48 protein-coding genes and 1 pseudogene (1 of these 49 running past the window's edge) are annotated in these 57,671 nt (G+C 45.2%); 44 read left to right on the top strand and 5 right to left on the bottom strand.

Annotation, left to right across the window (positions count from 1 at the left end):
- The 16 genes from uvrC to ACMN7X_RS04435 form a co-directional block, all read left to right on the top strand.
- Positions 1 to 1,678, top strand: partial view of an excinuclease ABC subunit UvrC gene (gene uvrC / locus ACMN7X_RS04510; protein ID WP_418746300.1) — the 3' portion only. 191 nt of this gene lie to the left of the window's left edge; only the last 1,678 of its 1,869 coding nucleotides appear in the window; its start codon lies beyond the left edge, outside the window; it ends in the stop codon at positions 1,676 to 1,678.
- 58 nt (positions 1,679 to 1,736) lie between these two features.
- Positions 1,737 to 2,693, top strand: coding sequence for an HPr(Ser) kinase/phosphatase (gene hprK / locus ACMN7X_RS04505; RefSeq protein ID WP_418746299.1), 957 nt, complete (start codon positions 1,737 to 1,739; stop codon positions 2,691 to 2,693).
- A gap of 1 nt (position 2,694) precedes the next feature.
- Positions 2,695 to 3,681: an ROK family glucokinase gene (locus ACMN7X_RS04500; protein ID WP_418746298.1), complete on the top strand. Its 987-nt coding sequence runs from the start codon at positions 2,695 to 2,697 to the stop codon at positions 3,679 to 3,681.
- Between the two features lie 15 nt (positions 3,682 to 3,696).
- On the top strand, positions 3,697 to 4,614 hold the full coding sequence (gene murB, locus ACMN7X_RS04495; RefSeq protein WP_418746297.1) for a UDP-N-acetylmuramate dehydrogenase: 918 nt from the start codon (positions 3,697 to 3,699) through the stop codon (positions 4,612 to 4,614).
- A 12-nt stretch (positions 4,615 to 4,626) separates the two neighbouring features.
- Complete coding sequence (gene rapZ / locus ACMN7X_RS04490) at positions 4,627 to 5,502, top strand: RNase adapter RapZ (RefSeq protein ID WP_418746296.1); 876 nt, start codon at positions 4,627 to 4,629, stop codon at positions 5,500 to 5,502.
- Between the two features lie 33 nt (positions 5,503 to 5,535).
- Positions 5,536 to 6,486, top strand: coding sequence for a DNA-binding protein WhiA (gene whiA, locus ACMN7X_RS04485; RefSeq protein WP_418746295.1), 951 nt, complete (start codon positions 5,536 to 5,538; stop codon positions 6,484 to 6,486).
- Positions 6,487 to 6,513: 27 nt separating this feature from the next.
- Positions 6,514 to 6,768 (top strand): HPr family phosphocarrier protein, encoded by a 255-nt coding sequence (locus ACMN7X_RS04480; RefSeq protein WP_418463858.1) that lies wholly within the window; start codon positions 6,514 to 6,516, stop codon positions 6,766 to 6,768.
- 84 nt (positions 6,769 to 6,852) lie between these two features.
- Positions 6,853 to 10,308, top strand: coding sequence for a pyruvate carboxylase (locus ACMN7X_RS04475; RefSeq protein WP_418746294.1), 3,456 nt, complete (start codon positions 6,853 to 6,855; stop codon positions 10,306 to 10,308).
- A 173-nt stretch (positions 10,309 to 10,481) separates the two neighbouring features.
- The gene (locus tag ACMN7X_RS04470) at positions 10,482 to 12,308 is read left to right on the top strand and encodes a peptidylprolyl isomerase (RefSeq protein ID WP_418746293.1); all 1,827 of its coding nucleotides are present in this window, start codon (positions 10,482 to 10,484) and stop codon (positions 12,306 to 12,308) included.
- 133 nt (positions 12,309 to 12,441) lie between these two features.
- The gene (locus ACMN7X_RS04465; protein WP_418746292.1) at positions 12,442 to 13,980 is read left to right on the top strand and encodes a Na+/H+ antiporter NhaC family protein; all 1,539 of its coding nucleotides are present in this window, start codon (positions 12,442 to 12,444) and stop codon (positions 13,978 to 13,980) included.
- Positions 13,940 to 14,638: a C39 family peptidase gene (locus ACMN7X_RS04460; RefSeq protein ID WP_418746291.1), complete on the top strand. Its 699-nt coding sequence runs from the start codon at positions 13,940 to 13,942 to the stop codon at positions 14,636 to 14,638. The genes ACMN7X_RS04465 and ACMN7X_RS04460 overlap by 41 nt, the downstream gene beginning before the upstream one ends.
- A gap of 28 nt (positions 14,639 to 14,666) precedes the next feature.
- The gene (locus tag ACMN7X_RS04455; protein WP_418746290.1) at positions 14,667 to 16,166 is read left to right on the top strand and encodes a cellulase family glycosylhydrolase; all 1,500 of its coding nucleotides are present in this window, start codon (positions 14,667 to 14,669) and stop codon (positions 16,164 to 16,166) included.
- Positions 16,167 to 16,211: 45 nt separating this feature from the next.
- Positions 16,212 to 17,456: a WYL domain-containing protein gene (locus ACMN7X_RS04450; RefSeq protein WP_418746289.1), complete on the top strand. Its 1,245-nt coding sequence runs from the start codon at positions 16,212 to 16,214 to the stop codon at positions 17,454 to 17,456.
- Entirely contained in the window at positions 17,453 to 18,364 is a 912-nt protein-coding gene (locus ACMN7X_RS04445) for a WYL domain-containing protein (protein WP_418746288.1), read from the top strand. The genes ACMN7X_RS04450 and ACMN7X_RS04445 overlap by 4 nt, the downstream gene beginning before the upstream one ends.
- Before the next feature lie 81 nt (positions 18,365 to 18,445).
- Complete coding sequence (locus tag ACMN7X_RS04440) at positions 18,446 to 19,726, top strand: RtcB family protein (RefSeq protein ID WP_418746287.1); 1,281 nt, start codon at positions 18,446 to 18,448, stop codon at positions 19,724 to 19,726.
- Entirely contained in the window at positions 19,689 to 20,462 is a 774-nt protein-coding gene (locus ACMN7X_RS04435; protein ID WP_418746286.1) for a nucleotidyltransferase domain-containing protein, read from the top strand. The genes ACMN7X_RS04440 and ACMN7X_RS04435 overlap by 38 nt, the downstream gene beginning before the upstream one ends.
- On the opposite strand, the gene ACMN7X_RS04430 is transcribed toward ACMN7X_RS04435, so the two are convergent.
- The 5 genes from ACMN7X_RS04430 to ACMN7X_RS04410 all read right to left on the bottom strand — a co-directional run bounded on the left by ACMN7X_RS04430 (position 20,457) and on the right by ACMN7X_RS04410 (position 24,858).
- The gene (locus ACMN7X_RS04430; protein WP_418746285.1) at positions 20,457 to 20,951 is read right to left on the bottom strand and encodes a hypothetical protein; all 495 of its coding nucleotides are present in this window, start codon (positions 20,949 to 20,951) and stop codon (positions 20,457 to 20,459) included. The two genes, ACMN7X_RS04435 and ACMN7X_RS04430, sit on opposite strands and share 6 nt — an antisense overlap.
- A 50-nt stretch (positions 20,952 to 21,001) precedes the next feature.
- A complete protein-coding gene (locus tag ACMN7X_RS04425) occupies positions 21,002 to 22,411 on the bottom strand; it encodes a DNA methylase (protein ID WP_418746284.1) in 1,410 nt (469 codons plus the stop codon).
- A gap of 151 nt (positions 22,412 to 22,562) precedes the next feature.
- Positions 22,563 to 23,351 (bottom strand): ABC transporter permease subunit, encoded by a 789-nt coding sequence (locus ACMN7X_RS04420; protein WP_418746283.1) that lies wholly within the window; start codon positions 23,349 to 23,351, stop codon positions 22,563 to 22,565.
- Positions 23,348 to 24,229 (bottom strand): ABC transporter ATP-binding protein, encoded by an 882-nt coding sequence (locus tag ACMN7X_RS04415; RefSeq protein ID WP_418746282.1) that lies wholly within the window; start codon positions 24,227 to 24,229, stop codon positions 23,348 to 23,350. Before ACMN7X_RS04415 ends, ACMN7X_RS04420 begins: the two co-directional genes overlap by 4 nt.
- Positions 24,226 to 24,858 carry a TetR/AcrR family transcriptional regulator gene (locus ACMN7X_RS04410; protein WP_418746281.1) on the bottom strand — a complete coding sequence of 211 codons (633 nt, stop codon included), beginning with the start codon at positions 24,856 to 24,858 and terminating at the stop codon, positions 24,226 to 24,228. The genes ACMN7X_RS04415 and ACMN7X_RS04410 overlap by 4 nt, the downstream gene beginning before the upstream one ends.
- Positions 24,859 to 25,002: 144 nt before the next feature.
- Here ACMN7X_RS04410 and ACMN7X_RS04405 point away from each other — a divergent pair, with 144 nt between their 5' ends.
- The 28 genes and pseudogenes from ACMN7X_RS04405 to ACMN7X_RS04270 all read left to right on the top strand — a co-directional run.
- Complete coding sequence (locus tag ACMN7X_RS04405) at positions 25,003 to 26,103, top strand: M23 family metallopeptidase (RefSeq protein ID WP_418746280.1); 1,101 nt, start codon at positions 25,003 to 25,005, stop codon at positions 26,101 to 26,103.
- Between the two features lie 234 nt (positions 26,104 to 26,337).
- Positions 26,338 to 27,138, top strand: coding sequence for a sporulation transcription factor Spo0A (spo0A, locus tag ACMN7X_RS04400; RefSeq protein WP_418746279.1), 801 nt, complete (start codon positions 26,338 to 26,340; stop codon positions 27,136 to 27,138).
- Positions 27,139 to 27,220: 82 nt separating this feature from the next.
- Positions 27,221 to 28,657 (top strand): glycogen synthase GlgA, encoded by a 1,437-nt coding sequence (gene glgA, locus ACMN7X_RS04395; protein ID WP_418746278.1) that lies wholly within the window; start codon positions 27,221 to 27,223, stop codon positions 28,655 to 28,657.
- On the top strand, positions 28,654 to 29,583 hold the full coding sequence (locus tag ACMN7X_RS04390; RefSeq protein WP_418746277.1) for a DMT family transporter: 930 nt from the start codon (positions 28,654 to 28,656) through the stop codon (positions 29,581 to 29,583). Before glgA ends, ACMN7X_RS04390 begins: the two co-directional genes overlap by 4 nt.
- Positions 29,584 to 29,703: 120 nt before the next feature.
- Positions 29,704 to 29,847: a hypothetical protein gene (locus ACMN7X_RS04385; protein WP_418746276.1), complete on the top strand. Its 144-nt coding sequence runs from the start codon at positions 29,704 to 29,706 to the stop codon at positions 29,845 to 29,847.
- 17 nt (positions 29,848 to 29,864) lie between these two features.
- Positions 29,865 to 31,451: an ABC transporter substrate-binding protein gene (locus ACMN7X_RS04380; protein ID WP_418746275.1), complete on the top strand. Its 1,587-nt coding sequence runs from the start codon at positions 29,865 to 29,867 to the stop codon at positions 31,449 to 31,451.
- Between the two features lie 21 nt (positions 31,452 to 31,472).
- On the top strand, positions 31,473 to 32,420 hold the full coding sequence (gene nikB, locus ACMN7X_RS04375) for a nickel ABC transporter permease (protein WP_418746274.1): 948 nt from the start codon (positions 31,473 to 31,475) through the stop codon (positions 32,418 to 32,420).
- Complete coding sequence (gene nikC / locus ACMN7X_RS04370; protein ID WP_418746273.1) at positions 32,420 to 33,271, top strand: nickel transporter permease; 852 nt, start codon at positions 32,420 to 32,422, stop codon at positions 33,269 to 33,271. Before nikB ends, nikC begins: the two co-directional genes overlap by 1 nt.
- A 1-nt stretch (position 33,272) precedes the next feature.
- Positions 33,273 to 34,280, top strand: a complete 1,008-nt coding sequence (locus tag ACMN7X_RS04365) for an ABC transporter ATP-binding protein (RefSeq protein WP_418746272.1) — start codon at positions 33,273 to 33,275, stop codon at positions 34,278 to 34,280.
- Positions 34,273 to 35,037 (top strand): ABC transporter ATP-binding protein, encoded by a 765-nt coding sequence (locus ACMN7X_RS04360; RefSeq protein ID WP_418746271.1) that lies wholly within the window; start codon positions 34,273 to 34,275, stop codon positions 35,035 to 35,037. Before ACMN7X_RS04365 ends, ACMN7X_RS04360 begins: the two co-directional genes overlap by 8 nt.
- Positions 35,038 to 35,206: 169 nt before the next feature.
- Positions 35,207 to 39,583, top strand: coding sequence for an acyl-CoA dehydratase activase (locus ACMN7X_RS04355; RefSeq protein ID WP_418746270.1), 4,377 nt, complete (start codon positions 35,207 to 35,209; stop codon positions 39,581 to 39,583).
- A gap of 14 nt (positions 39,584 to 39,597) precedes the next feature.
- Positions 39,598 to 40,476: an MBL fold metallo-hydrolase gene (locus ACMN7X_RS04350; RefSeq protein WP_418746269.1), complete on the top strand. Its 879-nt coding sequence runs from the start codon at positions 39,598 to 39,600 to the stop codon at positions 40,474 to 40,476.
- 114 nt (positions 40,477 to 40,590) lie between these two features.
- Positions 40,591 to 41,745 carry a 2-oxoacid:acceptor oxidoreductase family protein gene (locus tag ACMN7X_RS04345; protein ID WP_418746268.1) on the top strand — a complete coding sequence of 385 codons (1,155 nt, stop codon included), beginning with the start codon at positions 40,591 to 40,593 and terminating at the stop codon, positions 41,743 to 41,745.
- On the top strand, positions 41,745 to 43,997 hold the full coding sequence (locus ACMN7X_RS04340) for a thiamine pyrophosphate-dependent enzyme (RefSeq protein ID WP_418746267.1): 2,253 nt from the start codon (positions 41,745 to 41,747) through the stop codon (positions 43,995 to 43,997). Before ACMN7X_RS04345 ends, ACMN7X_RS04340 begins: the two co-directional genes overlap by 1 nt.
- Positions 43,998 to 44,018: 21 nt before the next feature.
- Entirely contained in the window at positions 44,019 to 44,636 is a 618-nt protein-coding gene (gene rbr, locus ACMN7X_RS04335) for a rubrerythrin (RefSeq protein WP_418746266.1), read from the top strand.
- A 151-nt stretch (positions 44,637 to 44,787) separates the two neighbouring features.
- Entirely contained in the window at positions 44,788 to 46,269 is a 1,482-nt protein-coding gene (rlmD, locus tag ACMN7X_RS04330) for a 23S rRNA (uracil(1939)-C(5))-methyltransferase RlmD (RefSeq protein WP_418746265.1), read from the top strand.
- 3 nt (positions 46,270 to 46,272) lie between these two features.
- Positions 46,273 to 47,907 carry a DUF4435 domain-containing protein gene (locus ACMN7X_RS04325; protein ID WP_418746264.1) on the top strand — a complete coding sequence of 545 codons (1,635 nt, stop codon included), beginning with the start codon at positions 46,273 to 46,275 and terminating at the stop codon, positions 47,905 to 47,907.
- 16 nt (positions 47,908 to 47,923) lie between these two features.
- Positions 47,924 to 48,952 (top strand): annotated as a pseudogene (locus ACMN7X_RS04320) (PDDEXK nuclease domain-containing protein).
- Positions 48,953 to 49,388: 436 nt separating this feature from the next.
- Positions 49,389 to 50,426 (top strand): hypothetical protein, encoded by a 1,038-nt coding sequence (locus tag ACMN7X_RS04315; RefSeq protein WP_418746263.1) that lies wholly within the window; start codon positions 49,389 to 49,391, stop codon positions 50,424 to 50,426.
- A gap of 163 nt (positions 50,427 to 50,589) precedes the next feature.
- On the top strand, positions 50,590 to 50,805 hold the full coding sequence (locus ACMN7X_RS04310) for an XRE family transcriptional regulator (protein WP_418746262.1): 216 nt from the start codon (positions 50,590 to 50,592) through the stop codon (positions 50,803 to 50,805).
- 4 nt (positions 50,806 to 50,809) lie between these two features.
- Positions 50,810 to 51,736: a DUF4268 domain-containing protein gene (locus tag ACMN7X_RS04305; RefSeq protein WP_418746261.1), complete on the top strand. Its 927-nt coding sequence runs from the start codon at positions 50,810 to 50,812 to the stop codon at positions 51,734 to 51,736.
- A 294-nt stretch (positions 51,737 to 52,030) separates the two neighbouring features.
- Complete coding sequence (locus tag ACMN7X_RS04300; RefSeq protein WP_418746260.1) at positions 52,031 to 52,321, top strand: hypothetical protein; 291 nt, start codon at positions 52,031 to 52,033, stop codon at positions 52,319 to 52,321.
- Positions 52,322 to 52,335: 14 nt separating this feature from the next.
- Positions 52,336 to 52,479 (top strand): hypothetical protein, encoded by a 144-nt coding sequence (locus ACMN7X_RS04295; protein WP_418746259.1) that lies wholly within the window; start codon positions 52,336 to 52,338, stop codon positions 52,477 to 52,479.
- A gap of 18 nt (positions 52,480 to 52,497) precedes the next feature.
- Positions 52,498 to 52,905: a hypothetical protein gene (locus tag ACMN7X_RS04290; protein ID WP_418746258.1), complete on the top strand. Its 408-nt coding sequence runs from the start codon at positions 52,498 to 52,500 to the stop codon at positions 52,903 to 52,905.
- A gap of 296 nt (positions 52,906 to 53,201) precedes the next feature.
- Positions 53,202 to 54,539, top strand: a complete 1,338-nt coding sequence (locus ACMN7X_RS04285; protein WP_418746257.1) for an ATP-binding protein — start codon at positions 53,202 to 53,204, stop codon at positions 54,537 to 54,539.
- 818 nt (positions 54,540 to 55,357) lie between these two features.
- Complete coding sequence (locus tag ACMN7X_RS04280) at positions 55,358 to 56,032, top strand: FadR/GntR family transcriptional regulator (protein ID WP_418746256.1); 675 nt, start codon at positions 55,358 to 55,360, stop codon at positions 56,030 to 56,032.
- Positions 56,033 to 56,178: 146 nt separating this feature from the next.
- Positions 56,179 to 56,799 (top strand): CatA-like O-acetyltransferase, encoded by a 621-nt coding sequence (locus ACMN7X_RS04275; protein WP_418746255.1) that lies wholly within the window; start codon positions 56,179 to 56,181, stop codon positions 56,797 to 56,799.
- A 468-nt stretch (positions 56,800 to 57,267) separates the two neighbouring features.
- On the top strand, positions 57,268 to 57,671 hold a 404-nt coding region (locus ACMN7X_RS04270; protein WP_418746254.1), incomplete at its 3' end, for an alpha/beta fold hydrolase.

Below are 57,671 nucleotides of genomic sequence, written 5' to 3'. Positions count from 1 at the left end.
TGAATATATTATTACGGATTCGGAGCTTGAAGCGCTTGTTTTGGAATGTAATCTGATAAAAGAATACCGTCCAAAATATAATACGATGCTGACGGATGATAAGACTTACCCTTATATTAAGGTGACCACGGGGGAAGCCTATCCGAGAATATTGTTTTCCAGATTGATGAAAAAGGATAAATCCAAATATTTTGGCCCTTATACGAGTGCGGGCGCCGTGAAGGATACCATTGAACTGCTTCGGAAAATTTATAAAATACGGACATGTCATCGGAATCTGCCAAAGGACATTGGTATCGGACGGCCATGCCTGTATTATCATATCGGCCAGTGCGATGCCCCATGTCAGGGGAAAATATCCCAGGAGGATTATCAGAGGCAGATCCATCAGGTGCTCCAGTTCCTGGGAGGAGATTATGAGCCGGTTATTCAGATGCTGACAGAGAAGATGATGAAGGCGTCCGAGGATATGGCCTATGAAAAGGCGATAGAGTATCGGGATCTGATTCGAAGTATTCAGCAGATTACGGAAAAGCAAAAGGTGACAAGCTCTCAGATGGAGGACAGAGATGTTATCGGACTGGCACGTGCCGGAAATGAGGCTGTGGTGCAGGTTTTCTTTATTCGAAACGGAAGGTTGATCGGAAGAGATCATTATTATCTTACCGGTGTGGAAAATGAGAGCCGTTCCGGGGTGCTGACCTCTTTTGTCAAACAGTTTTATGGCGAATCGCCTTTTATTCCGAGAGAATTGATGATGCCGGAAGAAATCGAGGATGCAGAGATTATTTTGCAGTGGCTGTCTGAAAAGCGGGGACAGAAGGTGAGTCTCAGAGTGCCGAAAAAAGGCCAGAAAGAGCGGTTGGTGGAGCTGGCGTGTAAAAATGCGATGAACATTTTAAATAAAGACAGTGAAAAAATGAAACGGGAAGAGGCCCGGACAGTGGGAGCAGTGCGGGAACTGGCAGATTTGCTCGGACTGCCGCTGCTGACGCGGATGGAGGCCTATGATATATCAAATATCAGCGGCTTTGAAAAGGTTGGATCCATGGTTGTTTATGAAAAGGGCAAACCAAAACGCAGCGCCTATCGTAAATTCAAAATACGGGATATTCAGGGGCAGGATGATTATCACAGCCTGGAGGAAGTATTGACCCGGCGTTTTATCCATGGACAGAGAGAACAAAAAGAACTGGAAGAAAAAAACATGGACAGGTCAATGGGAAGTTTTTCTGTTTTTCCGGATCTGATTTTGATGGATGGGGGAAAAGGGCAGGTGCATATTGCCCAGAAGGTTTTAATGGAACTGGGGCTGGATATCCCGGTCTGCGGCATGGTGAAGGATGATTTTCATCGAACCCGGGGAATATACTTTGAGGATGAGGAAATTGTCATTGAGAGAAATTCAGAGGCTTTCCGGCTGGTGACCCGGATACAGGATGAGGCCCATCGGTTTGCGATTGAATACCATCGGAGTCTGAGAAGCAAGACCCAGGTCAGATCGATTTTGGAGGATATTCCGGGAATCGGTGAGACACGGCGCAAGGCTTTGATGCGCTATTACGGTGATATTCAGAAAATCAGGGAAGCTTCTGTCGAAGAGTTGAAGCAGGTACCATCCATGAATGAGGCGTCGGCGGAGTCGGTCTACACATTTTTCCGAAAACAGCCGCATTGATGTTGAATGGCGGATATGCTATACTTGTGGTGTAAACAAATGAAAGGAGAACAGCAGGATGTTTGATCATATACCAGATACGTATCACGTAAAATTAAGCACAATAATGGAACCGTTGGGGTTAAGTCTTTTAAATTCGGAGGTGGACACCGATAAGGTGGAACTCCGTCAGTGGGATGTGAACCGTCCGGCTTTACAGCTCGCAGGATTTTTTAAGCATTTCGATTTCGAACGTCTGCAGATTGTCGGCATGGTGGAGAGCGCTTATGTTGAAATGAATTATGATGACCACGGCGTGAAAATGTATGAGAAAATTTTTCAGGCCGGAATACCGTGTATGGTTTTCTGCCGTAATTTAAAACCTGCGGATGAGGTGATCGAGCTGGCGACCCGGTATCAGATCCCCCTGCTGCTTTATCCGGAGGGAACCTGCGGATTTATGAATAAAGCGATTCACTTCCTTCAGAAAGAGTTGGCGCCCAGAATTTCGATTCACGGCGTTTTAGTGGATGTTTTCGGTGAAGGCGTTCTTATCATTGGTGAGAGCGGTATCGGCAAGAGTGAAGCGGCGCTGGAATTGATCAAACGCGGACATCGTTTGGTTTCGGATGATGTGGTGGAAATAAAGAAGATCAGCGATACGGAGTTGATCGGAACGGCCCCGGATATCACCCGGTATTTTATTGAACTTCGGGGTATCGGAATTGTCAATGTGAAGTCTCTGTTTGGAATTCAGAGTGTCCGGGAAACTCAGAAGATCAGCCTGGTTGTCAAGCTGGAGGCCTGGGACAGAGAGAGAGAATATGACCGCCTGGGACTGGATGAGCAGTATACGGAGTATCTCGGCAATAAAGTAGTCTGCCACTCGATACCGATACGTCCGGGCCGGAATGTGGCTGTCATTGTTGAAGCGGCGGCTATTAATTACCGTCAGAAACAGATGGGGTACAATGCGGCACAGGAATTGTACCGCAGAGTTACAGGCAATATTCAGGGAAGGCAGGATGAATTTTAGAATGAAACATTGGACGATTGGTGTGGATGTGGGCGGAACAGAGATAAAGTTCGGCCTGTTTAATGAAGTGCTCAGGGAAAAATGGTCGATTCCAACCAACGTGTCAGATAACGGCGTTCATATCCTCTCAGAGATTGCGGATGCAATTGCTGAAAAGTGCCGGGCGATGGATATTTCAGTATCCTCCCTTGTGGGGATCGGTATGGGACTTCCGGGGCCGGTTTTGGATGGAAATATCGTGAAGGAGTGTGTCAACCTGGGGTGGTCAGAGGTGGCAGCGGCCGGAGAACTGTCCGGGCTTTTAGCGGAAAGGATGGGCTGCAGTCCGGCGGAGATTCCGGTGAAGGCGGCAAATGACGCCAACGTGGCTGCGCTGGGCGAAATGTGGCGCGGCGGCGGAAGGTCATGTACAAGCCTTGTTATGGTTACTCTCGGTACCGGTATCGGCGGAGGAATTGTCATCAATGGAAAGATTTTAAACGGAGCTTTTGGCTGCGCAGGGGAGATCGGACATATTATCTGTGTTGAGGATGAGGATATTACTGAAAAATGCAGCTGCGGGAACAGGGGCTGTCTGGAGCAGATCGGTTCGGCAACGGGCATTGTAAAATATACAAAATTGTGGCTTTCCCGGTCGGATATGCCGTCGGTGCTGAGACAGATACTTCAGGAGAAAGGAAGTATCAGCGCAAAGGATGTGTTTGATGCGGGCAAGGCCGGAGATGAGGCGGCAGAACAGATCATTGACCGGGTCACCGGGTATCTGGGCCGGGCGCTGGCAGGAATATGTGCAGTGGTAAACCCGGAATGTGTTTTGATCGGCGGCGGCGTGTCGGCGGCCGGAGAATATTTAAGAGAGAAAGTTGCACGGAATTTTAAGGAACAGGCCTTTTCCGGGATTAAAAATACGCCGGTACGGCTGGCTGTCCTGGGAAATGAGGCGGGGATTACCGGCGCGGCTTATATGATGATTTCTGAAAGAAAATAGAGAGGGAAGCATTTTATGACATTAGCAGAACAATTGAGAGCGGTGGTTGGCCGGGCACAGGTTTGCGAGAATGAGCCGATGAAAAATCATACGACGTTTCGGATCGGCGGGCCGGCGGATGTATTTGTTTCGCCGGAGACGGAGGAAAGTCTGATATGCGGCTTAAAATGGTGCAGGGAGCAGAATATTCCCTTTTATGTGATAGGCAACGGAAGCAATCTCCTTGTGGGCGATAAGGGCTTTCGGGGCGTTATATTCCGGGTGTGTAAAAACCTTGAAGATGTGGAAGTCAGGGAAGAGGCAGAAGCGGTTTATGTCCGTGCCGGAGCCGGAGTCATGCTGGCAAAGCTGGCAAAGCGTATTTCTGCCGGAGGTTATGCCGGATTTGAGTTTGCCACAGGTATACCCGGAACTCTTGGCGGCGCCGTAACGATGAATGCGGGGGCCTATGGCGGAGAAATGAAACAGGTCATCCGGTCCGTCCGGGCAGTAAACATGGCGGGAGATATTCTGGAACTTCCGGCAGAGGCGCTGGATATGGGATATCGCACCAGCCGGGTGCAGAAGGAACAGATGATTGTTTTATCGGCGGTTTTAAAATTTAGCAGAGGCGATGCAGCGAAGATTTCAGAGCGGGTTGAAGAGCTCACCCGGCAGAGAAAGGAAAAACAGCCGTTGGAATATCCAAGTGCGGGAAGCACTTTTAAACGGCCGGAAGGTTATTTTGCCGGAAAGCTGATTCAGGATGCCGGATTGAAGGGGTATCGTGTGGGAGATGCCATGGTATCGGAAAAACACAGCGGTTTTGTGATCAATGCAGGCGCCGCGACCGCTTCGGAGGTACGGCAGTTAATGACGGATGTGGATACAATGGTTTATGACAAGTTTGGCGTACATTTGGAACCGGAGGTACGGCTGATCGGAGAGTTTTAGGAGGCAAAAAAGATGCGCTTTGTTATTGTGACGGGGATGTCCGGGGCCGGAAAAAGTTCTGTTCTGAAAATGCTGGAGGATATTGGCTACTTTTGCGTGGATAATCTTCCGGTACCGCTTTTGCCGAAATTTGCGGAACTTGTATCCGCGCAGGGAGAAAATGCCATGAGTCAGGCAGCTCTCGGTATTGATATTCGGAGCGGCGAGGGGCTGGCTACGGTTAATAAGGTGCTTGAAAATATTGAGGACCTGGAGATTAATTACGAAATTTTATTTTTGGACTGTGAGGATGCGGTTCTCATTAAACGCTATAAGGAAACGCGCCGCCAGCACCCGCTGGCTGTGGGCGGCCGGATTGAAGAGGGTATTAAAAACGAGCGGAAAAAGATGCAGTTCTTAAAGAAGAGGGCCAATTATATCATTGACACCAGTCAAATGCTGATTCGGGATCTGAAGGGGGAAGTGGACAAAATTTTTGTGAAAAATGAACCTTATCAGAACTTTTATCTGACGGTGTTGTCTTTTGGGTTTAAGTACGGTATTCCAACGGATTCGGATTTAGTATTTGACGTGCGCTTTCTGCCAAATCCCTATTACGTGGAAAGTCTTCGGAAGAAAACAGGCAATGAACCGGAAGTCCGGGACTATGTGTTAAATTGCAGGGAGTCGGGAATGTTTCTGGATAAAATTGAGGATTTGCTGGAGTTTCTCGTGCCTCAATACATTAAAGAGGGAAAAAATCAGCTGGTGATCGCTGTCGGATGTACCGGGGGAAAGCACCGCTCGGTGACAATGGCTAATGGAATTTTCCATCGGATGAAAGCGAAAGGGTACAGCTCGAAAGTAGAGCATAGAGATATATCCAAAGATGCGCTCAGAAATAAATAAATCCGGTCCGGGCCGGTAGATTGAGGTGATGGTATGTCTTTTTCAGGCCGGGTGAAGGAAGAATTATCCTATCAGACAGGCAGCGCCATGCACTGCCGGATTGCTGAAACGGCGGCAATTTTAAGTATGTGCGGACATGTTTTCCGGGAAAAAGAAGGAAACGTATCAATAAAAGTACAAACAGAAAATCTTGCGGTTGCAAGAAAATACTTTACATTGTTGAAAAAAACATATAATATAGAGTGTGACATAAGTATAAGGCATCATATCCATACGGGAAAGAGCCGTACATATATACTGGATGTAACAGATGATTACGCTGCCAGGAAAATTTTGAGTTCGGTGAAGTTTATGAATGGTGACGGAGAAATTGAGGAAAACTATGCGATAGTTCATTCAATGATTCTTCGGATGTCATGTTGTAAACGTGCATTTTTACGAGGATTGTTTTTATGCGCCGGTTCCATCAGTGAACCGGAGAAAACTTATCATTTTGAAATTGTATGTACGACACCGGAAAAGGCTCGGCAGATATGCGATATGATGAAAACATTTAATATCGACGGAAAATGTATTATCCGAAAAAAGTATCACGTTGTGTACATTAAGGAAGCATCTCAAATCGTGGACATGCTCAATGTCATGGAGGCCCATGTTTCACTGATGGAGTTGGAGAATATCCGGATTTTAAAGGAAATGAGGAATTCTGTAAACCGGCGTGTTAATTGTGAAACGGCAAACATTTCCAAGACAGTATCTGCGGCCGTAAAGCAGATTGAGGACATAAGATATATACGGGATACCGTGGGATTCAGTGAGCTGACGGATGGATTGAGGGAGATCGCCGGGCTTCGGCTGCAGTATCCGGAAGCATCGTTGGCAGAATTGGGTAAGTTATTGTCGATTCCTGTGGGTAAGTCGGGTGTGAATCACCGATTACGAAAGTTGAGTGTGTTAGCGGACGAATTAAGGTCTGAAAATTAGCAAAGGGTAGAAAGGCAAGGTACGAGTATGGTTTCAAAAAGCATGACGATTAATATTCCAAAGGGGTTGGAAGCCCGGCCTGTAGCATTGCTTGTTCAGGTGGCAAGCCAATACGAGAGCAGCATTTACGTGGAGATTCAGGAGAAAAAGGTAAATGCAAAGAGTATTATGGGAATGATGAGTCTTGGACTGGCTGAAGGTGAAAAGATTACAATCATTGCAAATGGACCGGATGAAAACGCTGCGGTTGACGCAATTGACAAATATATTTCTAAGCAATAATCGAGTGGAACATGTTTCTGAGATCGAAGGTGTATTCCTGCACCTTCGATTTTTGAAAATATGAGGTAAAAAGGAGGAAGTGGGATGAAAACAAAGGGGATCAGGAAATTTAAAAAAGTACTGGTTGCAAACCGTGGGGAAATTGCAATTCGCATTTTCCGTGCCTTGAATGAATTGGGGATCGGTACGGTTGCTGTGTTCTCAAAAGAGGACAAGTATGCCATGTTCCGTACAAAGGCCGACGAGGCATATGTTCTGGATATGGAAAAGGGACCGGTAGACGCCTATCTGGATATGGATACGATCATTCGTATTGCAAAGGAGCATCAGGTGGATGCAATTCATCCGGGGTACGGTTTCTTATCAGAAAATCCATATTTTGCAGAGGCCTGTGAGAAGAGCGGGATTGCCTTTATCGGGCCGACGGCAGATATGATGCGTGCCATGGGAGATAAAATTTCATCAAAGAAGATGGCTATGGAAGCGGAAGTGCCGACCATTCCGGGAATCGATAAAGCGGTGGAAAACTATGAAGAAGTTGAAAAAGCGGCAGATTTTATCGGCTATCCGGTCATGCTGAAGGCTTCAAACGGCGGCGGCGGCCGCGGTATGCGAATTGTGAACACGCCGGATGAACTGGAAAAGGCCTATCGCGAAGCCCGTGAAGAGTCCAGGAAGGCCTTTGGCGACGAACAGATTTTTATCGAAAAATATTTAAGAAGTCCAAAACATATTGAAGTCCAGATCCTGGCGGATAGTCATGGCAATGTTGTTCATCTCTATGACCGTGATTGTTCCGTTCAGAGACGTCATCAGAAGGTTGTGGAATATGCGCCGGCTTTCACTGTGCCGGAGGAAGTTCGTGAAGAAATTTTCGCAAGTTCCATTCGACTGGTAAAACATGTGGGTTATCGGAATGCGGGAACATTAGAATTTCTTGTGGACGATCAGAATCATCCGTATTTTATCGAAATGAATCCGCGAATTCAGGTAGAACATACGGTATCCGAAATGGTTACGGGAATTGATATTGTTCAGTCCCAGATCATGATTGCGGAGGGTTATGCCCTTGATTCGGAAGAGATCGGAATTCCGTCCCAGGAAGCCGTAAAATTGAACGGTTATTCTATTCAGACACGTATCACAACCGAAGATCCGGTGAATAATTTCCTCCCGGATACAGGCAGGATTACGGTTTATCGTTCCGGCTCGGGCAATGGCCTTCGTTTGGATGGCGGCAACGCCTACACAGGCGCAGAGATCATGCCGTATTATGACAGTCTTCTCGTTAAGGTTATCTCCTATGACCGCACATTTAAGGGAGCCATCCGCAAGTCTCTCCGTGCGCTGAAGGAAATGCGTATCCGGGGCGTTAAGACGAATATCCAGTTCCTGATCAACGTTTTGAATCATGAGATTTTCCAGGAAGGAAAATGCTATACGACCTTTATCGAGGAAACGCCGGAATTGTACGATTTGCAGAAAGGGCAGGACCGTGCGACAAAGATTCTCGAATTTATCGGTGATAAAATTGTCAATCCGCAGAATGGCGAAAAACCATATCTGGATGTACATCGCCGTCCGGTTTATGATGAGAAAAAACCGATTTACGGCGCGAGAGATGAATTTCTGAAAATGGGTGCGGAAGCTTTCACCCAGAAAATTTTGCGGGAAGACCGGCTTTATGTGACCGATACAACCATGCGGGATGCGCAGCAGTCGCTTTTTGCGACCCGTATGCGTACAAGGGATATTATTGATGCGGCGCCGGCCGCCAATGCTTTCCTTGCGAACGCATTTTCTGCAGAGGCGTGGGGTGGTGCGACCTATGATACGGCCTATCGTTTTCTGAAAGAATCTCCATGGCGCAGACTTTCCGCATTGCGTCAGCTGATGCCGAATACATTGATTCAGATGTTGATTCGCGCATCCAATGCAGTCGGCTACAGCAACTACCCGGATAATGTGGTTAAGGAATTCATTCAGGTTTCCGCAGGCCGCGGGATTGATGTGTTCCGTATTTTTGACAGTTTGAACTGGATGGAAAATATGAAGATGCCGGTGGAGGAAGCACTGAAAACAGGCAAGATCGTTGAGGGCGCCATTTGTTATACCGGTGACATTTCCGATCCGAATGAAACGAAATATACATTGGATTATTATATGAAGAAGGCGAAGGAAATTGAGGCCATGGGCTGCCACATTCTGACGATCAAGGATATGGCGGGTCTGCTGAAACCGTATGCGGCAAAAACATTGATTACCGAGTTGAAAAAAGAGCTGAATATTCCGGTCAATTTACATACGCATGATACGACGGGCAGTGGTGTCAGCACGGTTTTAATGGCAGCGGAAGCCGGCGTGGATATTGCGGATATGGCGATCGAGTCAATGAGTTCTCTGACAAGCCAGCCGTCAATGAATACCATTGTCTGCACTCTGAAGGGTACAGAGAGAGATACAATGCTGGATATTAATGAACTCCATGAATTGAGCGAATATTATGCACGGGTTCGCGAGGTTTATAAGCCGTTTGAGAGCGGTATGTGCACGCCGAATTCTGAAATTTATAAATATGAGATTCCGGGCGGACAGTATTCCAACCTTCTGGCCCAGGTGAAAGCAATGGGCGAAAAGGACCGGTTTGAGGATATCAAGCGTCTTTATAAAGAAGCCAATGATCTGCTTGGAAATATTGTAAAGGTAACGCCTACATCTAAAGTTGTCGGTGACCTGGCAATCTTTATGTTTAAGAATAATCTGGATAAAGATAATATTCTGACCGATGGAAAAGATTTATCTTATCCGGAATCCGTTGTGGAATATTTCAAGGGTATGATCGGTCAGCCGGACGGCGGTTTCCCGGAGGAATTTCAGAAAATTGTTCTCAAGGGCATCGAGCCGATCAGCGTTCGCCCGGGAACTTTGCTGGAGAGTGTGGATATTAAACAGATTGAGGCCTATTTGAAGGGTAAATTCGACTTGTCTTCCTTCACTCCGCTGGAGATCCGTCAGAAAGCTGTCAGCTATGCGTTGTATCCGAAGGTATATGAAGATTATTGCAATCATCTGGAAGCTTATAACGATGTATCCCAGCTGCAGAGCCATGTTTACTTCTATGGCCTGAGGCCGAGAGAAGAAACGATCGTGGATATCGGTCAGGGCAAGACGCTGATTATTAAATATATCAGTAAGACAGCCGCCAACGATGAAGGAAAATGCACATTGACTTTTGAAGTCAATGGTTCCGTCCGCGAAATCGTGGTTGAGGATAAGAATGAGATTGTCCATGTAAACAAGAAACCGAAGGCAGATAAATCGGATCCGAAGCAGATCGGCTCCTCTATTCCTGGAACGGTATGTCAGATTTTCGTTAAGAAAGGTGATAAAGTTGATGTCAATACACCGCTTCTTGTTGTGGAAGCTATGAAGATTGAAACGACCATCGTTTCCAAAACAGCCGGTGTGGTTGATGAAATCTTTGTCACAGAGGGCGAGAAAGTAAATTCTGAGGATCTGTTGGTAACATTTAAACTGTAAAGATAAAAAATTCTCTCCGGTTGAACTTAAAAAGGTTTTCCGGAGAGATTTTTTTGTATTTTTTGTGAAATTACTATTATTTTTTCAGGAAATATTGTAATATTACATATAGGATTTTCAGGAAGGAGAGGCGCGGTTCAAATCCGGAAGGATTTTGCACTGCGGGAAAAAGTATGTCTGATAAAGAAAAGAAGCAAAATGGACAGGCAGGCGGAGTGGATTCCCAGAAGCCTGAAAAGAAAATGACGAAGTATGATTTAAAGATGCAGCGTCGAAAAGAAGAGGAGCTGAGACAGCAGAGAAGGGCAAGATATTCAACGATTGCCGGAGTGGTTATAGTACTTCTTATCGTTGGAGTGCTCGGATGGAAAATTTATGGCGGCTATCAGGATAAGCATGGCGCCTATGTCACTGTCGGAGAACATGAAGTTCAGCGTTCCGAATATGAATATTACTTTTACAGCGGCATCAACAGCATGTATTCCTATTATGGCAATTATCTGAGCTATATGGGCCTTGATCTGTCAAAACCGCTGGATGAGCAGGCTTATATGGAGTCGATGACATGGAAGGATTATTTTGACCAGCAGGCCATCGGCCAGTTAAAGCAAGTATATGCATTAACGGATGAAGCGGCAGCCGCAGGTTTTGAGTATGATGCTTCGGAAGAGGTGAATAGCTTTGTGGAATCTGTCGAAGCCGGCGCCGCCAATGCGGATAAGAGCGTCAGCGATTATGTGAAAGCGGCCTACGGTACATTGGCTACCCTGGACAATGTTAAATCCTATGTCGAGAGGAGCAGCATTGCCACAGCCTATTATGACAGCATCGAAGATGCCACAGAAATTACCGGTGAAGAAGTTAAAACTTATTATGACGAAAATAAAGATAATTATGATTCAGTAGATTATCTGGCCTGCAAGATTGAGGCAGATATCCCGGAAGAAGAGACAGAGAATGTTGAGACCGAAGCAGACGGCGAAACCGAGACAGATGCCCCGGCAGAGACAGATGTCGAAACCGAGACAGATGCTGAAACAGAAACGGCCGCTGAGACTGAATCGGAAACTCTGAGTGAAGAAGAAAAGGCAGCTCAGGAAGCTGAACAGGAAGCAATCGAAGAAGCGGCAATGGCCGAAGCGAAAACCAGGGCCGATGAAATGCTGAATGAGATTTCTGATGAAAGCTCTTTTGAGGAATTGTATTCAGAGTATGCAACAGATGCCTCGGCGGAAGTCGAGAAAACAAATGTGAAAAAATCATCTGTTTCGCCTTCAGCCGTGGCGGAGTGGCTGTTTGACAGCGCGCGTCAGGCCGGAGATACAGAGGTGATCGAGGATACATCGGGTAAGGCTTATTATGTTGTCTACTTTATAGATCGTTATCTGGATCACACGAAAACTGTGGATGTGCGGCATATTCTGATCAGCTCCGACGCAGAGACAACCGAGGATATGACGGAAGAAGAAAAAGCGACGGCCGAGGAGAATGCCAAAGCGGAAGCAAAACAGAAGGCCGAAGACATTTATGCGGAATGGAAGAATGGCGAAGCCACAGAGGACAGCTTTGCAGCATTGGCGGAGGCGAACAGTGAAGATACCGGTTCCAGCGCCAACGGCGGACTGTATGAGGCAGTAACAAAAGGCCAGATGGTAGCTGCTTTCAATGACTGGATTTTTGATGATGCCCGGAAACCGGGAGATACAGAAATTGTAGAAACCGATTATGGATATCATGTGATGTACTTTGTCGGCGACAATGCGGAAGAGTGGTACACGAAGATTGAGAGCACCCTTCTTTCAAACAAAATGCAGGAATATATGACCAATCTGACAGACAGCCTGGAAGTTGTCGATAAACGAGGCAATATTGATTATCTGCATGTCAGCGAAACCGAGTCGGAATCGGCAACCGATACCGCGGCAGAGACAACCGCGGATACAGATGGTGAAACTGGAACGGCCGGGGAAACCGAAACAACGTCAGAAACTGAAAAATAAATAAAGTTTAAAAATGTTCTCCCGCAGGGAACCGTTTCGGGGCCTTTGCGCGGAGAACATTTTTATGTTGTATATTTCTATGGAATCCGATAAAATAAACTTAATATGTACAAAAGAAGGGGGAGTTTATTTTATGGATGGCGCGATGTTTATCGGCACATGGTGGTCTTTGGTGCCGCCGTTATTAGCGATTATTCTGGCGCTGGTGACAAAGGAGGTTTACAGTTCTTTATTTATCGGTGTCGCTTTTGGAGCGCTGTTGTATACGGGTTTTCATCCATGGAATGCCTTTGTCGCTTTTTTTGATATCATGAAGAGCAGTATGAATTTAAATATTCTGATCTTCGATGTACTGCTCGGCATGATCATCGTTTTGATGGCAAAGTCGGGCGGTTCGGCGGCTTACGGCAAATGGGCCGGAACGAAAATCAAGTCAAAAAAAAGCGCCATGCTGGCGACAACGGGGTTGGGAGTTCTGATTTTTGTGGATGATTACTTTAACTGTTTGACGGTCGGTTCGGTTATGCGGCCGGTGACGGACAGATTTAAGGTGTCCAGAGCAAAGCTGGCTTATATTATTGATGCGACGGCTGCACCGGTCTGCATTATTGCGCCGGTTTCCAGTTGGGCGGCGGCGGTGAATTCCTATGTGCCTGCTGATGCGGGGATCACCGGATTTCAATTGTTTTTGAGAACGATTCCTTATAACCTGTATGCGCTGCTGACCCTGGTGATGGTACTTTATATCGCTATCACCGGATTTGATTTTGGATTAATGAAAAAGCATGAACAGAATGCAGCGAAAGGGGACTTGTTTACCAGCGGCGGTGAAGAATTTGAGCAGATCAAAGAGGAAGAGGTATGTCCGAACGGGCGGGTATTTGATTTGGTTCTGCCGGTGGCCGTGCTCATTGTTTCTGCTGTCGGAGCTATGATTTATACAGGCTTTCTGGGCGGGGCGACCGATATTATCACCGCCTTTGCCGGATGCGATGCGGAGACCAGCCTGATTTTTGCAACAATGATTACGGTATTCTTTATGCTGCTGCTCTATCTTCCGAGGAAGGTGGTTACATTTAAGGGCTTTATGGACAGCTTTGTCGAGGGCTTTAAATTGATGATTCCGGCTGTGGCAATTTTGATTTTTGCCTGGTCTTTAAAAGGCGTTGGAGACGCCCTTGGTATTGCTGCATTTGTTGAGGGACTTGTGGGAAGCAATACTTCCGCAAGTATATTCATTCCGGCAATTATGTTTATGATTGCCATATTCCTTGCTTTTTCAACAGGGACAAGCTGGGGAACATTCGCAATCCTTGTTCCAATCGTCATTGCCATGTTCCCGGGAGCAGACCGTTTGGAAATGATGATCATTGCTGTTTCGGCCGTTCTTGCCGGAGCTGTCTGCGGTGACCATGTATCGCCGATTTCCGATACAACGGTTATGTCTTCGGCGGGAGCCCAGAGCAATCATATCAATCATGTGTCGACTCAGATGCAGTATGCGACGGTGGTTGCTGTTGTCTGCATCGTTGGATATCTCATCGCCGGTTTTGTGAAAATATGGTGGGTGACTTTGGGAATGAGTATCGCCATTTTATTCATTGTGTTGACTTTTATGAGAAAATATTCCGATGGGAAAAGCGGGAGGGCTGCAGCAAGTGATCCGGATTGATGCACCTTATATCAGCCAGAAAGGCAAATATCCGACCGGGTGTGAGAGCGTGTCAACTGTGATGCTCCTGAGATTTTTAGGATTTGAATTGTCCGTGGATAAGTTTATTCAGGATTATTTGGATTGCCGGGGCTTCGAAATGCGGGATGGTCAGCTTTATGGGCCGGACCCGAGGGAATGTTTTTGCGGCAGTCCCTACAGCGAGGATGATTTTGGCTGCTATGCGCCGGTCATATGCAAAGCGCTGAAAAAGTTTTTTTCGGAGGCCGGGAGCATCTCTGTGGATGGCAGGATTCGGGAGAATACCGAAATTCAGGAGAATGTCGGAAAAACAGTCTGGGAACCGGTGGATGAAACAGGGACTCCGATGAATGTGTTGCTGAAACGCTATATTGATGATGGCATGCCGGTCATTTTTTGGGCTTGTATTGATATGCGGGAGCCGATCATTGGGCCGGAATGGAAGCTGTTGGATACGGGGGAGATATTCACCTGGATATCTAATGAGCATTGCATGCTTCTTGTCGGTTATGACGACGAGGGGTATTATTTTAATGACCCTTATGAGGGCCATGGCTGCGTGTACTATCCAAAGCAATTGGTCGAAGCGCGGCATAGAGCCCAGTATGGGATGGCGGTCGGCCTTCGAAGAATTTGAAGTGGTTGATGGAAATGAGGAGAAATTTATGAAAAAGTTCAAAAGATCAATGTTTCTTTTGTTGTGTATGTGTTTTGCGGCCTTTAGCCTGTCCGCATGTAAAAAGACAGCGGAAACAACGGCTGATGAGACAAAGGAAACAACGGTAAATGAAGCGGAAGAAAGTGAAACGCGGGGAGGAGAAACGGCGAATCCCGGAAAAGAAACGGTATCGGAAACGGAGGCGGCAGAAGCGTCGTCAATTCAGTCGCCTTCCGTATGCGGCAGCCTTTCCGTTAAAGGAACACAGCTTGTGGATGAGAAGGGTGAGGCTGTTCAGTTAAGAGGATTAAGTACCCATGGAATTGCAAGCTTTCCCCAGTATGTCAATGAGGAACTTTTTGGGGAGTTTCGCCGGGAGTGGAAGGCTAATGTTATCCGTCTTGCCATGTATACGGCAGAATCCGGGGGCTATTGCACGGATGGGGACAGAGAGTATTTGAAAGATCTGGTTCGAAGCGGTGTGGAGTACGCCACCGGCCAGGATATGTATGTCATTGTTGACTGGCATATTTTGTCGGATAACAATCCAAATATGCATAAAGATGAAGCTATAGATTTTTTTGAACAGATGTCAAAAGAATTTTCCGGGCATAACAATGTCATCTACGAAATCTGTAATGAGCCAAACGGCGGCACATCCTGGGAAGAAATAAAGACCTATGCCCAGGAGGTCATACCGGTGATTCGCGCCAATGCGCCGGATGCGGTAATTTTAGTGGGGACTCCGAACTGGTCCCAATATGTCAATGAGGCGGCGGCAAACCCGATTACCGGATATGAAAATATTATGTATACGCTGCATTTTTATGCGGCTACGCATACCGATGATCTGCGCAGCACTATGACGGCGGCCATTGATGCGGGGCTTCCGATATTTGTATCAGAGTACGGAATCTGTGATGCCAGCGGCAACGGAAATATTGATGAGGCGCAGGCAAATGCCTGGGTACAGGTGTTGGATCAATATAATGTCAGCTATGTGGCGTGGAATATTTCCAATAAAAATGAAACCTCGGCAATTATTAAAAGTACAGTGGAAAAGACTAACGGACTTTCCTGGGAGGATTTAAGTGATTCCGGCCAATGGCTTTATCAGGTTTTGACAAATGAAAAAGGCAGTGATCTGGAGGCAGAGCCAGTCTCCGCTCAGAGCGGCAGCCTGGATACGGTCACAAAAAGCGGCGACATGGAGGTCGCGGGGACTCAGGTTAAACATTGGGAGTCCAATGGTCAGCAGTTTTATCAGTATGATCTGACTGTAAAAAATATTTCGGGACAGCCGTGCCGGAGCTGGACGGTGGATGTGAAGTTCAACAGTGATATTTCTTTGTCCGACAGTTGGAACGGACAGTATTCTGCCGATGGGGATACGCTGCACATATCCTCAGTGGATTATAACGGAAATCTCTCTGCAGGCGGCAGCACGGGCGATGTGGGATTTATTGTCAGCGGCGCCGCAGGATTGGAGATTTTAGCCGAAGAATAACAATGGATCAGTATCGGGGAAAATACAGGTCCGGGGAGTGAGGTCATGGCGTACAGCGAGCTTGTAAAAAATTTCAACCGCATTCGTGAGTATATGCGTGAGTTTTATGTTTATGGTTTTAAAAGCCGGAATGAGTATACGGGGAAAAGCGCCCGCTCTTATGATGACGAGCGGCGCCGTTTGGAGAGCTGGCTTGGAGATTATATGCGGTTTCGGCAGACGTCGGACGGCAAAAATGTATTCATTTCCATAGACAGCCGTGTTTCACGGCATAATCCGCTATATAAAGCGTGGAAAGCGAAAAGTTTTACCGATGGGGATATTACGCTGCATTTTATTCTGATGGACATTTTAGCTGTGTCGGATGTGCCGATAACTCTTGGGGATATTACGGGGCGGGTTGACGCTTATCTTTCTGCTTTTGAGGCGCCGAGACTGTTCGATGAATCGACGGTGCGGAAGAAGTTGAAAGAATATGTTTCAGAGGGAATTGTTATCGCCAAAAAGCGGGGAAAAACGATGTATTACAGCCGCGCACAGATGTCGGAAATTTATGGCGCGGATGTATTAGACTTTTTTTCAGAAGTGGCACCGTGCGGAGTGATCGGTTCTTTTTTGCTGGATAAGGGGGACAGGGCCGAGACCCGTTTCGCTTATAAGCATCATTATATGACCGGGGCTTTGGACAGTGAAATTCTCGGTCTGCTTTTTATGGCCATGCGGGAGAAACGGATGGTCACCCTTGAGACAATTAATCGGAATAAAGCGAGGGTTACGGAGAAAAAGGTGATTCCCCTGCGTATGATGTTCAGTGTTCAGAGCGGCCGCCAGTATCTCATGGCCTACACGCCGCGGTTTCGGAGGATCACACCCTATCGAACGGATAATATTATTTCCGTAAAGGCTGATGCGGTCACCCCGCGTTTTGATGAGCTGCGTGAGAAACTTGATGCAATGAAGTCACATATGTGGGGCGTAAGTACGCAGAGTAAATCGGGGCAGCGCATGGAGCACGTGGAATTTACCCTTTGTTATGGGGATGATGAGCAGCATATTCATCAAAGGCTGGAACGGGAGAAACGGTGCGGAACCGTTGAGAAAATCGATGATCACACAAGCCGGTTTTCTGCGGATATTTATGATGCGAGTGAAATTGTTCCGTGGATCCGTACGTTTATCTGCCGGATTACCGATATTCATTTTTCGGATAAAAATCTTGAAATCCAGTTTAAGAATGATATCCGGCAAATGTACAGGCTTTATGGCATAGAGGGCGGTGAAACGGCATGATTTTCAGTGAACTCTACAGTGTTTATTATAATACGGTCGCAGAAATTCTGAAGGCTGCGATAGATCATCCTCTGGGAAAAAATGAATTGAGGCGGATCGTGGAGGAACGGGCCTTTGGCGAGAGTATATTGAATATTGAGCCGTCATTGACGGAAGGCAGATGGCAGTTATTGAAGCGGGACGGAACTACTCCTATTCAAAGTGTGCCTTCGATGCCGCTGACGATGATACAAAAGCGTTGGCTGAAAGCAATTTCCCTGGATTCAAGAATTCGATTATTTCAGGATGAACTTATAGAGTTCCCGGATGTGGAGCCGCTTTTTACGGAAGAAGATATTTGCATTTTTGATAAATATGCGGATGGTGATAATTACAGGGATGGGGCATACATAAAAAATTTCCGGCAGATTCTGGATGCCATCAGAAACCGATATCCTCTGAGCATTGATGTCCTGAATCGCAGGGGTCATAGGACGTGCATCGTGTTAATGCCGGAATATCTGGAGTATTCTGAAAAGGACGATAAATTCCGGCTGATTGGTTCGGGGTGCCGATTGGGCAGGACAGTAAATCTGGGAAGGATTATCCGCTGCGAGCGGTATACGGGGCAAAATGTCATCCGTTCCAATGAACGGAAGCGTCAGAGGCCGCGAAGTGTCCAATTTGAACTTGTAGATCAGCGGAATGCTCTGGAGCGGGTTCTCATGCATTTTGCCCATTTTGAGAAGCAGGCGGAGCAGATCGGAGATCAGCGCTACAAGATAACAATTTATTATGATAAAGATGATGAGACGGAAATGGTTATTCGGATTCTTTCATTTGGGCCGATGGTGAAGGTCACGGCCCCGGTTCATTTCATAAACTTAATAAGAGAGCGGTTGATCCAACAAAAAAGTTGCGGACTTTAAATGGTTCGCAACTTTTTTTCCGTGATAAGACAGCTGCCATTATATAAAATGGTCATAGAAATTAAGGAAGGAGGAAACAGGATGTTTGAAATAAAGGGGAAAGTAAACTCGGCTGTCTGCTATGCCAAAGTTATTGAGGACGGCGCCATCGAACAGATTCGAAGGATGTGTGACTATAGACTCACGGAGGGAAGCAGGGTACGGATAATGCCGGACGTACATGCCGGAAAAGGTTGTACGATTGGCACGACAATGACAGTTGCCGGTAAAGTCTGTCCGAATATTGTCGGGGTGGATATCGGCTGCGGCATGTATACGCTGAAATTGACGACTCGGGAGCTGGATTTTGAGAAGATTGATGCGGCCTGCCATTATATTCCTTCAGGGAAGAATGTGTGGGAAGGCCGGATGGAGCGGTTTGCGCTGACGGATCTGCGCTGTTACCGTTCGCTGAGAGATGCGAAAAGATTGGAGCGTTCCCTTGGAACACTCGGCGGCGGCAATCATTTTATTGAGATTGATCAGGCGGCGGACGGTACTTTTTATTTGATCATTCATTCGGGAAGCCGTAATCTCGGTAAACAGGTGGCAGAAATTTATCAGCAGCTTGCGATTGATCTTCATATGGGAAAGGAGGATTATTTCAGGCAAAAAGATGAGATTATCCGCACCTATAAAGAAACCGGAAGACGCAGTGAAATACAGAAGGCATTGAAGGAACTTAAAAATAACTATGAGACGCAGGAACTTCTTATTCCGGAGGACCTTTGTTGGCTTGAGGGGACTTTCCTTGAAGATTATCTGCATGATGTGGAAATCTGTCAGAATTTTGCCCGGAGAAGCCGGGAAAGAATGGCGGAGATTATTCTGGAGAGAACCGGCATGGGAGCCGTGGAAGGGTTTCATACGATACATAATTATATCGATACCCGGGAAATGATTTTGAGAAAAGGTGCCATTGCCGCCCATGCGGGGGAAAGGGTGCTCATTCCGCTGAATATGCGTGACGGTTCCGTTATTGCCATAGGAAAGGGAAATCCTGAGTGGAATTATTCGGCGCCTCATGGCGCGGGGCGGGTAATGTCCAGGGCCAGAGCGAAAGAAACCCTGGATATGGAGACTTATAAAGCCTCCATGCAGGGCATTTATACGACGTCGATTAATGAAAAAACAATTGATGAGGCGCCGATGGCATACAAGTCCCTGGATGATATTATTGATGTTATTCGGGAATCAGTGGATGTCATCGATATTATGAAGCCGGTGTATAACTTTAAGGCCTCGGAGGATGATGTGCCGTGGAAAAAGAAAAAGGAGAAAAAAGATGAAGAAAATGATTGTCAGCAGGCTTCGGGAGATTGAGGAAAAAGAGAAGGTTCACATTCTGCTTGCGGTGGAATCCGGCAGCCGTGCCTGGGGTTTTGCCTCTCCGGACAGCGATTATGATGTGAGATTTATTTATATTCGTCCAAAAGAGGATTATCTGCGGCTGGAATCCACGAGAGACGTCATCGAATTGCCAATCAATGATGTGCTCGATATCAATGGATGGGATCTGCAGAAGACTTTACGGTTATTATATAAATCGAATCCAACACTGTTTGAATGGTTTTCTTCCCCAATCGTTTATATGGAGACCGAATTTGCCCGGAAATTCCGAAGGATTATGAATGAATACTTTTCGGAAAAACGAAGTTTGTATCATTATATCAGCATGGCGGAGGGAAACTTCCGGGAATATCTGAGACGGGATATGGTAAGGACTAAAAAATATTTTTATGTGCTGCGTCCGATATTGGCCTGCCGCTGGATCCTGGATAAAGGCACACCACCGCCGATGCTTTTCCGGGAGTTGATGAGGTATGAGCTGCCGGAGGCGCTGCAGGGAGATGTGGAAAACCTTCTTGAACTCAAGATGAATTCTCCGGAAATCAGGGAAATACCGCGTATTGAGAAACTTAATGCTTATCTGGATGCATCAATTGAGGATATTAAATGTATTTTGAAATCCATGGAGGAATCCAAAGCTTCGAGTTGGAAAGAGCTGGATGAATTATTTCTTCAAGAACTTAGCGGTATTGGCTGCTCTTCACTATAGACTGATCTCTGTAGATGGTTCCGGCGTTATATCCAGGATGTCATCAAAATTAATTTTATACCTTATCGCGCGTGCCCATGCGGAGCATTTGACATCAGGGATGCCCGAATGGGTATAATCGTCGATTTCCAGAATCCTGGTGATGGAGTCAATTCTTCGAATGATGCCGGAGAGGGTAAGATACATCCCTTCGGCAGTTCCGCCGGAACCGTCCGGGCCGGGGTCAGAAATAAAAAAGGTTACGGAAACATGCTGATCTTTTTCCAGAAGAAGCAGCTTTTTATTGAGAACAGCAGCCATCTCCTCGGATAAATCGATGCGATTTACCCGGGGAGTTTCTTTTTCATGGATAGCCTCGATATGCCCCTTGAGAGCCGCAAAGGGGGAAAATATCTTTGCCCGGTCGCTATTGGACATATGGGGATGTTTGGATTCCGGCCGGGGCAGATGGATAATATCATCATATTTATTGGAAATCTTTAAAGCCATAGATACACCTTCTTTGAATCTTTTGAATTTTGGAAGTTGAAAGGCTGATATCAGGCTTTGTGGCCGCCGATTTGCCGGTTGCGCTCAATGGCGGTGGCGCCATCCACGAAATTCATACCCTTCAATATAGCATTTTTCCCATATTTTTTCTGAATATCCAGTATGGCCTTCTGAATTTTTTTATCTCGTTGGATTGTTTTTTCTTTCAGATCAATTGCTTCCGGCGCCGTAAATAAATCATATTGAACATAGTTCTCTGCCGTGGACTCATCAATCACATTGTTGAAGGTGACGCTCAGCCGATGAATCGACAGTTTTGAATCGACGATACGGTCGTAAAGGGAAAGGGCAGCCGTCGACAACTCTGTGGCGGAAGACGTGTGAAAATTCAGATTCACACTTCCATGGGCCGGTTTTGGCACGGCCTGTCCGAAATGGTTTATATGGAGCGGACCGGAATAATTTTCCGAGTTTTTATCATATCCGATATGAAGAACGATCTGATTTGCAGCCAGTCCTTTATCGAACAGATCCAGCGCCAGACTATCGGTCATCTCATGAACAACCAGCCGCGCTTTATCTTTGGAGTAGGGACATGAAAGAACCTGTCCCGAGCCCATGGAATTGTTGTTTGGCTTATAGTTTTTGATGTCCTGCATGGTGACCGGCTCCACGCCCCAGGCATGGTCGATGAGCAGTTCGGCATCGACACCAAAAAGGCGGAACAGAAAGTCCTCATTATAAAGGGACATCACAGCCACATCTCCCATAGTGTACATGGCATTGTCCCTCAGCCGTTTGGCGATACCATTTCCGATGCGCCAGAAAGAGGTGAGAGGCTGGTGCTCCCAAAGCAACTTTCGATAATTCATTTCATCCAATTCAGCAATTCGAACGCCGTCCTTATCGGCATCCACATGCTTGGCTACGATATCCATGGCAATTTTGGCAAGATACATGTTGGGGCCAATCCCTGCCGTGGCCGTAATCCCGGTTTCGGACAGAACATCCAGAATCATGGTTTTTGCCAGATCATGAGGCGACATGGGAGTGCCGTCTGAGCTGCAGTAAACAGATTGATACGGGGTAATATCCATGAATACTTCATCGATAGAATAAACATGGATATCGGAGGCACTCACATATCTCAGATAAATATTATAGATGCTGGCGGATACATCGATATATTTCTGCATTTGCGGTGTGGCAATGATTAGATCAATGGTTTTGCCGGTGGAGGCCTTAATCTCCTTCAATTTTTCCTTGACCTCAAATAATCTTGGGCGGCCGGGAATACCAAACGCTTTAAGTGAAGGAGAAACAGCCAGGCAGATCGTTTTATCCGTGCGGCTTTCATCAGCTACCACCAAATAGGAGGTCAGGGGGTTGAGGCCCCGTTCCACACATTCGACGGAGGCATAAAAGCTTTTTAAATCAATGGCAATATAAACGTTGGACATGATGCTCTCCTTTCACAAACTAAAACAAACAAATGTTCTGTATGGAAATAATTTTAGAACAAAAGTTCGGATAAGTCAAGGGGAGAATTTATGGAAATATTGGCACTTAAGTAGGGCTTATATTGTTTTTATGTTGAATTACATTTAAGTCTCATGCCGCAATATCCTTTTTGGTATATTTCGCGAAGGCGGCCGCGATGCCAATGACGGTATAGAGGATTCCAAGGGCCAGCAGCTTCATGTCGATGGCGCTGTCGGCAATGATATCTGCGGCTTCGGCATAGGCAAAAGGTGTGATGTATTTTAAAAATGCGGCTTGTCTGCTGATGTTTTTAAAGATGTTAAAAAAGTAAAGCAGGGCGGCCAGTCCGAGGCCTGCGCCGACGCCGCTGTGACGCAGAAAGGCGGAAATGCCAAAGCAGATACCGGCAATTTCAAGCTGCAAAATGGTGTAAGCGGCATGGAGCAGCAGAAATTCTCTGACAGCCGGTTCTTCGCCGATGAGGGCGAAGGATGCGGCGGAAATGGCCATAACAAGCAGGTTCATAATGATTAATTGGAAGATTACAGCCAGAAGTTTTTGGAAAATGACGGTTCGCCGCTGGATAGGGTGAGTCAGCAAAAATTCGGCTGTTTTTTCTTTTTCTTCTTTGGCTAGGGCGTTGATGCCGAGCAAAGCGGCAAAAAAACCGCCGCCGATGCTTAAAATATTGCCGCATTCGATGGCATAGAATCCCATGACATCTCCGAAATTTAGGCGGTCCATGCCGAAAGCGCGGGTAAAGCTGCCCATGTTGGAGAACATATCGGTAAGGCCCTCCATATCTGTGTTCATTTCGGGGAACATGATCATACAGATAAGAAGCATAAAGGCAATGGCTGCCGTCCATACACATAAGGCGATTCGGTTTTGCCTGAGTTCGTGAAAAAAGAGTGTCATTGCTTTTTATCCTCCTTTGCATAATAGTGAAGAAAAATTTCCTCTAAATCCGGCTCAGTGATTGTTATATCGGTGAGGGTCAGTCGGCTCAGTTCGCTGATCAGACAGTTGATATCGCCGTCGTATAAAAAACTGACAGAGTTTTCTGTCCGGGAGATATTTTTTATGGATGAAAGCTGAGGCGGAACGGAAATACCGTGCAAAGTGATCTGGCGTGTTTTTGTATCCGACAGGTTTTCCACCGAGTCGCAGGCGATCAGACGCCCTTCCCGGATAATTGCCGCATGATCGCAATGGTGCTGTATTTCCGAGAGAACATGGGAAGACAAAAAAATTGTGGCTCCTTCGGCATTTCTCTCATGGATCAATTCAAAAAAAGATTTTTGCATCAGAGGGTCAAGCCCGCTGGTCGGCTCATCCAGAATATATAATTCGGGCTTGTGCATAAATGCGCAGACAATGGATACTTTTTTTCGATTGCCAAGAGACAGCTCATCGACCTTCTTTTTTGTATCCAGTTTAAATCGTTCACACAGATGGCGGGCTTCATCCCGGCAGCTTTTTCCATGGAGGGCGGCTGACATGTTCAGAATCTCTTCCACACGCATGCCGTGATAAAACATGGATTCGGAGGGCATATAACCGATTTTGGAAAGTATTTGAACTTTGTCAGAATGAATATCCATGCCAAAAATGCGGGCATTGCCGGCAGTCGGCGCAATGAGGCCGAGCAGTGTCCGGATGGTTGTACTTTTTCCGGCGCCGTTGGGGCCGATAAAACCGAATCTGTCTCCGGATTCAACAGAAAGATTCATATCGATAATTCCACGGGCCTTTCCGTAGGATTTTGTCAGATTTTGCGTTTCTATCACTTTCATTGTTCATTTCCTTTCTCCGGGGTTTCGCGGCCGTAGGCAATCTGCCAGAGGTCCAGGATTTCCAGAAAATCCTTTTCAAGCCGGTCAAAATCAAAGGTATCCTGCTGCAGAGCTTTCCAGAGATAACCTTCCGTTGTCCAATACATGGTTTTGATGAGCATCTCCAGGTTCAGGCCGGGACGAAAATCTTCCGGGTGAATTTTTGGCATGAAGATGGCGGCACTGTCCCGGATAATTCCCATATAGCTTTTTTGAATTTCTGCGGAAATTTCCGGGTCTTTTTCATAGAAGGCTTTCAGTGTAAATGCTGTCAGCTCCGGGTATTTTCGCATCACAGACAGTTTGGCGTACATTCCGCGGCGCATCATTTCAAATAAATTCTCCGGTTCATAGCATGCATAGTCATTGATCGTCTGAATGGTCATTTCTGCCGCTTTATCCCATAGAAAGAAGTAGAGTTCCTTTTTGTTATGAAAATAGTGAAAAAGTAAGGATTTGCTGATTCCGGCCGTTTGAGCAATTTCGCCGACCGGGCTTTTTTTGTAGCTGTTCCGGCTGAATACGTGATATCCGGCGTTGATGATCCGTTGTTGTTTTTCCTCCGGCAGAGCAAAAAATTTATTATTCATAAGCGTACCTCCGTTAACCGTTGTGGTTAACTCAAGTATGACATGATTGACCGTTTTTGAGAAGACCCATAAAATAAGCTTATTCATGATTGACAGTTTGTCCGCATACATTAATGTAAAATAGAAGAAATATGGAGGCAGTGCATGGAAAAAAGTGATAAAGGTCTGCGGATTGTTCAGGTTGAGATGATGCTTTTGATATTTTTAATTTTGTTCGGCGTTTTAAGATGTCTGTCTTCGAAGACATCTGTTTTTGCGGCGTCCGACGGCGGAGCTCAGGAAACGGGGCAGGATGGAGCGGAAAATGATTATATTCAGTGGGTTGATTTTAATGTGAGCGATGAGGCACTGAGTCGGGCTTATGACTACGATATTGAAACTTACCTGTCAGATAGCCATGTGAATTGGATCGAGCTGCTGGCTTATCTTGCGGTTCAGTATGGCGGAGATTTCAGTCAGTACAGAGTTCAGGATATGGCGGAGGCTGTGGAAAAAATTCAAAGTCAGGGAATTGAAGCGCTGACGGCAAACCTGAAATACTATGATTATTACCGGGAAGCCTATGAGGCGGTACTCGGCGGCATGGTTGGTGTTTATGAAACGGAAGAGGCGGGGACAGCTTCCGGCGGAGACGGAAGCTCCGCGGAAAACCGTGTTTGGAAACAGGTCTATGGCCTGAAAGCCTTCAGTCCGATCGCGAAGGGATTTCCCTATTCGGAATATGACGATTTTGGGGCGTCCCGAAGTTACGGTTATCAGAGAAATCATTTAGGCCATGATATTCTGGGGCAGGTGGGAACGCCGATCATCGCCATTGAGAGTGGAACCGTGCGGGCTCTCGGATGGAATCAGTTTGGCGGCTGGCGCATTGGCATTGACAGCTTTGACGGAAAACGCTATTACTACTATGCCCATCTCAGGCAGGACAGGCCCTATGCGGAAGGACTGGAAGAGGGAGATATTGTTCAGGCCGGGGATGTGATCGGATATATGGGGCGGACCGGCTACAGCACAGAGGAAAATACAAACAATATTGACGTATATCATCTGCATTTGGGGCTGCAGTTGATTTTTGATGAATCTCAGCGGGAAGGGCCCAATGAGATCTGGATTGACGTTTATCCGCTGACACGTTTTCTGGCCCGGCATGCCTCGGAAACGGTTCGAAATGATGCGACGAAGGAGTGGAGCCGGCGTTATCAGATCCGTGATCCGGAGATGCCGACGGCCTCTGAGAATGAATAGGATGCGAAGGACTTTGGAAGAAAAAGAAAAACACAGCGTCGGAGAATACCGGTGCAAGTTTAGCAGAATATTTGATATTTTTTAAAAGAATCTCTGCAAAAAAATGTCGACTCAGGTCATTCGGTGTCAAATAGGGTCATCCGGGGTCGAAGATTGCGATTGGTTAGTCTTGCGATAATCCTTTTTCAGAGAATATAATACAAATAGTTTCAAAGTCAGAAGGAGGAGAACAAGGTGAACAAAATTAATGTGGCGATCGTGGATGATAATGAGCGGATGTTGGGGCTCTTAGAAAATATTTTAAGTGAGGACAAGAGTATTACTGTTGTTGGAAAGGGTGGAGACGGTGTTCAGGCGCTGGAATTAATTCGGGAGAAGGAACCGGATGTGGTGCTTCTTGATCTGATCATGCCGAAACTTGACGGCCTTGAAGTTATGCAGAAAGTCAACCGGGAACCGACACTTAAAAAGAAGCCGGCTTTTATTGTCATTTCTGCCATTGGACAGGAGAATATTACGGAAGATGCTTTCGGCCTGGGGGCCAGTTACTATATTATGAAACCATTTGACAATGATGTTGTTTTAAATAAAATAAAGCAGATACAGATGGATAAGACGGCAAAGCTTGTTCATACTAAGCATAGCATGGTATCTGAGGGTGTCAGCGAGTATTCGGCTGTTAATCTGGAGTCGGATGTCACGAATATCATTCATGAGATCGGTGTTCCGGCCCATATCAAAGGATACCAGTATTTGAGAGATGCCATTATTATGTCGGTGGAAAATCGGGAGGTTATTAATTCAATCACAAAAGTGTTGTATCCGACGATAGCCAAGATGAATCGGACAACGCCGAGCCGGGTAGAGCGGGCAATACGGCATGCGATTGAAGTGGCGTGGAGCCGGGGGAAAATGGATACGATCAATGAGTTGTTCGGATATACCATCAATACCGGGAAGGGAAAGCCGACAAATTCGGAATTTATTGCTCTGATTTCCGACAAAATGCGTTTGGAATATAAAACTAAGGGGTAAAATAAATAAATATCTTTTAATGTTCTCTCAAATATTGTATAATATATACAATAAATGTATTTGAGGGAGGAAGCGGATTTATATGAAAAAGATATTATTTGTATCGTCGGAAGCTGTACCTTTTATAAAAACAGGGGGATTAGCGGACGTAGCCGGCACATTGCCAAAATCATTCAATAAAGATGAATTCGATGTCCGTGTTGTTATCCCGAAATATCGGGCGATTCCCGAGCATTACCGAAATCAGATGAAGTACCGCACACATTTTTACATGGATTTTGCGGGAGAGAATCGGTATGTTGGTGTGATGGAGCTTGAATGGGGCGGAACTACGTTTTATTTTATAGATAATGAATATTATTTTTATGGGGATAAGCCTTATGAAGACGGTGTTTGGGATTTGGAAAAGTTTGCCTATTTCAGCAAAGCGGCTCTTTCAATCTTGCCGCTTATTGATTTTCAGCCGGATGTGATTCACTGCCATGACTGGCAGACAGGGCTTGTCCCGGTATACTTAAAGACGGACTTCTGCAGAGGAGATTTCTTCTCCCGGATGAAAGCGGTTATGACGATTCACAATCTGAAGTTTCAGGGCACATGGAATCCGAAGGATATTATGAATATTACCGGGCTGCCGGGGTATCTGTTTACGCCGGATAAACTGGAGGCCTATAAGGATGCCAACTATTTGAAGGGCGGACTTGTCTATGCGGACTGGATCACAACCGTCAGTCCGACCTATTCGGAAGAGATCAAGATGCCGTTTTACGGCGAGGGATTAAATGGCCTGCTCTGTGCCCGTTCCGGGCAGCTCAGCGGTATTTTGAACGGAATCGATTATGAGGAATATAATCCGGAAACGGATTCGGCTCTTGCTTATAAGTACAATGCCATTAATTTCCGCAAATTGAAAGTGAAAAATAAACTGGCTCTCCAGGCCGAATTGGGGTTGGAGCAGAATGAGAAAAAATTCATGATTGGCCTTGTGTCCCGGCTGACGGATCAGAAGGGGTTGGATCTGGTGGCCTATATGATGGATCAGATCTGTACGGAGGATACGCAGCTTGTAGTTCTTGGAACCGGCGACAGTAAGTATGAGAATATGTTCCGGCATTTCGCCTGGAAATATCCGGAGAGAGTTTCGGCAAATATTTTTTATTCCGATGAACGTTCTCATAAGATTTACGGTTCCTGCGATGCATTTCTTATGCCGTCACTGTTTGAACCTTGCGGTCTCAGCCAGTTGATGAGTTTACGTTATGGCACAGTTCCGATCGTCCGCGAGACGGGCGGCTTAAAAGATACGGTTCAGCCGTATAATGAATTCGAATCGACAGGCACAGGCTTTAGTTTTGCAAATTATAATGCTCATGAAATGATGGATACGATCAATTATGCGAAACATATCTATTATGATAAGAAACGGGAATGGAATAAGATTATAGATCGGGCGATGGCCGCAGATTTCTCATGGAATATGTCTGCGCGCAGATATGAGGAATTGTATCGGACGTTATGAGTGAATATTTGAGAAAAACCTGGGTGGTGTTTTTACTTGCATCAGTGAGCTGCTTCCTCTGGGGAAGCGCTTTTCCGGGTGTTAAGATCGGTTATGAATGGTTTCACATTGCGTCCGGGGAGACGGCAGCCCAGATATTATTTGCGGGGTGCCGTTTTTTCCTTGCCGGTATTCTGGTGATCCTTTTCGGCAGTCTGACATCGGGAAAGCTTTTGCGGCCCTCCGGCGCAGAGTGGAAACATGTGGCATTGATCAGTTTGTTTCAGACAATTTTGCAGTACATATTATTTTATATTGGTCTGGCCCATACGGCGGGAACAAAGGCGTCCATTATTATCGGTTCCAATGTATTTATCGCTATTTTGACGGCAAGCCTGATTTTTCGGCAGGAAAAGCTGACAGGGAAAAAAGTCCTGGGATGTCTGATCGGCTTTGTCGGCGTTGTTCTTATCAATCTGGCGCCGGGGAAAATGTCTCTGGCGGTGAGCTTTGTCGGTGAGGGACTTGTCCTGCTTTCAACGGTGGCCTATGCCTTTTCTTCTGTTATTATGAAGAAATACGCGAAAAAGGATAATCCGGTCATGCTGAGCGGTTATCAGTTTTTTATCGGCGGTGTTATCATGATGGCGGCCGGATATTTGATGGGCGGCCGGATATCCGAAGTTTCCGGAAAGGCCATGCTTATTCTCTTATATCTGTCCTTTGCTTCGGCGGCGGCTTATACGATATGGAGTCAGCTCCTTAAGTATAACCCGGTATCAAAAGTGGCGGTCTTTGGGTTTATGAATCCCGTGTTTGGAGTGGCTCTCTCGGCAATTTTGCTGCATGAGAGCAGCCAGATACCTTTCTGGCAGGGCGGCGCGGCGTTGGTCTGCATTACGATCGGAATTGTGATCAGTCAAAGAGGAGGGGCGGAAGTTTCATAAAATTCGCCCCACAGAGATATTTTTTCAAACGTATTTTTACATCCGACGGTAAGACTTTTTCGTTGACAGTTTTTGACATATAAGTTAGAATAAAAAAGAAGCGGCCACGAAGGCCGGCATATGGTTAGGTTGAATGAAACCACGAAGGTTTCGCTGTTTTTTGTGCGAATCTTTGTGGTTTTTTCGTTATTCACGTATATTATAAAGCTGCCGGAGACCGCCAAAGATGAGGCGGTGAAGGCCGAAGGATGGAGAGAAATATGAAAAAGAGGATATTTTGTATGTTATTGACGGCTGCTATGTGTGTGTCCATGCTGGCGGCCTGCGGTTCAGAAACAAAGGAAACAGCTGCCGGAGAGACGTTAGCCGACAGCCATAGTACATCCGGGGACAGTGCGGGAAATCCGGAGGAGGAGAAAGTGCTGCGAATCGCCTTTCCTGATGCGCTGACAACGGTGGATGTGGCGAATGTGACCTCGGCAACCATGTTAAAAGAGGTGGCCGGCGTATGTGAGACGTTGGTCCATGCGGATGAAGATTTTACTCTGCAGCCAAATCTGGCAACGGAGTGGCGTATGACCGGGGATAATACCTGGGAATTTAAGCTGCGGGATGATGTGACCTTTCATGATGGAACGCCGATGAACGCTGAGGCGGTGAAATGGTCCATCGAGTGGGAACTGGCAAATAATTCGGCTTTTGCCGGATCCACATTCATTGAATCGGCAGAGGTTCTGGATGAACATACGATTCAGTTTCATACGTCGCAAAAGACGACGGATTTACCGGCGGCCCTGTCTTATGTGGGGACTGTCGTTGTGGCGCCGTCTTCTGTGGATGCCGATGGAAACTTTGTTAAGGCTGTGGGAACCGGATATTTTAAGCAGGATGCCTTTGATGAAACCTCCGGAGTTTTCGAGTGTTCCGTGTATGACGGATACTGGAAGCCGGTGGAAACCAACGTAACACGGCGTATCGTGCGGAGTATTACCGATGCCGGCGCCCGGAGTCTTGCGGTACAAAATGGAGAGATTGACATTGCATCGGATGTGCCTTTCAGTGATCTGGAAACTCTTGCCAATTCGGAAAATGTCAAAGTATCAAAATTTAATACGGCGAGAACCTATTTTTATAATTATAATATGAAAAAAGATATTTTTCAGGATGAGCGGGTGCGTAAGGCTTTGATTTATGCGATCAATAAAGAAGAGCTGGTCAACGATGTTCTTCTCGGCGTCGGCGGCGTACCGAAGGGAATGTTGATGGATGATATGCCGTGGGCAAATCTTGAAGTGGATACTTATGATTATGATGTGGATAAGGCATTAACTCTGCTTGAGGAGGCCGGATATACGGACAGCGATAATGACGGATATCTGGATAAGGATGGGGAAAAACTCACTTTGAAGCTGATCACCTTTACAAAACGGCCGGGATGCGCTTTGATCGTTCAGGCAACCCAGGGATATTATGCCAATATCGGCATTGATACAACGGTGGAAGTGTTGGAGTGGTCGGCCATGAATGAACTGATTCAAAACGGTGATTTCGACATGGCCCTGAATTCGGCGGCGTCCGCCTATATACCGACACCGGCCTATTATATGGAGACCTATTATAAAAATAATGATATCGGGTATGAAAATGAAGCTGTGAATGCATTGCTGGACGAATGTAAAGCGACAGCGGACATGGAAGAAAAGTATGTCTGCAGCAAGGAAGCCCAGGCGCTGGCCCAGGAGGATGCGGCCATTTTTACACCGGCATTGTACGGCGCTGTTTTTGCCTTGTCAAAGGATGTGACGGGATTTCAGTATAACGCGGCGGCCCATGATTTTATTGTACCTTATGAGACATCTTTAAACTAAACTGTTTTTGGAGAGATACCTATGGTTAAATATATTGTGAAACGCATCATCACTGTTTTTATCGTCCTATGGATGGTGGCAACGCTGACTTATTTTACAATTCATGTGACGCCCGGGGATACGGCAACGGCCATTTTGTATTCTATTGGCGGGGAAAGCGCCGTCAGCAGTGAAAACCTTGAGCATGTGCGGAACAAATATGATCTGGACCGGCCGGTGTTGGAACAATATGTTGAATGGGTGACGCATGCTTTTCGGGGAGAATTGGGGACTTCCTATAAATATAATAAACCGGTGGCTTATATGCTGAAACTCCGGGTGCCGAACACGATTTGCCTGGGGTTTGCGGCGGTGGCCTTATCGGTGGTTATCGCTATTCCCTTTGGCATTGTCAGCGCCCTGCACCACAATCGTCTGCTGGACCATGTGGGGCGCATATTTACCCTGCTTATATCTTCCTTTCCCTCTTTTTGGGTGGCCATTGTGCTGATTATCGTCTGCGCCCTGAAACTGAAATTGCTCCCGGTGGGAGGCATGGATGGACCGCAGAGTATTATTCTCCCGGCGGTCACTCTGGCCATGGGTATGACGGCGGCGACGACTCGTATGATGCGCAGCAGTATGCTGGATGTGATGGGTCAGGATTACATATGGGTATCGCGGGCAAAGGGTCTTCCCCGGAATAAGATTTTGACGCGGCACATGCTTCGGAATGCGCTGCCTCCGATCATTACAGTCATCGGGCTTCAGATTGGCCATGTCCTCGGCGGGGCCGTTATCATTGAAAATATTTTTTCATGGCCGGGGGTTGGCGGTCTCCTGATTGACGCCATCAACGCAAAGGATACGCCGATAATCGAGGGCTGCGTTTTGCTGATCGCTTTCGGGTATGCGATGATCAATCTGATCGTGGATATTCTGTATGCGTGTTTGAATCCGAAACTTAAATTGACCGGGGAGGATGGCTGATGCATAGACAAAAGAAAAAAATAGTCAACAGGAAAAATTATATTCTGTATGTCGGGGCTGTTTTGTCCTTTTTCGTTTTGCTGGTTACCTTGTTCGGGCCGTTTTTTGAACCCTATAATCCGACAAAAATGGAATTATCTCAGAAATTTATTGCGCCGTGCCGGGAGTTTATTTTTGGAACGGATCACCTCGGAAGAGATATTTTCAGCCGGGTGATCGAGGGAGCGCGGGTGTCGCTCGTTATTGCGGGCTGCGTTGTTCTTTTCAGCGCGGTACTCGGCGTGGTGCTGGGGATGATCTCAGGCTATATGGGAGGCGCCGTGGACATGCTGATCATGCGGGTAGTGGATGCGCTCCTGGCGTTTCCGACGATTATTTTTGCTCTGGCCCTGTCAACCATGATGGGGACCGGTCAGACGAACCTGATCATTGCCATTACATGCATCCAGTGGACACGGTATGCCCGAATCGCGCGGGGTGAAACGCTGATGCTGAAAAATGCCGAATATGTGGAGGCTGCCCGGAGTATCGGCAATAATACGGCCCAGATTCTGGCAAAATATATTTTCCCGAATGTGGTGTCGAAAATCATCATTCTCGCATCCCTGGATATCGGAACGATTATTTTATACTGTGCGTCTCTGAGCTTTCTGGGGTTGGGCGCTCAGCCGCCGTCCCCCGACTGGGGCGTTATGATCAGCGAGGGTAAGGATTATATACAGTATGCGCCGTGGCTGACCCTGTTTCCGGGACTGGCCATTGCCCTTTCGGCTCTGGCCTTTAATATGCTCGGCGACGGCCTGAGGGATTTGCTCGATCCGCGAATGAAGGAAGTAGTGAGGACGGATTAACATGAAAAAATTGTTGGAAATAAAAAATCTGGATGTGGGATTTCTGTCAGCCAATGCCTATGTGCAGGTGTTGGATCAGATTTCTCTGGATATTTATGAAAATGAGGTCCTTGCGGTTGTCGGAGAAACGGGATGCGGCAAATCAGTGACCGGAAGCACCGTGCTTCATCTTCTTCCTGAAAATGCCGTGGCTGAAGGAGAAATTTATTATGAGGGACAGGAAATTCTCGGGTTGACGGAAGGAGAATTTCGAAAATTCCGCGGCCGGGAAATTGCGGCCATACCGCAAAGTCCTTCCACCTCCCTGGACCCGATGATGGAGGTCGGGGAGCAGGTGGCCGAATGTGTGACGGGCGGCCGCCGACAGAAGAGATCGGATCGGAAAACTATTCAATCAAGGGTTTGGGACATTTTTTCACGGCTGAAGCTTCCGGGAGAACGAAAAATCTGTCATGCCTATCCATGCCAGCTCAGCGGCGGTATGAACCAGAGAGTACTCATTTCCATGGGCGTGATCATGGAGCCAAGGCTGCTTATTGTGGATGAGCCGACCAAGGCGGTGGACTGGATTTTGAGAAAAGAAGTTGTCCATGTGCTGCGGCAGATGAAGGACGATCTGAAATGCTCAATGATGCTTATCACCCATGATTTTGGGGCGGCCTCCCAGATCGCGGACCGGATTGCCGTGATGTACTGCGGGCAGATCGTGGAAACGGGAAAAGCGGATGAAATTCTAAATGACCCGGGGCATCCTTATACCAAAGGTTTGATTCAGGCATTGCCTTCCCGGGGATTTCATGTGATGGAGGGATTTATGCCGTCCTTCTCCGAACTCCCGGAGGGCTGTCGTTTTGCGCCGAGATGCCCTCAGTGTCTGGAGCGGTGCCGCCGTCAGACTCCGGAAATATACAGGGATGAAACGGGGCGTCAGATTCGCTGTTTTTTATTTGAGGAGAGTAAAGGAACCTATCAGAGTCCGTGTCTGGAGGAGGCGGTGTTTCATGCTTGAAGTTTCGCATTTGAGTAAAACCTATACTTCCGGTTTTTTCGGAAATAAAAAAGTAGATGCGGTGAAAGATGTCTCCTTTAAAATAAATGAAGGAGAAATTTTTGGACTGATCGGGGAGAGCGGAAGCGGTAAAACGACCCTCACCCGCATGATCGGCGGTTTTTTGAAGCCGTCCTCAGGGGAGATCACCTTTGAGGGAAAAGATCTGATAAAGGCGAGGGCGGGAGAATGGCATGAACTGCGCCGTGAGATACAGTTTGTATTTCAGCATCCCCAGATGACCTTTCATCCCCGGAGAGATATTTATTTTGCCTGTGCCGAGCCAATCCGGCTGTACCATTTGGACAGGCATATCACGGAGAAGGAAATGGTTCGGCATATGCTGCGGCGGGTGGGAATCCCGGAGGACCAGTGGCACAAATATCCCCATGAGATCAGCGGCGGTCAGGCTCAGAGAATCGCTATCGCCAGAGCTTTATCCCTGAATCCAAAACTTTTAATCTGTGATGAGCCGACTTCGATGCTGGACGTTTCTGTTCAGGCCCAGATTTTACGGCTCCTTTTGCGGGCCAATGAGAAATATCATGTGGCGATGCTCTTTATCTCCCATGATCTGGATGTCATTCGGGCGGTCTGCCGGCGGGTGGCTGTTCTGCATCAGGGGGAGATCGTTGAGATGGGAACGGTGGAGGAAGTTTTTGGAAATCCCAGTCATGATTATACAAAAAAACTGCTTTCGGCCCATATGCAGGTATAAAGAAAACTTGTATATTTTTTGAAAAGTGGTAAAATAAACTTGATGTGATGCAAGGTCTTTTGACGGTTTGCGAGGGGCAGATTATCGAAAGGCTTTGTTTTTTATGATATAATTGAGCGACTGTGTGGCAGCGTCTCTCTTTAAATAGATAAGGAAATGAGTACAAAGGATGTTAAATGAAAAAATACTGAAAGAAGAACTTCTTGTTGGCGTGGATGTGGGGTCAACAACAACAAAAATTGTTGCTATTGATGAAAGAAATAAGAATATTGTGTTTTCAGATTATCGGAGACATAATGCGGCTCAGGTTCAAAGCGTTTACTATGCGGTAAATCAATTGATTGAACGTTTTCCGGAGGCACGGGTGCGGCTGGCCCTGACCGGTTCCGGGGCAAAACTGATTGCGGAAAGTCTGGATGTACCTTATATTCAGGAGGTTGTGGCAAACTCAATTGCATTAAGGGAACGTTATGATGATATCCGTACAGCCATAGAACTTGGCGGTCAGGATGCAAAAATGATATTTTTCAGCCGGGATAAGGCGGATAATTCCTTAAATGTGGCCGATATGCGTATGAACGGCAGCTGTGCCGGCGGCACGGGGGCCTTTATTGATGAGGTTGCATCTATTTTGAAGGTACCGATTGAAGAATTCAACGGGCTGGCGGCCCAGGGGACCTGTGTTTATGATATTTCCGGGCGGTGCGGCGTTTATGCGAAAACGGATATTCAGCCCCTGTTAAATCAGGGGGTGTCGAAACAGGATTTGGCGCTGTCCGCGTTTCATGCCATTGCGAAGCAGACCATCGGCGGTCTGGCTCAGGGCTTGGATATTGAGAAGCCGGTCGTTTTTGAGGGCGGGCCTCTCACTTTTAATCCGACACTGATCCGGGTATTTATCGAACGGCTGAATCTGGCGCCGGAAGAGGCGATCATCCCGGAGCATCCGGAGATTATGATCGCCTATGGGGCGGCCCTGTCGCTGGATACAATGTTTTCCGGTGACAACAGAGAAATTTCTATACCGAATATATTAAAGCTTTTGAAAGAAAATCCTATTGCGGAATCCAGTCAGGCGATGAATCAGGCTGAGCCGTTTTTCGCGTCGGCGGAAGAAGAGCAGGCCTTTTTGGAGCGGCACCGGCTGCCGGAATGTGGTTTCAAAAAACCGGCTGCCGGGCAGACGGTCCGCGCCTATCTGGGCATTGACTCGGGAAGCACGACAACAAAGTTTGTGTTGATGGATGAAGATGAAAATATTCTCGATTCCTTCTATGCCCCAAATGAGGGAAATCCTCTGGATGTGGCAAAAAGGGCGCTGATCGCCCTCAGGGACAGCTATCGGGAGGCCGGAGTCGGGCTGGATATTTTGGCTGTGGGAACGACGGGTTACGGCGAACTTCTTTTCGCGGAAGCCCTTTGTGCAGAGTGCCATGTGGTGGAGACGGTGGCCCATGCCCGGGCGGCTGAGAAATATGTGGAAGATGCCACCTTTATTTTGGATATCGGCGGACAGGATATGAAGGCCATCTGGCTGGACAGCGGTATTATTACCAATATTGTTGTCAACGAGGCATGTTCCTCAGGCTGCGGTTCCTTCCTCGAAAACTTTGCGGCGTCCCTACATATTCCGGTGGAAGAAATTGCCGGAACTGCCTTTTCCTCCAAAAATCCGGCGGCCCTCGGCAGCCGCTGTACCGTGTTTATGAACAGCAGTATTGTGACGGAGCAGCGCAACGGTAAATTATCGGCGGATATTATGGCCGGACTTTGCCGTTCAATTATAGAAAATGTATTTACGAAGGTCATTCGTATTTCAAACCTGGACTCCCTGGGGGATAAAATAGTCGTTCAGGGCGGCACCTTCCAAAATGATGCGGTGCTGAGAGCCATGGAGCAATATATTGGAAAAGAAGTGATCCGGGCGCCTTATCCGGGAATTATGGGAGCCATCGGCGTGGCATTGCTCACAAAGGAGAGGTTTGGCGCCGGGACACTGGAAAAATCCTTTATCGGCCTGGATGCCATGGATGATTTTTCCTATACTCAGGAGTCGAATTTTCCGTGTCCGTTTTGCACGAATCACTGTAAGCGGACGATCGTCACCTTCTCCAATGGTAAATCCTGGGTGACAAATAATCGGTGCGAGCGGGGTGAGATCCTCGGCGATCCGCGGGAAGAGAATGTCAGGAAACAGCTTCAGGAAAAAATGCATGCGGCGGAGGAAATTCCGAATCTTTTTAGAACCCGGGAAGAACTTTTATTTAAAGATTATCCGGCCCCGGAAATCATATCGGATCAGTCGATAACGATTGGTATACCGCGAGTGTTGTCTTTCTGGGAGACAATGCCTTTCTGGACAACCTTCTGGAAAGCCCTTGGATTTAAAGTGAAATTGTCGGATCAGAGTACCCGCCGGATGTACGAAAACGGCTTGTCGGCGGTTACTTCGGATACGGTATGTTTTCCGGCAAAACTGGTACACGGGCATATACGAAATCTGGTGGAAAAAAAGGTCGACAGGATTTTTATGCCGTCCATCACCACGGTCACTTCCGAGAATACGGAGAAGACAAGCGAATCCATGTGTGCGGTTGTGAAGGGCTATCCATATGTGATCCGGAATTCGGATAATCCGCAGAAACGATGGGGCGTGCCTTTCGATACACCGCTCTTTCACTGGTATGGGGCGGTTGACCGGGACAGACAGTTGATTGAATATATGAAAGAAACTTTCCATATCCTGCCGGCGCAGACAGCGGCGGCGATCAAATCGGCTGATGAGGCCCAGGAAGCATTTCACCGGGAGTTGAAGGAAGCGGGACAGGCTGTTTTGGAAGAGGCGGAGCGCCGCGGGACTTACGCGGTTGTCCTCGCATCCAGGCCGTATCAAAATGATGCCTTGGTTAATCATGATCTGCCGGCCATGTTTACCCGTTTGGGTATTCCGGTGCTGACGGCGGATTCTCTGCCGGGACTGGAAAAGGTGGATTTGAGCAAAAGCCGCCTGGATGTGGTGAATAATTATCATGCCCGGATGCTCGGCTCGGCGATCATGGCGGCTCAGAGTCCTCATTTGGAGTATGTTCAGATTGTCAGCTTCGGCTGCGGTCATGACGCCTATCTGTCTGATGAGATCATACGGATGATGAAGGCTGTTTCGGGGAAAATTCCGCTCATCTTAAAGCTGGATGAGAGTGATATTCAGGGGCCGCTGCGGATCCGTGTTCGCTCCTTCGTGGAGACTGTCTCCATGCGGCGCGGCAAAAATGAGGAAATGCAGATCGAAGCCCTGGAAGACCCTTATCCGGTGAAGCTGACGAAAGAAAATATCAAAGAAAAGGTTGTTCTTGTCCCGAATACATCCCATGCCTTCTGCCGGATCATGTCTGCGGCTCTCTGCGGCCAGCATGTAAAGGCCGTGCCGTTGGATATCGGGCGGGAAGAGGCCATCCGGCTCGGCAAGCAATATGTTCACAATGATATTTGTTTCCCGGCCCAGATTGTGATCGGGGAAGCGCTGGCAGCCCTTCGAAGCGGGAAATATGATGCCGATGAGGCGGCAATCGGTATGGGCAAATATATCGGCGACTGCCGTTTGACCCATTACAGCGCTTTGTTGCGGAAGGCGCTGGATGATGCCGGATATGCCAATGTGCCGATTTTGACCAATGATGATGAAGATTATCATAATCTGCACCCGGGATTTCGAATGAACCTTCTCTCATCGCTGCGCATTGCCATAGCGCTGCCGATGATCGATGCGATGGAGGAATTGCTGCGGAAGATCCGGCCCTATGAATTGGAGCCGGGAAGCGCCGACGCCGCCTTTGAAAAGGGAATGGACGCGCTTGTTGACGGCTTGCAGAAGCATGGCATCCGCGGTGCGAAGCGGGGCTTTGCCAAAGCGATTGATATCTTGAAAGAGGTGCGGTATGACCGCAGTCACCGCAGGCCGGAGGTTTTGATCGTGGGCGAGTATCTTTTGAATTTCCATCCGGGGGCGAATCACGATATCGAGGATTATCTGGAGCGGAACGGCTTTGAGATTATCGAAGCCCGGATGACCGATGTTATCCGAAAGATTTACTTCGTTTTGGATTCCCAGATTCGGGAATACCATTTAAAACGCCCTCTTGGGAAGAAGATTTGGTTCCATACGGCCAATGAATTTTTTGACTTTGCCCATAATGTCACCGATTCCATTGCCAAAAAGCATCCGTTATATACGCCGGCCTGCCGTCTGCCGGATTTAGTGAAGGACAGTGATCCGATCATGCATCACACCTTTGATGCGGGCGAAGGCGTATTGATTCCGGGAGAAATCCTTCATCATGCCAAATACGGCTGCCGGAATTTCGTTATTTTACAGCCTTTCGGCTGTCTGCCGAACCATGTTTTCGGCCGGGGTGTGGCAAAACGGCTGAAAGAAATTTACCCGGATGCTCAGATTTTACCGTTGGATTATGACCCGGATGTGAGCTTTGCCAATCTGGAAAATCGTCTGCAGATGCTTATTATGAACGCAAAAACAGCAGAGGAATAGCGGAGGGAAAAACAATGTATGAATTAGTACAGGTATCGGAAAACAGCTATTATATAGAAAGTCCTGCCAAAATAGGACTTGTGAAACTGGGCGGCGATGAGGTTTGCCTGATCGACAGTGGAAATGATAAGGACGCCGGGCGAAAAATCCGAAAGATCCTCGATGCCAACGGTTGGAAGCTGACGGCCATCTATAATACCCATTCCAATGCGGACCATATCGGCGGCAACAAATATCTTCAGGGGCAGACCGGCTGCAAAATTTATGCGCCGGGGATGGAGTGTGATTTTACCAATCATACGGTGCTGGAACCGTCATTTTTATATGGCGGTTATCCGTGCAAAGACCTTCGGCATAAATTTCTGATGGCCCAGGGGAGCAATGCTGAATATCTGATAAAGGATGTTTTGCCGAAGGGGTTTGAGATGATCGATCTGCCGGGGCATTTCCTGGATATGGTGGGATTTCGGACGCCGGAGGATGTGGTTTATCTGGCGGACTGTCTGTCGAGCCGGGAAACCCTGGATAAATATCAGATTGGTTTTATCTATGATGTGGGCGCTTATATAAAGACCCTTGAGATGGTAAAAACATTAAAGGCGAAAATATTCATTCCGGCCCACGCGGCGGCCGCGGAGGATATTTCCGAGCTGGCCCAATACAATATAGATAAGGTTTATGAGATCGGAGAAAAAATCATCGAACTCTGCAAAGAACCCCTTTCCTTTGAAGTGATTTTACAGAAGTTGTTCACCGAATACGGGCTTGAAATGAACTTTGAACAGTATGTGCTTGTCGGAAGTACGGTGCGTTCTTATCTTTCATGGTTAAAGGATACGGGAAAATTGAATAGCGAATTTGTCCATAATATGCTGCTTTGGGAACAGGCTTAAAGCAGGAGGATCATCATGGGGCGACAGTCAATGAGGCTGCCGTCCTTTTTTTGTGTATATTTGGAAAAAATACGCACATACTAGTTCTAAATAAGAGGAAGGCAGGAAAAGAATATGAAGGACAGGGCTTATTTTGAAATCCGCCTGGAAAGTCTCGGCGGCCTGGGGGCAAACCTGTGCGGAAAGATGCTTGGCGAACTGGGGGTGAAATACCTCGGCCTGAACGGGGCGGCATTTTCCAGTTACGGCTCGGAAAAACGGGGGTCGCCCGTCAGTTCATTTATACGATGGTGCGAGGGTGATAAAGAAATACTGATCAACAGCCCGGTGCGGGAGCCGGACATTCTCGGCATCTTTCAGGAAAACATTTTGTTGAAATACCCATGGCCGGATATTTTGGAGATGCCCCGAAAAATCGTCGTCAACACCCGGAAGGATGCGGACGCGCTGGCAGAAAGTTATCCGTGGCTTTCCGGCCATATTTACTATCTGGACGGCATCGCCATTGCCATGCAGACAAAAAGCCGTATGAATATGATCATGCTTGGCGCCATGATGAAAGCGCTGGAGGATGAAGATATCATAAGCGGACAAGGCCAGGGGAGCGGGCAGGATCAGGAAAGCGTGACGAGTCAGGAGGGGGAACCTAATCGGATGGTTAAGGATTTTCTGGCCTGCGGAAGGCAGCTGATTGAAGAAACCGTCGGGAAAAAGTATCCCGACCTTCTGGAAATCAATTTGAACGGATTTATGGCCGGACATGCCATGGTTCAGCATTTTCACAGAAGGACAGAGGAAAAAACAATTTCGGAGCCCCGGCAGGAAAAGCTTGTCTGGGGTTATGAAAATGCACCCATCGGCGGTGTAAATCCACTGGCCGGAAGTATGGCGTCCAATGATTTATCCGCGTCCCGGAGCGGTTATCTGCCCCTGTTTGACGCATCCAAATGTATTCACTGCGGCCTGTGCGATTCGACGTGTCCCGACATGGTGTTCCAGTTTAAACGGGGAATTTATAAGGGAAAAGAACAGATGATGAATCAGGGGCTGGATTATCACTATTGCAAAGGCTGTCTCCGGTGTGTTGCCGTCTGCCCGGTAAATGCCCTTGTCGCCGGTGTGGAAGCAGAGCATCCGGCGCCTCAGTGGTTTGTGCCGGACAAGGATTTGACAGCTTCGAACATTCATTGGAATCAGAAGGCTTCGGATGGATGGATCACCGGGGAAAGTTATATGAGTGAACGCCGGAATGACGGAGGTGTCAGATAATGGAAAAGAGAGAAATTCAGGCTCAAAAGGTACTTTTTGACAGCGGAAATGAGCTGGCGGCCTATGCGGCAAAGCAGATTAATTATCATGTGATGGGGTATTATCCGATCACGCCTTCCACCCAGATTGCGGAAAATCTGGATGCGATGAAGGCGGAAGGGCTTCATGATATATCGCTGGTGGCTGCGGAAGGTGAACACAGTGCGGCGGGTATCTGCTATGGCGCTTCGGCCTGCGGCGGCCGGGTGTTCAATGCGACCAGTGCAAACGGGCTTTTATATGCGCTGGAGCAGCTGCCTGTCCAGTCGGGAACCCGTTTTCCGATGGTGATGAATGTGGCCTGCCGGACCGTCTCCGGCCCCCTGTCGATTAAGGGGGACCACAGTGATATCATGTATGCCTTAAATACGGGGTGGATCATTCTTTTTGCCGATACGCCCCAGGCTGTTTACGATATGAATATATGCGGGCTGAAACTGGCGGAAAAAGTGAATCTTCCGGTGATCGTGGCCTTTGACGGCTTTTTTACAAGCCATCAGAAACGGCGGTGCATGGTTTTTGAGTCGGACGAGGTTGTCCGGAAATTTGTCGGCAGGCGGGAACCGGAGGTGGATCTGCTGGATATGAGCCATCCGGTTACCATCGGCTCCTATATGAATGAACCGGATATCATCAATAATAAATACCAGCTTCATCAGGCCATGAAATCGGCAGAAAAATGGCTGCCGACGATTTATGAAGAGTATGGAGAGATTTCCGGGCGGAATTATGGAATGGCACAGGCATATCAGATGGAGGATGCGGAAATTGCTGTTTTTATTCTGGGCTCTGCCTATCATACGATGCGTTCCGCGGTTCAGAAACTCCGCTCCGAGGGCAAGAAGGTGGGTGTGTTCACCGCCGGTGTTCTTCGGCCGTTTCCGGCGGAAGCTCTTTACAACATCTGTAAAAATGTAAAAACAGTGATTGTTGCCGACAGGCAAGACAGCTACGGCGCCGACGGCGGAAATATGACGCTGGAGATCAAGGCGATGCTTCAGAGCTTTGGCAGAGGCGGTAACGATATTCGGGTACTCAGCCGGATTTACGGCCTCGGCGGTAAAGATTTTTATGCTGAGGACGGTGAAATGCTTTTTCGGGAGGGTGAGGACCCGAAGGCGAAAGCCTTTGATTATATCGGCGTGACGAAGGGTATCGGCGGCCGGGAGGAAATACAATATTATGAGCCGATCACGAAGGAGGCGGCTTCGCCGGGAATTATCCGCCGGAGCATAAACCCGGAAAACGGCCATGTTCAGATTGAAAATGCCCGGATCAATGAATTGACTGCCATGCCGAAGCGTCTCAGCCCGGGCCACGGGGCTTGTCCGGGATGCGGAATTCCGGTAAACGTAAACCTGTTGCTCAAAGGTATTGAAGGCCATGTGGTTATATTGTTTCAGACAGGCTGCGGCATGGTGGTGACTACCGGTTATCCGAAAACTTCTTTTAAAATACCTTATATTCATAACCTGTTTCAGAATGGGGCGGCAACCTTGTCCGGAGTCGTCGAAATGTTTAAACAGCGGCAGAAGCGGGGCGAATATCCGGAAGGCGATGTTACTTTTGTGATGGTCAGCGGCGACGGCGGTATGGATATCGGTTTGGGTTCGGCGATCGGCGCGGCCCTCCGGGGAAGCCATTTGATCTTGCTGGAGTATGATAACGGCGGATATATGAATACGGGATATCAGTTGTCCTACTCCACACCGATGGGGGCAAAAAGTTCTACTTCCCATGTGGGACCGAAGCAATACGGAAAAACCTTCTTTCATAAAGATACGGTAGCCATCATGGCGGCCACCGGAATGCCTTATGTGGCAACGGCTGCCGAATCCAATCCGGCGGATTTGGTAAAGAAAGCGGCGAAGGCCCAGGTCTACGCCAAATCCGAGGGAATGGCTTATATCCGTGCATTATCGGCCTGTCCGCTGAACTGGTCCGATAAACCGGAGGAAGAGCGGACCATTATAGGAAAAGCCGTGGACTGCTGTTACTTTCCGCTTTACGAAGTAGAAAAGGGGCAGACGGCCCTGAGTTACAACCCGGAAAAAACGAATAAAAAAATCCCGGTGCTTGACTGGCTGTCATTGATGGGGCGGACACGGCATTTGGCAAAACCCCAGTATCGGGGCGTTGTTGAGGACATTCAAAAAGAAATCGACAGACGGTGGGAACGGCTGAAAGCTCTTTCCGACCATCCGTTGTTATAAATTTTAAATTCAGGAGGAAGAATGATGGATTTCAGAGAAAGTGAAACAATGAAAAATTTAATGCGGGCTTTTGCAGGCGAAAGTCAGGCAAGAAACAGGTATACCATGGCGGCATCACAGGCAAAAGCCAACGGATTGTATGTGATTGAAACCGTATTTACCTTTACCGCAGATCAGGAAAAAGAGCATGCGAAATTATTTTACAGCCATTTAAAAGATATGGCCGGAGAAACCATTGCCATCGACGGCGGCTACCCGGTAGACATTGCCCCGGAGGTATCCAAACTGCTCCGCATGGCGCAGCACAACGAATTGGAAGAGTATGACGATGTGTACAAACATTTCGGTGATACGGCCAAACAGGAAGGCTTTGCCCAGATTGGAAACCTTTTCCACAACATTGCGGTCATTGAGAAAACCCATGCGGACCGCTTTGAGCATTTCGCTCAGCTTATGGAGCAGGGAAAACTTTTTGTGGCTGACCAGGAAACTGCCTGGATGTGCTTAAACTGCGGTTATATTTATACCGGCAAGGAAGCCCCGAAGGCCTGCCCGGTGTGCCGGCATGATCAGGGATACTTTATCCGCCAGGTGATGGCACCCTTTGATTTTTCACAGGTGAGCTGTCTTTGCGGCTGACAAAACTAGAGACAGATGATAGCGGCAGGCGGTTTGTCTGCCGTTTTTAAATAGCGCCCTGCTATTTACCGTATCGCTATGTCGGCGCTTGTATTCTCGAGGATTTTATTGTAACATAAATGATAGAAATCAGTGTGAGGTGACAAGCAGGATGGGGAAAACAGAAATCTGTCCGGTACATAAAAAATGCGGCGGCTGCCGTTATCAGGGTGTGCCCTATGAGGAACAGTTAAAAATAAAAGAAAAAATGGTTGGAAAACTGATGGGAAAATATTGCAAAATCCATCCCATCGTGGGGATGGAAAATCCAACCCACTATCGGAATAAGGTGCATGCGGTTTTTGACAGGGACAGAAAGGGAAACATTATTTCCGGTGTGTACAGAGAGGGTACCCATCAGGTTATCCCTGTGGAATCCTGCATGATTGAGGACGAATTGGCGGATGAAATCATAGGGACGATTCGTAAACTGGCGAAATCCTTCAAGATAAAGACTTATGATGAGGATACGGGATACGGACTGCTGAGGCATGTGCTTGTCAAACGGGGATTTGCCACGGGGCAGACTATGGTGGTTATCGTTACCGCTTCCCCGGTGTTTCCTTCCCGCAATAACTTTGTCAAAGCGCTTTTAAAAGAGCATCCGCAGATTACAACAATTATACATAATATCAATGATAAGCGGACGAGCATGGTTTTGGGCGAGCGGGAAAAAGTGCTCTACGGCAAGGGTTATATCGAGGATATTCTCTGCGGCAAAAAATTCCGTATCTCGGCAAAATCCTTCTATCAGGTGAATCCGGTTCAGACGGAGGTGCTTTATAAAAAAGCCATCGAGGCGGCAGGCTTTACCGGAAAAGAGTATGTAATTGACGCTTACTGCGGAATTGGCACTATCGGTATGATTGCCAGCGATTACGTGGATGAAGTGATTGGCGTTGAACTTAACCGGGATGCCGTTCGGGACGCCATCGGCAACGCGAAGGCAAACAATATCAAAAATATCCGTTTTGTCTGCGATGATGCGGGGAAATTTATGGTAAAACTGGCTGCAGCGGCTCAGCGGGATAAAAGCGTCCGTTTGCCGGATGTGGTTCTTATGGACCCGCCGAGGAGCGGCAGCGACGAAGCTTTTCTGAGCGCCCTCGTGAAAATGAATCCAAAGACAGTTGTGTATGTCTCCTGTAACCCGGTGACTTTGGAGCGGGATGTGAAGTGGCTTGAAAAAAAGGGGTATAAGGCAAAGGGCGTGTGGCCGGTGGACATGTTCCCGGCGACGGAACATGTTGAGACGGTCGTAATGCTTTCCCACAAAAAACCTGACAGCGTAATCAACGTAAAAGTGGAGTTTGGCGAAGGTGAGGGCAAAGTGCCGCTTGACAATATCGCCAAGAGAGCCGCAGCATACAAGCCGAAAGAGCGAGTTACCTACAAGATGATTAAGGAGTACATAGAAGCGAAATACGGCTTCAAGGTACATACCGCATATATAGCAGAGGTAAAGAGGGATTTAGGATTGCCGATGTATGATGCTCCAAAGGCGGTAGAGGAACTGAAACAGCCGAGGAAACATCCGACGGCGGAGAAAGTGGAAGCGATAAAGGCTGCTTTGAAATATTACAAGGAGATATAGAAAATGAGTGAAGAAAAAGATTATAAATATATACTACCGGGGGAAAATAATAATCCAGTCGAGTATCAAGTTAAATGTCATTCTATGATTATAATAGGAGCAAATGGATCTGGAAAAAGTCAATTAGGTGCTTGGATTGAAAAAAGTAATCCAAATGATACACATAGAATAGGTGCCCAGAGAGCATTGACATTTGGAAATTATATACAGCAGAAAAGTTATGAGCAGGCAACAAATTTAATTATTTATGGGCAAGAAAATCCGACTGGAGAACATAATAATCGTTGGGGATGGGACGGTGAAAAGTATAATTATACATCATCTTTGCTTAATGATTACGAAAATGTACTTTCGGCATTAGTAGCTCTGCAAATTAATCAACAGGAACAGTTTATAAAAGATTGTAAGCAAAGGGAGAAGAATGGAGAAAATCATAATGTGGTTCCTGAAATGGTTATGGACAAGTTACGGCGAATTTGGAAATCTGTATTTCCTCATAGAGATATTATTATCGAAGATGGGAAGGTATTAGCAGGTTTTGAAAAGGGTGGGCAATACTTTGAATACAAAGGAAGAGATATGAGTGATGGTGAAAGAGTTGGATTGTATCTAATGGCACAGTCCTTGTGTGTTCCTTCAGATAAAACGATTATAATTGATGAACCTGAAATTCATTTACATCGGTCAATAATGAATAGGCTGTGGGAAGCAATTGAAGCTGAACGGGAAGATTGCTTCTTTATTTATATAACACATGATACTCAATTTGCTGCAAGCCATAAGAATTCAAAAAAAATATGGGTCAAGGGATTTGATGGTATCACATGGGAGTGGGAAGAAGTACAGAACAGTGAACTTCCAGAGCAACTTTTGTTGGATATTTTGGGGAATAGAAAACCAGTCCTGTTTGTAGAGGGTACTCATGATAGTTATGATACAAAATTATACTCTGAAATATATAAGGATTATTACGTAGTTCCTTGTGGAAGTTGCAGTTCTGTTATATTACAAACAAAGGCAATGAATAGTAATGCACAATTACATAATTTTAAATGCTTCGGAATTATAGACCGTGATTATAGAACCGATTATGAAATAGAAGCTTATAAAGAAGATAATATTTTTACTTTAGAAGTAGCAGAGGTTGAAAATCTATTTTTAACAGAAGAATTACTTCAAGTAGTTAATAGCATAATGGAATTTCCTGATAATTCAAGAATAGAAAGTGTAAAAAAATATATTATTGAAGAACGTTTCAGGGGGGAGATAAATAAGCAGATATGCGAGGCTGTTGTATCCGAACTAAAATATAGACTTTCTGTAGCAAATATATCAAAAAGAAACGAGGAAAAAGCAAAAGAAACATTAAATAAATTATTTGAAGAGATAGATTATGATGCAATAAAAACGGAACAAATGACGAAGTTTGAATGTATTCTTGAAACAAAAACATATAAAGATGTATTAAGAGTCTTTAATTGTAAATCACTTTCAACGTCGACAGGACATTTTTTCGAATTGGATAATAAGGCTTATAGGGATTTTATAGTAAGGCAAATAAGAGGAAAGAGGGCAAATGATATTATTGATGCAATTGTTTCGTATTTGCCTAATGAGATACCAATTGAATGTAATTAGAGAAAGGATAATTGAAATGAATCAAAATTTTTACGAAGAAATTAAGAACATTTTGATAATAGCAAGAAACAAAGTGTACCAAACTGCAAATTTTGCAATGGTAGAAGCATACTGGAATATAGGAAAATCTATTATTGAAGAATAGGGTGGTAATGAAAAAGCGGAGTATGGTACTGGATTATTAAAAGAATTGTCAAAGCAAATGACAAAGGATTTTGGTAAAGGCTTTACAGTGACAAATTTGAAATATATGAGGCAGTTTTATTTGACGTTTCCAAATGGTCACGCACTGCGTGACGAATTAAGTTGGACGCATTATAGACTTTTAATGAAAGTGGAAAATGATAATGCACGGGAATTTTATATGCAGGAAGCTGTAAAATCACAATGGAGTACCAGACAACTTGAAAGACAGATAAATTCTTTCTTTTACGAAAGATTATTATCCAGTAAAAATAAAGAACACGTTGCAACAGAAATTCAAACATTAGAGCCTGCTAAGAAACCAGAAGACATTATTCGTGACCCATATGTTCTGGAATTCCTCGGATTAAGTTCAAATGACGATTTTTTTGAAAGTGATTTGGAGCAGGCATTGATTACTCATTTGCAAAAATTCTTTTTAGAGCTTGGGAGGGGATTTTCTTTTGTTGCCAGACAGAAGCGGATTACTTTTGATGGGAGGCATTTTAGGATTGATCTTGTATTCTATAATTATATTTTGAAATGTTTTGTTCTGATAGATTTAAAGGTTGGGGATTTAACACATAAGGACTTAGGGCAGATGCAGATGTATGTTCATTATTATGAGCGAGAACTTATGAATGAGGGAGATAATCCGCCGATTGGTATTGTGTTATGTGCGGACAAGAGTGAATCTGTGGTTAGATATACATTGCCGGAAAATGAAACACAAATTTTGGCTTCGAAGTATAAATTATATTTGCCAAGCGAAGAAGAATTATTAAGAGAGTTAAATCAAGAATATCAAGCATTGGAAGCTGGTAAACCAGAAGAGGATGTTGACGGTATGAAAGAAAATTGATGGCATCTATAATTTGTGGGAAAAGGGTTACACGAGCGGTATTAGTACTGTATAAATATTGCCCATATTTCCGTGATTTTGTGGGGATATGTTTTAATTTGGGGTGCATGTGGAGACGGTAGTATTAATGTCACGGGTAGAGAAATGAGGAACTGAAAAGTGTAGAAAATGTAGGTTATAATAAGGATTGTAAAAAATAAAGGTTTATGGACAGTCACGGGCAAGACTTGTAGTAAATGTAATATGAAATTATAGATAGGCACATTTGATATTGAGGACAGGTGTGTTTTTCTATTGATAAAAAATTTGTTGGGAAGCTGTATTTATTTGGAATTATCTGGCTGAAGAATAGGTGCTTAGAGTATTGACCTCGTAGATCAACTTGGAATGATTTCTAAGTTGATTGGGTATATCAATGTATATTGGAGGAATATAAATGGTAAAAGGAAATGCTGCAATAGAAATATTTATGGAACACAAACTTATTTTTCCATATGATTATTTGAATGAAATAAAAAATGAATTAAGTGAAGACAACAAGTATAATATCTACTATGTCTTAAAGGGACATCGCTATATAATTAAATCATTTGACATTTTAAATCTGCATGATTTTATAATTATCATTTGGGATTTAGTTAAAAATTCTAGTGTAATTATACCATTAAATATTGGTACATTTCTACAGTTGCCTGATATGAATTGCGTTGAACTAAAAATAGTAGATAATGGTTCAATGATGCAAGTGGATTTTACAAGTAAAGGGATGAGCTTTTTAAATGCATATGAACCACAATATGTTCAAGATAATCAGGAAATAATTAATAAATATGGACATATGAGGCTGCAGTTTCATGCAAAAATTTTATTTGACTTGTTTATGAAATTTCAAAATAAGGAGACAGAAGATGAATACGAATTATTATATATAGGTCAAACTCAAAAAAGTAATATATATGATAGATTATATGGTCATAATACGATACCTGAAATAATGAGGTATCAAAATAGAGAAGATGGTGGAGAAAAGTATGAACTATATATAATGGTTACAGGTGTTCATATTAAGTTTTTTGAAGAATACAATATAAAACAATACTTAACGAATATTATTACGTCAGACACTCTTCAGGATGACTTTTTAATAAATAGTGGTTTGATTTCTAAAGCAGAGGTTGTTGATATTGCAGAAGCTATGCTAATTTTATATTTTAAGCCTAAATACAATGATAAATTAAAAAACACTAAAAGTCCAGAGATTCTTCGTACATATAGTGTTTTTAATGATTGCTTAATAAATCCCATCGATTATTCACTAGATTTGTATTTTGAAGATAATAGAAAAAAAATTATACTTAAAACTGATACCGTTTCTACGGCGTATAAGCAAAATTTATTAAAGTGCGAATTTGATGAAAATGGGAAAGTAAATGACATTGTTTTGGAACATAATATCATGGATGTATATTTGTAAAAATAGAAGCCATACATAAAATCTTTGTTATGCTATATTAGGAAATGAGAGAGTTTCAATTTGGACTTGTTGACAAATTGAAGATATTCTGCCTTTTGTATGATACAATAAATTGTACGGATAAAGCAATTTATTTCAAAATAGATAGACGAGGTGGAAATTAATGCTGAAGAACAATGTTGAAGCCGATGTAAGGGTAAAGTTCATAAAAGCAGAAACTATGCAGGTGAAACTTGCCGAGAATGTGGGAATCACTCCATCACATGTTAATCGGCGGATAAAGAAGAGCAAGCACATTGCCAATAAGACTTTCATTCAAATGTTGGAGTCCTTGGGATACGATATCGAATTAATTTATGTAAAGCGCGAGGGGGAGTAAGGTAATGGTGAGTTTGAGCAGACTTGAAGAAATAAAGGACTTGCGAAAGGTATGGCCGCATGAAGCTTTGGATTTTACACCGTGGCTGTCACAGGATGATAACATCGCACTTCTTGCGGATGCCGTAGGGTTTGATATAACGGTGGATGAAACAGAGTCCTCTGTGGGTGATTTTAATGTTGATATCTTTGCATCCGAAACAGGGACGGATCGGAAAATCATCATTGAGAATCAGCTGGAGGACACGAACCACGACCACCTTGGCAAGCTGATAACTTATGCGTCAGGTAAATCAGCAGATGTAATTATATGGGTTGTAAAACACGCTCGTGAGGAACACAAAGCCGCAATCGAATGGCTGAACAATCACACCGATGAGAAGATAGGTTTTTTCCTTTGTGAGATAAAACTATATCGCATCGGCGCTTCCGAGCCTGCCGTGAAATTTGACGTCATTGAAAAGCCGAACGACTGGACGAAGGAGGTAAAGAAGAACGAGATTGCAAATGGGACGCAACAGCAACGGTATGATTATTGGGTGGCATTCCAGGAGTATGCATTCCAGAATTCTCAGTTTGCAAAGAACTTCAATCGCAGAAAACCGTCTATGGATCATTGGATGAACTTCAGTGTAGGTTCTTCTGCCTGCCACATTGCCGTGTCGCAGATTCAAAAACGAAATGAATTGGATGTAGAATTGTACATCAGCGAGGACAAGGAGTTGTTCCACGCCCTGCTCCAAAACAAGGATGTTATTGAATCCGATGCGGAACTGAGCTTTGATTGGAGGGAACTGCCGGAACGGAAGGCAAGCCGAATCGTTATCGAGAAAAACGTCAACTTCGGCGATAAGAATCAGTGGAACGTACAGTTTGATTGGCTGATCGATGTCATGATTAAAATGAAGAAAGCGTTCAAGAAATATCTGTAAGATGGTGGCGGGCTGAGTGGGCTAAATCCAGAAACAATCATTGAAGATAGCCTTGAAACAGCATTTAGCTTGAGGGATTACATAGGAATTTTTGATACGATTCAGTAAGACAGTTTTGTGGCAATGACAGAATTCCGAAAGACATTTAATGGCTTTTTATAGGTTTCGTCAGAGGCCTGCCGTTGGTATGATAAATATTGCAGACTTATGGAAGAATGGAAGTCTGCGAGTAGACCATTCAAGGATTTACTTTTGTGTCTTGAACCTGTTAGCGGAACGATAGACGTTTCTTTTATGAGTAAGATGATGGCAGCAGCAGCCCCTGCACTTCCAATATGGGATAAGTATATTTTTCAGGATCTTTTACTTATTAAAAGATGGAAAAAAATTGGTGGTAAAGATAAGATGCTGCGTATCGATGAGGCAGATCACATTTATCAGAAGATCAAAACATGGTATGGAACATTTATCTGTAGTAAGGATGGTAAGAAGTGTATTGTAGAATTTGATGCTGCGATGCCAAATTATAAGGATAAACTGACGGTGGTAAAGAAAATCGATTATCTTCTGTGGAGTAAGAGATAAAGGAGTTATTGACTATGGAGTACACACTGGTTGAACAGTGGGTGCTTGATATGATGAGAAGGACAGATTTCAAAAAACTGTCTAAGAAAGATGTTTTAAGTATTGCTTCCCAACCTGGTGAATTACGACCTGACGTGGCAAAAGAAGTAATAGAATAATTCCCTGAGTTTGCTAAGTTGATTCAGTTATCGATGGAGGAATACAAGGATATCCTAGGGAACATTATAACCAGTGATGACGATAGTCTAAAACAAATGGATGTCATTGAAGATAAGGATATGGAAGTGTCTGCCAACAGCAGAAAACAATTCTATGATTTTACGGGTAAAGTCTGTTCTGACCTAAGTAGATGCCTTGATAAGCCAGATTTAACAGCCGAGGAATGTATGAATATCTTGGCACAGGAAATGGTAATTCTGAAAGCTGTTAGTGATAAGGATACAGAAATTTGTAACCATGAAGCAGAGACTGTCAAAATGATTGATAAAAAGGGTTCTGATAAGCGGCAGTTTAATTTGGGAGTCATTAAGGCGGCAAACACCTTGGGTGGTAATTTTAATCTTAAATTTTTAAAGAAGCAGTAAAGTTATATAGAGCCGATAATTTGTAAGATTGTTTATGAGAAGAAATGCTATATACAGGCAGTGATAAAGTCGAATATCTTACTTCGTAACAGTACATACGGCATTGTTATAAGGGGTGTAAAAATGCATCTGTGCGGGTGAATCGTTAGGGGGAGAAGTTCCGTTATGTTGTATCAATTTAGACACGGTAACAGACTCTATATGTGGTATGGGTGATTTCTTGAATTATACGAATAATTGAGGGAGAGTATTGACCGAACGTGGAAATGCTAATTATAATCGGAGGTGACTGTATTATGGCAGAAAGTCAGAATATAGAATGGAAAGAATCATGGCGTGACGAATACCTGAAATGGATATGCGGTTTTGCCAATGCGCAAGGTGGCAAGATTTATATTGGAAAGAGGGACGACGGCACCATCATCGGTGTTAGCGATGCTAAAAAGTTGATGGAGGATATTCCTAACAAAATCCAAAACAAGCTGGGTATCGTTGCCGATGTAAACCTCTTTACTGAAAACGGACTTTCATACATTGAGATTGTAGTTTCTCCGTGGGCTTTTCCTGTAAATTATGATGGGGAATATCACTATCGTAGCGGAAGCACGAAACAGCAGCTTCGTGGTAATGCTCTAACCAACTTCTTGATTTCAAAAACGGGAATGAAGTGGGATGCGGCAACCGTTGCGAACATTACCGTTGATGATTTAGACAAGGAGAGTTTTGACATTTTTCGTCGAGAGGCGCTTCGCAGTGGTCGTATGACTAAGGAAGATTTGGATATATCAAACGTTGAGCTTTTAGACAAGCTCGACCTGATGATTGACGGCAAGCTGAAAAGGGCCGGAGCGCTGTGTTTCTATCGTAATGCGGAGAAGGTCATCAGTGGCTGTTATGTGAAAATCGGAAAATTTGAGGGAAGCGAGCTTTTGTACCAAGATGAAGTGCATGGTTCCTTGCTACTGATGGCAGATAGAGTGATTGACCTGATTTATCTCAAATATCTGAAGGCGGCAATTTCTTATCACAGGGAAACAAGAGTGGAGACCTATCCTTTCGCCCGTGATGCAGTGCGTGAGGCGGTTTATAACGCTCTGATTCACTGTAATTGGGCAGATAATATTCCAATTCAGATACGCATTGAGGATGATGTCATGTACATCAGCAATAGTAGTTTGCTTCCCTTTGGGTGGACGGTTGAGACTTTGCTGGAGGCACATTCGTCAAAGCCATTTAATCCGGACATCGCAAGAGTGTTCTACCGTGCGGGTTATATTGAGAGCTGGGGTCGTGGAATTCAAAAGATCTGTGATGCCTGCAGGAGTCTCGGTACGGATGAGCCAGAGTATATCGTTCATGGCGAAGACATCATGGTGAAGTTTAATGCTCTTCAAAGTGCCAAAGTATCAAATTCTAAAGCTTCAAAGCATCAAAATGAGGCTTTGGCTGAAGCTTTGGAAAAGAAACTGATGAGAGTTCTAAAGGATAATCCACATATAACGCAGGGCGATATTGTTAAAATGCTAGATACTTCCAGAGCAACTGTTCAAAGAATGACGAAGACTTTGGTAGAACAAGGAAAAATTGAACGTATCGGTGGCAAACGTTACGGCTATTGGGAAATTCACGAATAAAACCCGTCGAATTCGACGGGTTTAGATGGAGTTGAGACGGCAGTATTTATGTCAAGGGTTAGATTGTGACTATTGAATTGTTATAGAATCTGGCATTAGAACATAAGAGAATAATGTTTAAGGAGTAATGCTCATGTTTTTGGGGAAGAAGAGAGAAAAAGCTAATCCTATAATACAGGATAGGATAAAATATGAGGAAGTGAATTTGATTGTACTGGAAAATGGAAGAGTTCACTTAGAGTCGAACACAAAACACGAATTTTGAAGTATAAAAATGTAATCTCACCCAAGGATGAGGGATTGCATTTCACTAAGGGATATTTTGACGAAGGAATGGTCACGATAACTTCAAACAGCATGAATTATATAGCTTGTATTTTTGATAGATTTTTTCAGGGGAGGTATCCTGAAAGGAATTTAGATGTTCTCCACGCGGGACAACTCCAGATGCGTATGTAAGAATTCAGTCAAAAGGAAGTACTCTTTATTATACAAACACGCATGTAAGTGAAAGTAGTTTTGAAGTTGAATCGGAACCAGTCGCAGAAGAATATGTTATTTTATTACAGTTTCTGAAACAGTATTGCAATCTCCCTCAATTTATGCCTGTTAGCAGGCCTATGAAGTATTTTCCTGAAGTGTTTGAACATATAAGTGATAATGTTATTTCTAATGAAAGTAGTAAAATTATTGGTTATCGCTATGATGCAACTGGAGTTTTTGGTTATGTTTTTTTGTGTAATAAAAAGTATAGAATTACAATATTTGAATTTAAATACTAAGCATAGTATAATGGCAGAAAGGGTTAAGGTGAGATTATGAAAGGGAATAAGATGTTATCACAAAGTGTTGCGGATAATATTCTATCCATGATAACAATAGAAAAAAGATTTTCTGTCGGCGATAAATTACCAAATGAACTGGATTTATCAGAAGAATTGAATGTAAGCCGTACTACGCTGCGAGAAGCAATCCGAATTTTGGTTGCTTTGGATATACTGGAAATTCAAAGAGGAAAAGGAACGTATGTAAAAGAGAATGCGTTTAAGAAGCAACAAGATATAGAACAGCTATCAAATATAAAAGTCAATGCGAGAGATTTATATGAAATGCGTTTGATATTTGAACCGGAGGCTTCATATTATGCTGCTTTAAGGGCAACGGATTCCGAAATAAAGAGGATATTGGAATTTGGCAAAAAGGTAGAAAAAGAAATCAGTAATCATCAAGACAGGACAGATGATGAACATTCTTTTCATAAAGCGATTGCCCAGGCTACCCATAATGAATTTATGAATAAACTCATGCCGATTTTATATCAGGCGATTTCAAAGGGAGTATACTTATCTTTACAGAGTGATAAAGCCATTGAAGATACAATAAATGATCACAGGATGATTATGGAATTTTTGGAGCAGCGTAATGCAGAGGGCGCCAAAAATGCTATGAAAATTCATATCATGCACGCAATGAAAGAATTAGGACTTGATTAACATTCCAGGTTCTTGCTCAGAAGGCAGGAGCCTATATTTTTGAATACAGACATCATACAACTAATTGACATCATACAAATAGGAGGATATAATTAGTAGAGTGAGCGTAGGATTCTCAATATAACGATTTTACGAGGTATGATGAAATGAAGAAAATCGATTTGTCTGTATGGGAACGAAGTTTACACTATCAAGTATTCCGTGATAGTGTACAACCACAGTATTGTGTAAGTTTTGACCTTGATATCACGAACTTTTTGTCACAAATCAGATTGAAAGGTTTTTCCTTTACGTTTTCTTTTGTATTTGCTGTTTCAAAGTGTGCAAATGAGATTAAGGAGTTCCGATATCGATTTGTAGATGGTGAACCTGTTGAGTTTGAAAGAATTAATACAGCATTTACTTATCTGAATAAAGAAACGGAATTATTTAAAGTTGTAAATGTGGAAATGCAAGATACACTGGAAGAATATGTGGCGGTAGCAGCTCAAACTGAAAAAGAACAGAAAGACTATTTTACTGCGCCATTAGGAAATGATGTATTTCAGTTTTCAGCTTTCCCCTGGGTGAGTTTTACTCATATTTCCCATACGGATTCGGGCAAAAAAGATAATGCAACGCCGCTATTTGATTGGGGTAAATATTACGAAAAGGACGGTAAAATCTTATTGCCATTTTCAGTACAGGTGCATCATTCTTTTGTAGATGGTGTGCATATCGGGAAATTAGCGGAGAAATTGCAGTACTATTTGGATACTTATAAATAATGTGTTAGGAGGATAGGTGTGAGTAATCGTAAGGCAGTTTTTTCGGCGGAAAGCTATACCCTTTCGGGCACCCCGCAAGTCAGATGCTTCGCATGGGTATAAAAGAGTGTGAAAAACATTTGAGTAGATACAATACAGAATATTTTCCAATAACAATACAAGAACAAATTAAGATTCTAAGAGATTGTGGCTTTATGAGTGTAGAAATTTTTTGGTGTTCATATATGCAGGTTGGAATTTTAGCAATGTGACGAATATGGAAGTGTGCAAGATATGGATGCTGTAAATTCAGGTATGCAAGAATGAAAAAATAGAGTAAAATAAAGTAAAGTGTGCAGAGAGACGATAGATTTGAATATGGAATTGCGACTGGCAGATAATTCTGCTATTGTGTCAGAAATATACTATGGAGAAAAGAGCCGGGAAGGAAGCTGTTTGTATAGAAAAGGGCCTGTAAAGGGGTGCGGTATGGTTAGAAAACACGGAAAAGAGCCATATAATATTGTGGTTCTGCATGGCGGGCCGGGAGCAGCAGGCTCGGCCTTTGGACTTGCAAGACTGATCTCAAAAGAGTTTGGGGTTCTCGAACCGATGCAGTCAAAATATACGATTGGAGAACTGGAAGAAGAGTTAATGGAGCAAATTGAAGAGAATTGCTCCGGAGAAGTTATTTTGGCGGGACATTCCTGGGGCGCGTGGCTGGCCGGATTATTTGCGGAAAGATTTCCGGATAAAGTGGAAAAAGTAATTTTGATTAAAAACTCAAAATTCCTAAAACCATTGATTTTGCAAGGCATTTCGCCTGCTCAATGCTCGGTTTTCATGTATTTTCCCTTGTTTTTGCCCTTACGAGCCGAAACAAGGGAAAGTTT

It is taken from the genome of Frisingicoccus sp. (genome assembly GCF_048388605.1).
GTDB lineage: Bacteria > Bacillota > Clostridia > Lachnospirales > Lachnospiraceae > Frisingicoccus.
This window is presented reverse-complemented; position numbering and strand designations above follow the sequence as displayed.

Coding starts and splice junctions, on each gene's coding strand:
- ACMN7X_RS04465 (WP_418746292.1), top strand. CDS start 12,442: ATGGATGGCGCGATGTTTATCGGCACATGGTGGTCTTTGGTGCCGCCG.
- murB (WP_418746297.1), top strand. CDS start 3,697: ATGACATTAGCAGAACAATTGAGAGCGGTGGTTGGCCGGGCACAGGTT.
- ACMN7X_RS04305 (WP_418746261.1), top strand. CDS start 50,810: ATGGTGAGTTTGAGCAGACTTGAAGAAATAAAGGACTTGCGAAAGGTA.
- ACMN7X_RS04445 (WP_418746288.1), top strand. CDS start 17,453: ATGATTTTCAGTGAACTCTACAGTGTTTATTATAATACGGTCGCAGAA.
- ACMN7X_RS04285 (WP_418746257.1), top strand. CDS start 53,202: ATGGCAGAAAGTCAGAATATAGAATGGAAAGAATCATGGCGTGACGAA.
- ACMN7X_RS04420 (WP_418746283.1), bottom strand. CDS start 23,351: ATGACACTCTTTTTTCACGAACTCAGGCAAAACCGAATCGCCTTATGT.
- ACMN7X_RS04425 (WP_418746284.1), bottom strand. CDS start 22,411: ATGTCCAACGTTTATATTGCCATTGATTTAAAAAGCTTTTATGCCTCC.
- ACMN7X_RS04460 (WP_418746291.1), top strand. CDS start 13,940: ATGGGAAAAGCGGGAGGGCTGCAGCAAGTGATCCGGATTGATGCACCT.
- ACMN7X_RS04315 (WP_418746263.1), top strand. CDS start 49,389: ATGGTAAAAGGAAATGCTGCAATAGAAATATTTATGGAACACAAACTT.
- ACMN7X_RS04355 (WP_418746270.1), top strand. CDS start 35,207: ATGTTAAATGAAAAAATACTGAAAGAAGAACTTCTTGTTGGCGTGGAT.
- ACMN7X_RS04325 (WP_418746264.1), top strand. CDS start 46,273: ATGAGTGAAGAAAAAGATTATAAATATATACTACCGGGGGAAAATAAT.
- ACMN7X_RS04300 (WP_418746260.1), top strand. CDS start 52,031: ATGAGTAAGATGATGGCAGCAGCAGCCCCTGCACTTCCAATATGGGAT.
- ACMN7X_RS04310 (WP_418746262.1), top strand. CDS start 50,590: ATGCTGAAGAACAATGTTGAAGCCGATGTAAGGGTAAAGTTCATAAAA.
- ACMN7X_RS04295 (WP_418746259.1), top strand. CDS start 52,336: ATGGAGTACACACTGGTTGAACAGTGGGTGCTTGATATGATGAGAAGG.
- ACMN7X_RS04380 (WP_418746275.1), top strand. CDS start 29,865: ATGTTATTGACGGCTGCTATGTGTGTGTCCATGCTGGCGGCCTGCGGT.
- ACMN7X_RS04350 (WP_418746269.1), top strand. CDS start 39,598: ATGTATGAATTAGTACAGGTATCGGAAAACAGCTATTATATAGAAAGT.
- ACMN7X_RS04475 (WP_418746294.1), top strand. CDS start 6,853: ATGAAAACAAAGGGGATCAGGAAATTTAAAAAAGTACTGGTTGCAAAC.
- ACMN7X_RS04500 (WP_418746298.1), top strand. CDS start 2,695: ATGAAACATTGGACGATTGGTGTGGATGTGGGCGGAACAGAGATAAAG.
- ACMN7X_RS04345 (WP_418746268.1), top strand. CDS start 40,591: ATGAAGGACAGGGCTTATTTTGAAATCCGCCTGGAAAGTCTCGGCGGC.
- hprK (WP_418746299.1), top strand. CDS start 1,737: ATGTTTGATCATATACCAGATACGTATCACGTAAAATTAAGCACAATA.
- ACMN7X_RS04405 (WP_418746280.1), top strand. CDS start 25,003: ATGGAAAAAAGTGATAAAGGTCTGCGGATTGTTCAGGTTGAGATGATG.
- ACMN7X_RS04450 (WP_418746289.1), top strand. CDS start 16,212: ATGGCGTACAGCGAGCTTGTAAAAAATTTCAACCGCATTCGTGAGTAT.
- ACMN7X_RS04410 (WP_418746281.1), bottom strand. CDS start 24,858: ATGAATAATAAATTTTTTGCTCTGCCGGAGGAAAAACAACAACGGATC.
- ACMN7X_RS04275 (WP_418746255.1), top strand. CDS start 56,179: ATGAAGAAAATCGATTTGTCTGTATGGGAACGAAGTTTACACTATCAA.
- rbr (WP_418746266.1), top strand. CDS start 44,019: ATGATGGATTTCAGAGAAAGTGAAACAATGAAAAATTTAATGCGGGCT.
- ACMN7X_RS04480 (WP_418463858.1), top strand. CDS start 6,514: ATGGTTTCAAAAAGCATGACGATTAATATTCCAAAGGGGTTGGAAGCC.
- ACMN7X_RS04415 (WP_418746282.1), bottom strand. CDS start 24,229: ATGAAAGTGATAGAAACGCAAAATCTGACAAAATCCTACGGAAAGGCC.
- ACMN7X_RS04385 (WP_418746276.1), top strand. CDS start 29,704: ATGGTTAGGTTGAATGAAACCACGAAGGTTTCGCTGTTTTTTGTGCGA.
- ACMN7X_RS04470 (WP_418746293.1), top strand. CDS start 10,482: ATGTCTGATAAAGAAAAGAAGCAAAATGGACAGGCAGGCGGAGTGGAT.
- ACMN7X_RS04430 (WP_418746285.1), bottom strand. CDS start 20,951: ATGGCTTTAAAGATTTCCAATAAATATGATGATATTATCCATCTGCCC.
- ACMN7X_RS04435 (WP_418746286.1), top strand. CDS start 19,689: ATGAAGAAAATGATTGTCAGCAGGCTTCGGGAGATTGAGGAAAAAGAG.
- glgA (WP_418746278.1), top strand. CDS start 27,221: ATGAAAAAGATATTATTTGTATCGTCGGAAGCTGTACCTTTTATAAAA.
- rapZ (WP_418746296.1), top strand. CDS start 4,627: ATGCGCTTTGTTATTGTGACGGGGATGTCCGGGGCCGGAAAAAGTTCT.
- ACMN7X_RS04360 (WP_418746271.1), top strand. CDS start 34,273: ATGCTTGAAGTTTCGCATTTGAGTAAAACCTATACTTCCGGTTTTTTC.
- nikC (WP_418746273.1), top strand. CDS start 32,420: ATGCATAGACAAAAGAAAAAAATAGTCAACAGGAAAAATTATATTCTG.
- ACMN7X_RS04365 (WP_418746272.1), top strand. CDS start 33,273: ATGAAAAAATTGTTGGAAATAAAAAATCTGGATGTGGGATTTCTGTCA.
- ACMN7X_RS04390 (WP_418746277.1), top strand. CDS start 28,654: ATGAGTGAATATTTGAGAAAAACCTGGGTGGTGTTTTTACTTGCATCA.
- ACMN7X_RS04455 (WP_418746290.1), top strand. CDS start 14,667: ATGAAAAAGTTCAAAAGATCAATGTTTCTTTTGTTGTGTATGTGTTTT.
- ACMN7X_RS04280 (WP_418746256.1), top strand. CDS start 55,358: ATGAAAGGGAATAAGATGTTATCACAAAGTGTTGCGGATAATATTCTA.
- whiA (WP_418746295.1), top strand. CDS start 5,536: ATGTCTTTTTCAGGCCGGGTGAAGGAAGAATTATCCTATCAGACAGGC.
- ACMN7X_RS04340 (WP_418746267.1), top strand. CDS start 41,745: ATGGAAAAGAGAGAAATTCAGGCTCAAAAGGTACTTTTTGACAGCGGA.
- ACMN7X_RS04440 (WP_418746287.1), top strand. CDS start 18,446: ATGTTTGAAATAAAGGGGAAAGTAAACTCGGCTGTCTGCTATGCCAAA.
- rlmD (WP_418746265.1), top strand. CDS start 44,788: ATGGGGAAAACAGAAATCTGTCCGGTACATAAAAAATGCGGCGGCTGC.
- nikB (WP_418746274.1), top strand. CDS start 31,473: ATGGTTAAATATATTGTGAAACGCATCATCACTGTTTTTATCGTCCTA.